The 57,671-nt window shown below is 58.8% G+C and carries 50 protein-coding genes (1 of these 50 running past the window's edge); 34 read left to right on the top strand and 16 right to left on the bottom strand.

The window, feature by feature from the left end; genetic code table 11:
- The 6 genes from hrpB to fhuB all read left to right on the top strand — a co-directional run.
- Positions 1–2,038 carry the 3' portion of an ATP-dependent helicase HrpB gene (hrpB, locus tag RTX96_RS14335; RefSeq protein ID WP_312671425.1) on the top strand. It extends 392 nt beyond the left edge of the window, so the window shows 2,038 of its 2,430 coding nt (coding positions 393–2,430); the start codon falls outside the window, past its left edge; its stop codon occupies positions 2,036–2,038.
- A 108-nt stretch (positions 2,039–2,146) separates the two neighbouring features.
- On the top strand, positions 2,147–4,702 hold the full coding sequence (gene mrcB, locus RTX96_RS14330; protein ID WP_103820665.1) for a bifunctional glycosyl transferase/transpeptidase: 2,556 nt from the start codon (positions 2,147–2,149) through the stop codon (positions 4,700–4,702).
- A gap of 233 nt (positions 4,703–4,935) precedes the next feature.
- Entirely contained in the window at positions 4,936–7,128 is a 2,193-nt protein-coding gene (fhuA, locus tag RTX96_RS14325) for a ferrichrome porin FhuA (RefSeq protein WP_312671424.1), read from the top strand.
- Positions 7,129–7,183: 55 nt separating this feature from the next.
- Positions 7,184–7,981, top strand: a complete 798-nt coding sequence (gene fhuC, locus RTX96_RS14320; protein ID WP_103820663.1) for a Fe3+-hydroxamate ABC transporter ATP-binding protein FhuC — start codon at positions 7,184–7,186, stop codon at positions 7,979–7,981.
- Positions 7,981–8,871 carry a Fe(3+)-hydroxamate ABC transporter substrate-binding protein FhuD gene (gene fhuD, locus RTX96_RS14315; protein WP_103820662.1) on the top strand — a complete coding sequence of 297 codons (891 nt, stop codon included), beginning with the start codon at positions 7,981–7,983 and terminating at the stop codon, positions 8,869–8,871. The genes fhuC and fhuD overlap by 1 nt, the downstream gene beginning before the upstream one ends.
- Positions 8,868–10,850, top strand: a complete 1,983-nt coding sequence (fhuB, locus tag RTX96_RS14310) for a Fe(3+)-hydroxamate ABC transporter permease FhuB (protein WP_312671423.1) — start codon at positions 8,868–8,870, stop codon at positions 10,848–10,850. Before fhuD ends, fhuB begins: the two co-directional genes overlap by 4 nt.
- A gap of 86 nt (positions 10,851–10,936) precedes the next feature.
- Here fhuB and hemL read toward each other — a convergent pair whose 3' ends face one another.
- Positions 10,937–12,217 carry a glutamate-1-semialdehyde 2,1-aminomutase gene (gene hemL, locus RTX96_RS14305; protein ID WP_312671422.1) on the bottom strand — a complete coding sequence of 427 codons (1,281 nt, stop codon included), beginning with the start codon at positions 12,215–12,217 and terminating at the stop codon, positions 10,937–10,939.
- 100 nt (positions 12,218–12,317) lie between these two features.
- Between hemL and clcA the strand changes: the two genes are divergently transcribed.
- Together clcA and erpA are read left to right on the top strand one after the other, a co-directional pair.
- Complete coding sequence (gene clcA, locus RTX96_RS14300) at positions 12,318–13,724, top strand: H(+)/Cl(-) exchange transporter ClcA (protein ID WP_103820659.1); 1,407 nt, start codon at positions 12,318–12,320, stop codon at positions 13,722–13,724.
- An 81-nt stretch (positions 13,725–13,805) separates the two neighbouring features.
- A complete protein-coding gene (gene erpA, locus RTX96_RS14295; RefSeq protein WP_103820658.1) occupies positions 13,806–14,150 on the top strand; it encodes an iron-sulfur cluster insertion protein ErpA in 345 nt (114 codons plus the stop codon).
- A 107-nt stretch (positions 14,151–14,257) separates the two neighbouring features.
- Here erpA and RTX96_RS14290 read toward each other — a convergent pair whose 3' ends face one another.
- Genes RTX96_RS14290 through mtnN form a run of 3 tightly spaced genes read right to left on the bottom strand, consistent with a single transcriptional unit; the run spans position 14,258 to position 16,386 of the window.
- A complete protein-coding gene (locus RTX96_RS14290) occupies positions 14,258–14,881 on the bottom strand; it encodes a TRIC cation channel family protein (RefSeq protein ID WP_312671421.1) in 624 nt (207 codons plus the stop codon).
- A gap of 13 nt (positions 14,882–14,894) precedes the next feature.
- The gene (btuF, locus tag RTX96_RS14285) at positions 14,895–15,695 is read right to left on the bottom strand and encodes a vitamin B12 ABC transporter substrate-binding protein BtuF (RefSeq protein WP_312671420.1); all 801 of its coding nucleotides are present in this window, start codon (positions 15,693–15,695) and stop codon (positions 14,895–14,897) included.
- Positions 15,688–16,386, bottom strand: coding sequence for a 5'-methylthioadenosine/S-adenosylhomocysteine nucleosidase (gene mtnN / locus RTX96_RS14280; protein WP_103820655.1), 699 nt, complete (start codon positions 16,384–16,386; stop codon positions 15,688–15,690). Before mtnN ends, btuF begins: the two co-directional genes overlap by 8 nt.
- Before the next feature lie 82 nt (positions 16,387–16,468).
- On the opposite strand from mtnN, the gene dgt reads away from it, so the two are divergent.
- The 3 genes from dgt to cdaR all read left to right on the top strand — a co-directional run bounded on the left by dgt (position 16,469) and on the right by cdaR (position 20,866).
- On the top strand, positions 16,469–17,983 hold the full coding sequence (gene dgt, locus RTX96_RS14275; RefSeq protein ID WP_103820654.1) for a dGTPase: 1,515 nt from the start codon (positions 16,469–16,471) through the stop codon (positions 17,981–17,983).
- A 137-nt stretch (positions 17,984–18,120) separates the two neighbouring features.
- On the top strand, positions 18,121–19,551 hold the full coding sequence (gene degP, locus RTX96_RS14270; protein ID WP_103820653.1) for a serine endoprotease DegP: 1,431 nt from the start codon (positions 18,121–18,123) through the stop codon (positions 19,549–19,551).
- Positions 19,552–19,708: 157 nt separating this feature from the next.
- Positions 19,709–20,866: a DNA-binding transcriptional regulator CdaR gene (gene cdaR / locus RTX96_RS14265; RefSeq protein ID WP_103820652.1), complete on the top strand. Its 1,158-nt coding sequence runs from the start codon at positions 19,709–19,711 to the stop codon at positions 20,864–20,866.
- A gap of 86 nt (positions 20,867–20,952) precedes the next feature.
- On the opposite strand, the gene RTX96_RS14260 is transcribed toward cdaR, so the two are convergent.
- From RTX96_RS14260 to map, 4 genes are all read right to left on the bottom strand, one after another.
- Positions 20,953–21,342, bottom strand: a complete 390-nt coding sequence (locus tag RTX96_RS14260; RefSeq protein WP_103820651.1) for a DUF3461 family protein — start codon at positions 21,340–21,342, stop codon at positions 20,953–20,955.
- A gap of 111 nt (positions 21,343–21,453) precedes the next feature.
- On the bottom strand, positions 21,454–22,278 hold the full coding sequence (dapD, locus tag RTX96_RS14255) for a 2,3,4,5-tetrahydropyridine-2,6-dicarboxylate N-succinyltransferase (protein WP_042390607.1): 825 nt from the start codon (positions 22,276–22,278) through the stop codon (positions 21,454–21,456).
- Between the two features lie 30 nt (positions 22,279–22,308).
- Positions 22,309–24,981, bottom strand: coding sequence for a bifunctional uridylyltransferase/uridylyl-removing protein GlnD (glnD, locus tag RTX96_RS14250; protein ID WP_312671419.1), 2,673 nt, complete (start codon positions 24,979–24,981; stop codon positions 22,309–22,311).
- 72 nt (positions 24,982–25,053) lie between these two features.
- On the bottom strand, positions 25,054–25,848 hold the full coding sequence (gene map / locus RTX96_RS14245) for a type I methionyl aminopeptidase (RefSeq protein WP_103820649.1): 795 nt from the start codon (positions 25,846–25,848) through the stop codon (positions 25,054–25,056).
- Positions 25,849–26,171: 323 nt separating this feature from the next.
- Between map and rpsB the strand changes: the two genes are divergently transcribed.
- The 20 genes from rpsB to tilS all read left to right on the top strand — a co-directional run bounded on the left by rpsB (position 26,172) and on the right by tilS (position 49,579).
- The gene (rpsB, locus tag RTX96_RS14240) at positions 26,172–26,897 is read left to right on the top strand and encodes a 30S ribosomal protein S2 (protein ID WP_103820648.1); all 726 of its coding nucleotides are present in this window, start codon (positions 26,172–26,174) and stop codon (positions 26,895–26,897) included.
- A 136-nt stretch (positions 26,898–27,033) separates the two neighbouring features.
- Positions 27,034–27,885 carry a translation elongation factor Ts gene (gene tsf, locus RTX96_RS14235; protein ID WP_103820647.1) on the top strand — a complete coding sequence of 284 codons (852 nt, stop codon included), beginning with the start codon at positions 27,034–27,036 and terminating at the stop codon, positions 27,883–27,885.
- Between the two features lie 120 nt (positions 27,886–28,005).
- On the top strand, positions 28,006–28,731 hold the full coding sequence (gene pyrH / locus RTX96_RS14230) for a UMP kinase (protein WP_042390616.1): 726 nt from the start codon (positions 28,006–28,008) through the stop codon (positions 28,729–28,731).
- A 163-nt stretch (positions 28,732–28,894) separates the two neighbouring features.
- Positions 28,895–29,452: a ribosome recycling factor gene (frr, locus tag RTX96_RS14225; RefSeq protein WP_103820646.1), complete on the top strand. Its 558-nt coding sequence runs from the start codon at positions 28,895–28,897 to the stop codon at positions 29,450–29,452.
- A 111-nt stretch (positions 29,453–29,563) separates the two neighbouring features.
- Positions 29,564–30,763 (top strand): 1-deoxy-D-xylulose-5-phosphate reductoisomerase, encoded by a 1,200-nt coding sequence (ispC, locus tag RTX96_RS14220; protein WP_312671418.1) that lies wholly within the window; start codon positions 29,564–29,566, stop codon positions 30,761–30,763.
- 187 nt (positions 30,764–30,950) lie between these two features.
- Positions 30,951–31,709: a (2E,6E)-farnesyl-diphosphate-specific ditrans,polycis-undecaprenyl-diphosphate synthase gene (gene ispU / locus RTX96_RS14215; protein ID WP_042390622.1), complete on the top strand. Its 759-nt coding sequence runs from the start codon at positions 30,951–30,953 to the stop codon at positions 31,707–31,709.
- A 12-nt stretch (positions 31,710–31,721) separates the two neighbouring features.
- Positions 31,722–32,579, top strand: a complete 858-nt coding sequence (cdsA, locus tag RTX96_RS14210) for a phosphatidate cytidylyltransferase (protein ID WP_103820644.1) — start codon at positions 31,722–31,724, stop codon at positions 32,577–32,579.
- An 11-nt stretch (positions 32,580–32,590) separates the two neighbouring features.
- Complete coding sequence (rseP, locus tag RTX96_RS14205; protein WP_312671417.1) at positions 32,591–33,943, top strand: sigma E protease regulator RseP; 1,353 nt, start codon at positions 32,591–32,593, stop codon at positions 33,941–33,943.
- A 29-nt stretch (positions 33,944–33,972) separates the two neighbouring features.
- The gene (bamA, locus tag RTX96_RS14200) at positions 33,973–36,384 is read left to right on the top strand and encodes an outer membrane protein assembly factor BamA (protein ID WP_312671416.1); all 2,412 of its coding nucleotides are present in this window, start codon (positions 33,973–33,975) and stop codon (positions 36,382–36,384) included.
- Between the two features lie 115 nt (positions 36,385–36,499).
- Positions 36,500–36,994 (top strand): molecular chaperone Skp, encoded by a 495-nt coding sequence (skp, locus tag RTX96_RS14195; RefSeq protein ID WP_103820641.1) that lies wholly within the window; start codon positions 36,500–36,502, stop codon positions 36,992–36,994.
- Between the two features lie 3 nt (positions 36,995–36,997).
- Positions 36,998–38,026, top strand: a complete 1,029-nt coding sequence (gene lpxD / locus RTX96_RS14190; protein ID WP_103820640.1) for a UDP-3-O-(3-hydroxymyristoyl)glucosamine N-acyltransferase — start codon at positions 36,998–37,000, stop codon at positions 38,024–38,026.
- Between the two features lie 99 nt (positions 38,027–38,125).
- Entirely contained in the window at positions 38,126–38,581 is a 456-nt protein-coding gene (gene fabZ, locus RTX96_RS14185; protein WP_006173598.1) for a 3-hydroxyacyl-ACP dehydratase FabZ, read from the top strand.
- A gap of 3 nt (positions 38,582–38,584) precedes the next feature.
- Positions 38,585–39,373 carry an acyl-ACP--UDP-N-acetylglucosamine O-acyltransferase gene (gene lpxA / locus RTX96_RS14180; RefSeq protein WP_103820639.1) on the top strand — a complete coding sequence of 263 codons (789 nt, stop codon included), beginning with the start codon at positions 38,585–38,587 and terminating at the stop codon, positions 39,371–39,373.
- Positions 39,373–40,521 carry a lipid-A-disaccharide synthase gene (lpxB, locus tag RTX96_RS14175; RefSeq protein WP_312671415.1) on the top strand — a complete coding sequence of 383 codons (1,149 nt, stop codon included), beginning with the start codon at positions 39,373–39,375 and terminating at the stop codon, positions 40,519–40,521. The genes lpxA and lpxB overlap by 1 nt, the downstream gene beginning before the upstream one ends.
- A complete protein-coding gene (rnhB, locus tag RTX96_RS14170; protein WP_103820637.1) occupies positions 40,518–41,114 on the top strand; it encodes a ribonuclease HII in 597 nt (198 codons plus the stop codon). The genes lpxB and rnhB overlap by 4 nt, the downstream gene beginning before the upstream one ends.
- A gap of 37 nt (positions 41,115–41,151) precedes the next feature.
- Positions 41,152–44,634 (top strand): DNA polymerase III subunit alpha, encoded by a 3,483-nt coding sequence (gene dnaE, locus RTX96_RS14165; protein ID WP_312671414.1) that lies wholly within the window; start codon positions 41,152–41,154, stop codon positions 44,632–44,634.
- A 12-nt stretch (positions 44,635–44,646) separates the two neighbouring features.
- On the top strand, positions 44,647–45,606 hold the full coding sequence (gene accA, locus RTX96_RS14160; protein WP_103820635.1) for an acetyl-CoA carboxylase carboxyl transferase subunit alpha: 960 nt from the start codon (positions 44,647–44,649) through the stop codon (positions 45,604–45,606).
- 96 nt (positions 45,607–45,702) lie between these two features.
- Positions 45,703–47,841, top strand: coding sequence for a lysine decarboxylase LdcC (locus RTX96_RS14155; RefSeq protein ID WP_312671413.1), 2,139 nt, complete (start codon positions 45,703–45,705; stop codon positions 47,839–47,841).
- A 56-nt stretch (positions 47,842–47,897) separates the two neighbouring features.
- Positions 47,898–48,290, top strand: a complete 393-nt coding sequence (locus RTX96_RS14150; RefSeq protein WP_103820633.1) for a VOC family protein — start codon at positions 47,898–47,900, stop codon at positions 48,288–48,290.
- Positions 48,287–49,579 carry a tRNA lysidine(34) synthetase TilS gene (gene tilS / locus RTX96_RS14145; protein ID WP_312671412.1) on the top strand — a complete coding sequence of 431 codons (1,293 nt, stop codon included), beginning with the start codon at positions 48,287–48,289 and terminating at the stop codon, positions 49,577–49,579. Before RTX96_RS14150 ends, tilS begins: the two co-directional genes overlap by 4 nt.
- 29 nt (positions 49,580–49,608) lie before the next feature.
- Here the strand turns inward: tilS and rof are convergent, their stop codons facing one another.
- Together rof and RTX96_RS14135 are read right to left on the bottom strand one after the other, a co-directional pair.
- A complete protein-coding gene (gene rof, locus RTX96_RS14140) occupies positions 49,609–49,869 on the bottom strand; it encodes a Rho-binding antiterminator (protein ID WP_141092967.1) in 261 nt (86 codons plus the stop codon).
- Positions 49,856–50,056, bottom strand: coding sequence for a YaeP family protein (locus tag RTX96_RS14135; protein ID WP_103820630.1), 201 nt, complete (start codon positions 50,054–50,056; stop codon positions 49,856–49,858). The genes rof and RTX96_RS14135 overlap by 14 nt, the downstream gene beginning before the upstream one ends.
- Positions 50,057–50,215: 159 nt before the next feature.
- Here RTX96_RS14135 and RTX96_RS14130 point away from each other — a divergent pair, with 159 nt between their 5' ends.
- Positions 50,216–50,761 carry a YaeQ family protein gene (locus RTX96_RS14130; RefSeq protein ID WP_103820629.1) on the top strand — a complete coding sequence of 182 codons (546 nt, stop codon included), beginning with the start codon at positions 50,216–50,218 and terminating at the stop codon, positions 50,759–50,761.
- Complete coding sequence (arfB, locus tag RTX96_RS14125) at positions 50,758–51,177, top strand: alternative ribosome rescue aminoacyl-tRNA hydrolase ArfB (RefSeq protein ID WP_103820628.1); 420 nt, start codon at positions 50,758–50,760, stop codon at positions 51,175–51,177. The genes RTX96_RS14130 and arfB overlap by 4 nt, the downstream gene beginning before the upstream one ends.
- Before the next feature lie 35 nt (positions 51,178–51,212).
- Here arfB and proS read toward each other — a convergent pair whose 3' ends face one another.
- The 6 genes from proS to metN form a co-directional block, all read right to left on the bottom strand.
- Positions 51,213–52,931: a proline--tRNA ligase gene (gene proS / locus RTX96_RS14120; RefSeq protein ID WP_103820627.1), complete on the bottom strand. Its 1,719-nt coding sequence runs from the start codon at positions 52,929–52,931 to the stop codon at positions 51,213–51,215.
- A 112-nt stretch (positions 52,932–53,043) separates the two neighbouring features.
- A complete protein-coding gene (gene tsaA, locus RTX96_RS14115) occupies positions 53,044–53,751 on the bottom strand; it encodes a tRNA (N6-threonylcarbamoyladenosine(37)-N6)-methyltransferase TrmO (protein ID WP_312671411.1) in 708 nt (235 codons plus the stop codon).
- The gene (gene rcsF, locus RTX96_RS14110; protein ID WP_103820625.1) at positions 53,748–54,155 is read right to left on the bottom strand and encodes an Rcs stress response system protein RcsF; all 408 of its coding nucleotides are present in this window, start codon (positions 54,153–54,155) and stop codon (positions 53,748–53,750) included. The genes tsaA and rcsF overlap by 4 nt, the downstream gene beginning before the upstream one ends.
- A 107-nt stretch (positions 54,156–54,262) precedes the next feature.
- Positions 54,263–55,078: a MetQ/NlpA family lipoprotein gene (locus RTX96_RS14105; protein WP_103820624.1), complete on the bottom strand. Its 816-nt coding sequence runs from the start codon at positions 55,076–55,078 to the stop codon at positions 54,263–54,265.
- Positions 55,079–55,121: 43 nt separating this feature from the next.
- Positions 55,122–55,775, bottom strand: a complete 654-nt coding sequence (locus tag RTX96_RS14100; protein WP_042390667.1) for a methionine ABC transporter permease MetI — start codon at positions 55,773–55,775, stop codon at positions 55,122–55,124.
- A complete protein-coding gene (gene metN, locus RTX96_RS14095; protein WP_103820623.1) occupies positions 55,768–56,799 on the bottom strand; it encodes a methionine ABC transporter ATP-binding protein MetN in 1,032 nt (343 codons plus the stop codon). The genes RTX96_RS14100 and metN overlap by 8 nt, the downstream gene beginning before the upstream one ends.
- Before the next feature lie 186 nt (positions 56,800–56,985).
- Here metN and gmhB point away from each other — a divergent pair, with 186 nt between their 5' ends.
- Positions 56,986–57,552 (top strand): D-glycero-beta-D-manno-heptose 1,7-bisphosphate 7-phosphatase, encoded by a 567-nt coding sequence (gene gmhB / locus RTX96_RS14090; protein WP_312671410.1) that lies wholly within the window; start codon positions 56,986–56,988, stop codon positions 57,550–57,552.
- Positions 57,553–57,671: the final 119 nt, after the last annotated feature.

Genomic DNA, 57,671 nt, shown 5'->3' with positions numbered 1-57,671 from the left:
GGCCGATCTGGCTCTGGCGCTGCTGCTGGACGTGCAGCAGGGGCTGCGCGACGATCTCAAGCTCCTTATTATGTCGGCGACGCTGGATAACGACCGTCTCCAGCGTCTGCTGCCTGACGCGCCGGTTATCGCTTCGGAGGGGCGTGCGTACCCTGTGGATCGCCGCTATCAGCCGCTGCCCAGCCATACTCGCTTTGATGAGGCCGTGGCCGCGGCGACCGCCGAGCTGCTACGGGCCGAGCACGGCTCGCTGCTGCTGTTTCTGCCCGGCGTCGGTGAGATCCAGCGCGTGCAGGAGCAGCTGGCCCAGCGCGTCGGCAGCGACGTGCTGCTCTGTCCGCTCTACGGTGCGCTGCCCCTGAGCGATCAGCGTAAGGCGATCCTGCCCGCGCCGGAAGGGCTGCGCAAAGTGGTACTGGCGACCAACATCGCCGAGACCAGTTTAACTATTGAGGGGATCCGGCTGGTGGTTGACAGCGCCCAGGAGCGGGTAGCCCGCTTCGACGCTCGCACCGGCCTAACGCGGCTGGTAACCCAGCGGGTAAGCCAGGCCTCGATGACCCAGCGTGCCGGACGCGCCGGACGACTGGCGCCGGGCATCTGCCTGCACCTGCTGGCGAAAGAGCAGGCGGAGCGGGCAGCGGCGCAGAGCGAGCCGGAGATCCTGCAAAGCGATCTCAGCGCCATGCTGTTGGAGCTGGTGCAGTGGGGCTGTAGCGATCCGGCCCAGCTCTGCTGGCTGGACATGCCGCCAGCGGTGAACCTGGCGGCGGCAGAAACGCTGCTGGCGCAGCTGGGCGCGCTGGAGAACCGGCGGCTGACGGCGCGCGGGCAGAAGATGGCGAGGCTGGGCGTGACCCCGCGCCTCTCGGCCATGCTAGTCAGCGCGCAGACCGGCGACGAGGCGGCAACGGCGGCGAAGCTTGCTGCTATTCTGGAGGAGCCGCCGCGCGGAAGCAGTACCGATCTCGGCGCGGCCTTCTCCCGCAGCCAGCCGCACTGGCAGCGGCGCAGCCGCCAGCTGCTTAAGCGGCTTAACGGCGTAGAGGGGAGGGAAGATAGCGATCTTATCCCAACCCTGCTGGCGCGCGGCTTTGCCGACCGTATTGCCCGTCGGCGCGGTCAGGAGGGGCGTTACCAGCTGGCAAACGGCATGGGGGCGATGCTCGACGTAGACGATGCGATGGGCCGCCACGAATGGCTGATTGCGCCGCTGCTGTTACAGGGCAGCCAGCAGCCGGACGCGCGCATTTTACAGGCGATGCCGGTCAATATTGAGACGCTAATCGCCGCCGCACCGTGGCTGGTGCGCCACTCCGATACCATAGAGTGGGACGACGCCCAGGGCACGCTGAAAGCGCTGCGCCGCAGTCAGGTCGGGCAGCTGACGGTGAGCGTCAGGCCGCTGGCGAAGCCGTCAGAGAGCGAGCTACACCAGGCGATGCTCAACGGCATTCGCGATAAAGGGCTACAGGTGCTGAACTGGACCCCGGCGGCAGAGCAGCTGCGCCTGCGTCTCCACTGTGCGGCGCTGTGGCTACCAGAATATGCGTGGCCAGCGGTAGATGACGCCTCGCTTTTAGCCTCGCTTGAGCTATGGTTACTTCCCGACATGCAGGGCGTTCACTCCCTGCGGGCGCTGAAAGCGCTGGATTTGATCCATGCCCTCAACCATTTACTGCCGTGGCCGCTGCGTCAACGGCTGGATAGTGCGCTGCCTGGGCATTACACTGTGCCGACGGGAAGCCAGATTGCCATCCGCTACCATGCGGAGGATCCGCCGGTGCTGGCGGTGCGGATGCAGGAGATGTTTGGCGAGGCCGCCACCCCGGTTATTGCCGAGGGGCGGATGCCGCTGGTGCTTGAGCTACTCTCGCCAGCGCAGCGTCCGCTACAGATCACGCGCGATCTCAGCGCGTTCTGGGCAGGTGCCTACCGTGAAGTACAAAAAGAGATGAAGGGTCGCTATCCAAAGCATGTCTGGCCGGACGATCCGGCTAATGCGATGCCGACCAGGCGCACTAAAAAGTATTCGTAGCGCTATCCGGGGTAGCGAAAGTTAAATTGAGAGATTTCTTCTTCTGCCCCCTGGTAGAAGAAAAGAGAATCGGGCCCTTGCGCCTGAATAATGTAGCGGAGAGTAAGCATGGCGGGGAATGACCGCGAACCTATTGGACGTAAAGGCAGACCTGCGCGTCCGGTAAAACAGAAGGTAACCCGTCGTCGTCTCAGAGATGAAGAGATTGACGATGAGTATGACGATGAGGACGATGCACCCGCGCCACGCCGTGGTAAAGGCAGCGGCAACGGCAGCGGCAAAGGTAAAGGCGGTAAGCGCAAGCGCGGCTGGCTCTGGCTGCTGCTGAAGATCTTTATTGTTCTGGTGGTGCTGTTTGCCATCTATGGTCTCTATCTCGATCAGAAGATCCGCAGCCGTATCGACGGCAAAGTTTGGCAGCTGCCGGCGGCGGTGTATGGCCGGATGGTCAACCTTGAACCCGAGATGCCGATCAGCAAGAACGAGATGGTGAAGCTGCTGGAGGCCACCCAGTACCGCAAGGTGACGGCGATGACCCGTCCCGGCGAGTTTACCGTGCAGGCCAACAGTATCGAGATGATCCGTCGTCCGTTTGACTTCCCTGATAGCAAAGAGGGGCAGGTCCGCGCGCGGCTGACGTTCAGCGATAACCACCTGGACACTATCGAGAACATGGATAGTCATCGTCAGTTCGGTTTCTTCCGTCTCGATCCGCGTCTGATCACTATGCTCTCCTCGCCGAACGGCGAGCAGCGTCTGTTCGTTGCGCGTAACGGCTTCCCGGATCTGCTGGTGGATACCCTGCTGGCGACCGAAGACCGTCACTTCTATGAGCATGACGGGATCAGCTTCTTCTCCATCGGGCGTGCGGTACTGGCGAACCTGACGGCGGGACGCACGGTGCAGGGGGCGAGTACCCTGACCCAGCAGCTGGTGAAGAACCTCTTCCTCTCCAGCGAGCGCTCCTACTGGCGTAAAGCGAACGAAGCCTATATGGCATTGATCGTTGATGCGCGCTACAGCAAGGATCGTATTCTTGAGCTGTACATGAACGAGGTCTACCTCGGTCAGAGCGGCGATAACGAAATCCGCGGTTTCCCGCTGGCGAGCCTCTACTACTTCGGCCGTCCGGTAGAGGAGCTGAGTCTTGACCAGCAGGCGCTGCTGGTGGGCATGGTGAAAGGGGCCTCGATCTACAACCCGTGGCGTAATCCGAAGCTGGCGCTGGAGCGGCGTAACCTGGTGCTGCGCCTGCTGCAGGAGCAGAAGATTATCGATCAGGAGCTGTACGATATGCTCAGCGCCCGACCGCTCGGAGTGCAGAAGCGCGGCGGGGTGATCTCTCCACAGCCAGCGTTTATGCAGATGGTGCGTCAGGAGCTGCAGGCGAAGCTGGGCGATAAGGTCAAAGATCTCTCCGGCGTGAAGATCTTCACCACCTTTGATCCGGTGGCGCAGGATGCGGCAGAGAAAGCCGCGGTGGAAGGTATTCCGGCTCTGATCAAGCAGCGTAAGCTGAGCGATCTGGAGACGGCGATGGTGGTCGTTGACCGCTTCAGCGGCGAAGTTCGCGCAATGGTTGGCGGTGCGACGCCGCAGTTTGCGGGCTACAACCGTGCTATGCAGGCGCGGCGCTCTATCGGCTCGCTGGCGAAACCGGCTACCTATCTCACCGCCCTGAGCCAGCCGAACCAGTACCGTCTGAACACGTGGATTGCCGATGCGCCGATCTCTCTGCCCCAGCCTAACGGCAAGGTATGGTCTCCGCAGAACGATGACCACCGCTTTAGCGGCCAGGTGATGCTGGCGGATGCCCTGACCCGCTCGATGAACGTTCCGACGGTAAACCTCGGGATGGCGCTGGGCCTGCCAGCGGTGACCGATACCTGGACCAAGCTGGGCGTGCCAAAAGATCAGCTGCACCCGGTTCCGGCGATGCTGCTGGGGGCGCTGAACCTGACTCCGGTTGAGGTGGCGCAGGCGTTCCAGACTATCGCCAGCGGCGGTAACCGTGCGACGCTCTCGGCGCTGCGCTCGGTGATTGCTGAAGACGGGACGGTGCTCTACCAGAGCTTCCCGCAGGCGGAGCGTGCGGTGCCGGCTCAGGCGGCCTACATGACCCTGTGGACCATGCAGCAGGTTATCCAGCGCGGCACCGGCCGTCAGCTGGGGGCGAAGTATCCGGGCCTCCATCTGGCGGGTAAAACCGGGACCACCAACAACAACGTCGATACCTGGTTCGCCGGAATCGACGGCCGTGAGGTGACCATTACCTGGGTGGGACGCGATAATAACCAACCGACCAAGCTCTACGGTGCCAGCGGGGCGATGGCAATCTACCAGCGCTATCTGGCGAACCAGTCGCCGATCCCGCTGGATCTGACGCCGCCAGAGGATATCGTTAACATGGGCGTGGACGAGGGCGGTAACTTCGTCTGCGGCGGCGGTGTGCGCTCGCTACCGGTATGGACATCGAATCCGGATGCCCTGTGCCAGCAGAGCGAGATGCTGCTTCAGCAGCAGCAACAGCAGCAGAGCGGTAACCCGTTTGAGCAGTCGTCACCGCAGCCGCAACAGCAGCCTCAGCAGCAGCAGCAACAGCCGCAGCAGCAGGAGAAGAGCGACGGCGTTGCAGGCTGGATCAAAGACATGTTCGGTAACTAAGCCGGAGTAAACAGTGCCGGGCGGCGCTCCGCTTGCCCGGCCTACAACCCTACAGTTTTAACCTCATTTAACCCTCTTGTAACACCCTGTTATCCGTCTGGTTATTCCTTAATCCCTTAATTCTCGTAGGGGCGCATAACTCTTGCTATCTCCGCAGGGCCTGGCATATTATGCTGCGGTCATAATAATAATTATCGTTTACGTTATCATTCCATTATCCAGAGAGAAGCACCATGGCGCGTTCTGAAACTGCTCAGCCGGTCAACCTTTCGCTGCGTAAAATTGCCGTGGTCGTTGCCACTGCGGTAGGCAGCATCTCCTTTGCTGCACAGGCAGCTCCTAAAGAAGATACCATTACCGTTACCACTGCTGCCGCTGAGCAGGAGAGTGCCTGGGGCCCGGCACCGACCATCGCCGCCAAGCGTACGGCGACGGCGACCAAAACCGATACCCCGATTGAGAAAACGCCGCAGTCTATCTCCGTGGTCACCCGTGAAGAGATGGATATGAAAGATCCCTCTACGGTGAAAGAGGCGCTGAACTATACGCCGGGCGTCTTCGCCACCCGCGGCAGCTCTGAAACATTGGACGTGATCTCTATCCGTGGCTTTAGCGCCTCAACCGGCGCGAACACCAACCAGTATCTCGACGGCTTAAAACTTCAGGGCGATAACTACTCTGAATCCTCTATGGATCCCTATTTCCTTGAGCGCATCGAGCTGATGCGTGGCCCGACCTCGGTGCTCTACGGTAAGAGCAACCCTGGCGGCATCGTCTCTATGGTCAGCAAGCGTCCGACCACCGAGCCGCTGAAAGAGGTGGAGTTCCAGATGGGGACCGATAACCTCTACCAGACCGGCTTCGACTTCAGCGATGCCATCGACGACGACGGCGTGTTCTCCTACCGCCTGACCGGACTCGGCCGCAGCGAAGATGCCCAGCAGACAATGGTCAAATCGACCCGCTATGCCATCGCGCCCGCCTTTAGCTGGCGTCCGGATGACAAAACCGATTTCACTTTCCTGAGCAATTTCCAGAGCGATCCGGATGCGGGCTACTACGGCTGGCTGCCGCGCGTCGGCACCGTGGTGCCGTACACCGACGCCAACGGTAACTCCCATAAGCTGGATACCGATTTCAACGAAGGCGAGCAGGACAACCGTATGTCCCGCCGCCAGCAGCAGATTGGCTACAGCTTCGCGCACGCCTTTGACGACACCTTTACGGTGCGCCAGAACCTGCGCTATACCCGTCTGCACACGCTCTACACCTCGGTCTACGGCAACGGCTTCACGGCCCCGACGCAAATTAACCGCGCCTTTGTCCGCTCCGATGAAGATCTGAACTCCTTCACCGTCGATACCCAGCTGCAGTCTGCCTTTGCGACCGGCGCGGTGGATCACACCCTGCTGACCGGGGTTGACTACCTGCGCATGCGCAACGACATCAACGCAGCCTACGGCTCGGCCAGCCCGCTGGACATGGTGGATCCGCAATACGGCAACGCTAACGTCAACATTAACTTCCCGTATGCGGTGATCAACCGTCAGGAGCAGACCGGTCTGTACGCGCAGGATCAGGCCGAGTGGAACCACTGGGTGCTGACCCTCGGCGGCCGCTACGACTTTGCGAAAACCTCGACCTATACCCGCTCGACCAGCTCGCTGAGCGAGATCAACGACCAGCAGTTCACCTGGCGCGGTGGGGTAAACTATGTGTTTGATAACGGCGTCGCGCCGTACTTCAGCTATAGCGAATCTTTTGAGCCGGTGTCTGGTTCAACGAAGCAGGGTAAACCGTTCGATCCATCACGCGGCAAGCAGTATGAAGCGGGCGTGAAGTATGTGCCGAAGGATCTGCCAGTCACCGTCACGGCGGCGGTATTCCAGCTGACCAAAGACAACAACCTGACGGCAGATCCGTCTGATAACGCCTTTAGCGTGCAGGGCGGGGAGATCCGCTCTCGCGGCCTTGAGCTGGAAGCGAAAGCGGCGCTGACCAGCAATATCAACCTGACGGCGTCCTACAGCTACACCGATGCCGAGTACACCGACGATACCCTCTACCAGGGCAAACGCCCGGTTGAGGTGCCGCGTAATATGGCCTCCCTGTGGGCGGACTATACCTTCCACGAGACGGCGCTGAGCGGCCTGACGCTGGGCGCAGGCGCACGTTACGTGGGCGATACCTCCAGCTTCTACACCGTTGGCGATAACATCAACGGCACCTTTAACGTCGGCAGCTACACGCTGGTGGATGCGACGGTGAAATACGATCTGGCGCGCGTCGGCATGGCGGGCTCCTCCGTGGGCGTGAAGGTGAATAACCTGTTCAATCGAGAATACGTCTCCAGCTGCTACCGCGACTATGCGTGCTACTGGGGCGCCGATCGCCAGGTTGTGGCTACCGCCAGCTTCAGCTTCTAATCTCCTCCTCTTAGGGCACGGTTTACTGTGCCCTTTTTATTGATAAGTTGGTCCCATGCAGGAAAACACTACGCTTCCCGATACCACCTTTCAGCTCTCTGACGTCTCCTTTCATGTGCCCGGGCGCACGCTGCTGCATCCGCTGTCACTCACCTTTCCGCCAGGCAAGGTCACCGGTCTTATCGGCCACAACGGCTCGGGTAAATCTACGCTTCTGAAGATGCTGGGCCGCCACCAGCCGCCGTCCGAGGGCGATATCCTGCTGGACGGTCAACCGCTGGCGAGCTGGAACAGTAAAGCCTTTGCCCGCCGGGTCGCCTATCTGCCGCAGCAGCTGCCGCAGGCGGAGGGGATGACGGTGCGCGAGCTGGTGGCGATTGGACGCTACCCGTGGCACGGGGCGCTGGGACGTTTTGGCGTGGCCGACCGGGAGAAAGTAGAGGAGGCGATTAGCCTGGTGGGACTAAAACCGCTGGCGCACCGGCTGGTGGACAGCCTCTCCGGCGGCGAGCGGCAGCGGGCGTGGATCGCCATGCTGGTGGCACAGGACAGCCGCTGCCTGCTGCTGGATGAGCCGACCTCGGCGCTGGATATCGCCCATCAGGTCGACGTCCTGGCGCTGATCCATCGCCTGAGCCAGCAGCGTGGGCTGACGGTGATCGCCGTGCTGCACGATATTAATATGGCGGCGCGCTACTGCGACTATCTGGTGGCGCTGCGCGGCGGCGAGAAGATTGCCGAGGGGACGCCGGAGACGCTGATGCAGGCCCAGACCCTGGAGCAGATCTACGGTATCCCGATGGGCATTCTGCCCCACCCGGCAGGGGCGGCACCGGTGAGCTTTGTCTACTGATGGCGGGCTTACCTATGATGAGTCGCCGCCGTTTGCTGACCGCGATGGCCCTCTCGCCGCTGCTCTGGCGGGCAGGAACCGCGCGGGCGGCTGCCATCGATATCAACCGCATCGTGGCGCTGGAGTGGCTGCCGGTAGAGCTGCTGCTGGCGATGGGCGTGGCCCCTTACGGCGTTGCCGACGTCAATAGTTACAACACCTGGGTCAACGAGCCCAAGCTACCCGCCTCGACAATTGATGTCGGGCTGCGAACCGAACCCAACCTTGAGCTGCTCACCCAGATGCAGCCCTCGTACCTGGTCTGGTCGGCAGGCTACGGTCCCTCCGCGGAGGTGCTGGCGCGGATTGCCCCTGGCCGGGGCTTTAACTTCAGCGACGGCAAGAAGCCGCTGACGATGGCGCGCAACTCCATGAACGAGATGGCCCAGCTGCTCAACCTCGAATCCGCGGCCCGGACACACCTCGATAGCTTCGACGCCTTTATCGCTGCGATGAAGCCGCGCTTCGCCGGGCGAGGTGACAGGCCGCTGCTGATGGTCACCCTGCTTGACGCGCAGCATATGCTGGTCTTTGCCTCGAACTGCCTGTTCCAGGAGACGCTGGATGAGTTTGGTATCCGCAACGCCTGGCAGGGAGAAACCACCTTCTGGGGCAGCACGACGGTGAGCATTGACCGGCTGGCAGCCTATAAGGACGCGGACGTGATCTGCTTCGATCACGGCAACGAGCAGGATATGCAGCGCCTGATGGCAACCCCGCTGTGGCAGGCGATGCCGTTTGTGCGGGCGGGGCGCTTCCAGCGCGTTCCCGCGGTGTGGTTCTACGGGGCGACGCTGTCGGTGATGCACTTTGTCCGCGTTCTGGATAACGCCCTGGGAGGTAAAGCATGAGCAAGCGTATTGCGCCGCTGCCCGCGCTGCTGCTGGCGATCCTGTTTATCGCCGCCGCCTGGCTCACCTGGATGAACCTCTCCCAGGCGCTGCCGCGTGACCAGTGGTCGCAGGCGATCTGGCACCCGAACGTGGATGCCATCAGCCAGATGATTTTCCACTACAGCCTGCTTCCCCGGCTAGCGATCTCCCTGCTGGTCGGCGCTGGGCTGGGGTTAGTGGGCGTGCTGTTCCAGCAGGTGCTGCGTAACCCGCTGGCGGAGCCGACCACCCTGGGCGTCTCGACCGGCGCGCAGCTGGGCATTACCGTCACCACCTTGTGGGCGATCCCCGGCGTGGCGGCTTCGCAGTTTGCTGCCCTGGTTGGTGCCTGCGCAGTGGGGGCGCTGGTCTTTGGCGTCGCCTGGGGCAAACGCCTGTCACCGGTGACGCTGATCCTCGCCGGACTGGTAGTGAGCCTCTACTGCGGGGCGGTGAACCAGCTGCTGGTGCTTTTCCATCACGAGCAGCTGCAAAGCATGTTTATGTGGAGCACCGGCACCCTGACCCAGACCGACTGGAGCGGCGTAGAACGTCTCTGGCCGCAGCTGCTGGGCGGGGTGATGCTGACCCTGCTGCTGCTGCGCCCGCTGACCCTGATGGGGCTGGACGACGGCGTGGCGCGTAACCTCGGCCTTGCGCTGTCGCTGGCCCGGCTGGGGGCGCTGCTGCTGGCGATTGTTCTCAGCGCGTTGCTGGTTAACGCGGTGGGGATCATCGGCTTTATCGGCCTGTTCGCGCCGCTGCTGGCGAAGATGCTGGGGGCGCGTCGGCTGCTCTCCCGCCTGCTGCTGGCTCCGCTGATCGGGGCGCTGATCCTCTGGCTGTCGGATCAGGTGATCCTCTGGCTGACCCGCGTCTGGATGGAGGTCTCCACCGGCTCGGTGACGGCGCTGATTGGCGCGCCGCTATTGCTATGGCTGCTGCCGCGCCTGAAGAGCATGAGCGCCCCGGAGATGAACGCCGGGGATAATGTTCCCAACGAGCGTCAGCACCTGCCGCGCTGGGCGCTGGCCGGGATTGTGGTTCTGCTGCTGGCAGTGATGGCTGCCCTGGCGCTGGGTCGCGATGCTCAGGGCTGGCACTGGGCCAGCGGTGAGATGCTGGACGCGCTGGCGCAGTGGCGCTGGCCGCGCATCATGGCGGCGCTGGTGGCGGGCGTGATGCTGGCGGTAGCGGGCTGCATTATTCAGCGCCTGACCGGCAACCCGATGGCCAGCCCGGAAGTGCTGGGGATCAGCTCCGGTGCGGCCTTTGGTATCGTGCTGATGCTCTTCTTTGTGCCGGGGAACGCCTTTGGCTGGCTGCTGCCAGCCGGGAGCCTCGGGGCGGCGGTGACCCTGCTGATTATCCTGATCGCGGCAGGGCGGGGCGGCTTCTCTCCGCACCGGATGCTATTAGCCGGGATGGCGCTCAGTACCGCGTTTACCATGCTGCTGATGATGCTGCAGGCAAGCGGCGATCCGCGCATGGCGCAGATCCTGACCTGGATCTCCGGCTCGACCTATAACGCCACCGGCGAGCAGGTGGTTCGCTCGGCCATTGTGATGGTGCTGCTGCTGGCGCTCGTGCCGCTCTGCCGCCGCTGGCTGACTATTCTGCCGCTGGGTGGCGATACTGCCCGGGCGGTGGGGATGGCCCTGACGCCGTCGCGCATCGGGCTGCTGCTGCTGGCCGCCTCCCTGACCGCTACCGCTACCATGACCATTGGCCCGCTGAGCTTTATCGGCCTGATGGCCCCGCACATTGCGCGGATGATGGGCTTCCGGCGAACGGTGCCGCACATGGTGATCTCAGGGGTTATCGGTGGGGTGATGCTGGTATTTGCCGACTGGTGCGGACGGATGGTGATGTTCCCGTATCAGATCCCGGCCGGGCTGCTGTCGACCTTTATCGGTGCGCCGTACTTTATCTATCTTCTGCGTAAGCAGAGCCGGTAATTTCCCCGGTGGCGCTGCGCTTACCGGGGCTACAAAGTCCGTAGGCCGGGTCAGGCGAAGCCGCCACCCGGCAATTAACGGTAGAACTACAGCTGAGCAAACGCCTTGCGCGCGGCGTCGAGGGTCTTGTTGATCTCCTCGTCGCCGTGGGCAATAGACATAAAGCCCGCTTCGAACGCCGACGGGGCCAGGTAGACGCCCTCATCCAGCATCAGATGGAAGAAGCGCTTAAAGCGTTCCACGTCGCACTTCACCACGTCCTGATAGCAGGTCACGGTCTCGGCATCGGTAAAGAAGATCCCGAACATGCCGCCGACGTGGTTCACCACCAGCGGGATCCCCGCCTCCTGCGCCGCGTCCAGCAGGCCGTTCGCCAGGCGAGTAGTCAGATCCGTCAGGGTTTCATGCACCCCCGGCTGGGCCACTTCGGTTAAGCAGGCGTAGCCCGCCGCCATCGCAATGGGGTTACCGGAAAGGGTGCCCGCCTGGTAAACCGGCCCGGTCGGCGCCAGGGCGTCCATCACGTCGCGACGGCCGCCAAACGCGCCTACCGGCATCCCGCCGCCGATGATTTTGCCGAGGCAGGTCAGGTCCGGCACCACATTGTAGTGCGCCTGGGCACCCGCCAGCGCAACGCGGAAGCCGGTCATGACTTCGTCAATAATCAGCAGCGCGCCAAACTCATCGCACAGCGCACGCAGGCCCGGCAGGAACTCGGGCTGCGGCGGGATGCAGTTCATGTTGCCTGCTACCGGCTCGACGATGATGCAGGCGATCTCTTCCGGATACTGCTCAAAGGCTTCGCGCACCGAAGCGAGATCGTTGTAGATGCAGGTCAGGGTGTGCTTCGCGAAATCCGCCGGCACCCCTGGCGAGTTGGGTTGACCGAGGGTGAGGGCGCCGGAGCCCGCTTTTACCAGCAGGCAGTCGGCGTGGCCGTGGTAGCAGCCCTCGAACTTAATAATCTTGTCGCGACCGGTGAAGCCACGCGCCAGGCGGATTGCGCTCATGGTCGCCTCGGTACCGGAGTTCACCATCCGCACCATATCCATCGTCGGGACCAGCTCGGTCACCAGCGCCGCCATCTTCACTTCCATCTCGGTGGGTGCGCCAAAGCTCAGGCCGCGCTCCGCCGCTTCGATCACTGCGTTGCGGATCGCCGGGTGGTTATGGCCCAGCACCATCGGACCCCAGGAGCCGACGTAGTCGACATAGGCCTTACCGTCCGCATCGTAGAGGTAAGCTCCGTCAGCGCGCTCGATAAACAGCGGCGTGCCGCCGACGCCGCTGAAGGCGCGGACCGGCGAGTTGACGCCGCCGGGGATAAGCTCGCGTGCCGCGCTGTAGAGGTTTTCTGACTTACTCATGGATTCGTTCCTGGTTGGTAGAGAAGGTAAGTGGGCTATTCTAAGGTATTCCGCGTTTGTTATAAAAGGATCGCCCAGGTAAACTACCTGCCTTAATTGTATGACTAATTCATTTTCGGCTATGAAAATAAAAACCAATGCAATGCGAACGCGGCGGATCCTCCGTCTGTTGCAGCGAGATAAAACGCCGCTGGCGATTTTGCTGATGGCTGCGCTGGTGGGAACCCTCGCAGGCGGGGTCGGCGTCGCCTTTGAAAAGGCGGTTAACGCGGTCAGCCTCTGGCGACTCGGCACGGTGGCGCAGTTCGCTGATAGCGCCGCGTGGTTCATGTGGCCCCTGGTCTTTGTGCTCTCGGCGCTGCTGGCGATGGGGGGGTACTTTCTGGTACGCCGTTTTGCCCCGGAGGCGGGCGGTTCGGGTATTCCCGAGATCGAAGGGGCGCTGGAGGAGCTACGTCCGGTGCGCTGGTGGCGCGTCCTGCCGGTAAAGTTTATTGGCGGCATGGGCACGCTGGGGGCGGGCATGGTGCTCGGCCGCGAAGGGCCGACGGTGCAGCTCGGGGGCAACGTGGGCCGTATGGTGCTGGATATCTTCCGCATGCGCAGCAAGGAGGCGCGGCATACCCTGCTGGCCACCGGTGCGGCGGCGGGGCTATCGGCAGCCTTTAACGCCCCGCTGGCCGGGATCCTGTTTATCATTGAGGAGATGCGCCCGCAGTTTCGCTACGACCTCATCTCGATTAAGGCGGTCTTTACCGGTGTAATTATGTCGAGCATCGTATTTCGCTACTTTAACGGCGAGGCGGCGGTGATCGACGTAGGTAAGCTAAGCAATGCCCCGATCAACACCCTCTGGCTCTACCTGGTGCTGGGGATGATCTTTGGCTGCGTTGGCCCGCTGTTTAACACCTTAGTCCTGCGTACCCAGGATCTCTTTGGTCGCCTGCACGGCGGGCAGATTGGCAAATGGGTGCTGATTGGCGGGGCTATCGGCGGCCTGTGCGGCGTGCTGGGGCTGATAGTGCCTGCGATCTCCGGGGGTGGCTTTACGCTGATCCCTGTTGCGGCGGCGGGCAACTACACCGCCGGGATGCTGCTGTTTATCTTCGTTGCGCGGGTGATTACCACGCTGCTCTGCTTCTCGTCCGGCGCGCCGGGAGGCATCTTTGCCCCGATGCTGGCGCTGGGCACGCTGCTGGGTACGGCGTTCGGCATGGCCTGCGCGGAGATATTTCCGCTCTACCATCTTCAGGCGGGCACCTTCGCTATCGCCGGGATGGGGGCGCTGCTGGCCGCCTCGGTGCGCGCGCCGCTGACCGGTATCGTGCTGGTTTTGGAAATGACTGACAATTATCAGCTCATTTTGCCAATGATTATTACCTGCCTGGGTGCCACGCTACTGGCACAGTTTTTAGGCGGTAAGCCGCTCTACTCCACGATCCTCGCCCGCACGCTGGCCAGACAGGGGGGCGATCCTGACGGCAAGCCTCGCCAGGAGAATACTTGAACGATTTACCAGGGTAATGGATAATATTCATAAAGATCGGGCGGGTTAACGCCCGCATCGCCGTATCAATGGGAGTTTAAAATGAGTGATGACGTAGCGCTGCCTCTGCAATTTACTGAAGCAGCAGCAATTAAAGTAAAAAGCCTGATCGCGGATGAAGATAATCCGAACCTGAAACTGCGCGTCTACATTACCGGCGGCGGTTGCAGCGGCTTCCAGTACGGTTTTACCTTTGACGATCAGATCAACGATGGCGATATGACCATTGAGAAGCAGGGCGTAGGTCTGGTTGTGGATCCGATGAGCCTGCAGTACCTGGTCGGCGGCGCGGTGGACTACACCGAAGGGCTGGAAGGTTCCCGCTTTGTGGTCACCAACCCGAACGCCAAAAGCACCTGCGGGTGTGGCTCCTCGTTCAGCATTTAAAGCGCACCACGCGCGCCGTAGGCCGGGCAAACAGCGTGCCGCCCGGCATTACAGCGGTGGCATGGTAACGCCCGTGGCGCTACGCTTACCGGGCCTACAAACTGGTTTTAGCCTCGATTCTCATCCAGCGCAAAGGTAGGCAGCTTCAGGTGCCAGCGGATCGCCGCCAGGCGAATCACCAGCGTGACCACCATCCCCAGCATACTGGCGCTCTCCAGCGGGACGGCAAAGGTATAGAACGCCGTCGCGTGGACGATGCCGCCGATAATGCAGGCGGTGGCGTAGATTTCAGTGCGCAGGATCATCGGTATCTCCCGCGCCAGCACGTCACGAATAATCCCCCCGCCGACGCCGGTCAGCACGCCCATGCAGATCGCCACCATCGGCCCGGTCTCTGCCAGAAAAGCCTTATTCACGCCGATGCCGACAAACACCGCCAGCCCGACGGCGTCCAGCACCGGCAGCACCCACTTCGGTAGCCTGCGCGGCTGGCGCACCAGCAAAATAGTGAGCAGGCAGGTGACCATCGCCACCACCAGGTCGGTGGGATCTTTGACCCAGAACACCGGGCCATGAGCGAGAGCCATGTCGCGGATTGTGCCGCCGCCGATAGCGGTGACCACGCCTAACACCAGCACGCCGAAGGGATCCATACGCAGCTTTCCAGCCAGCAGAACGCCAGAGATGGCGAACACGGCCGTGCCGATGATATCCAGCCAGTAGACGAGCATCGCTTATCCTCGATTATTTAACCGCCGCCAGCGCGGTACAGAGTTGTTTTGCGGCGAGGATAATACGCGGGCTTGCGCGTTCAAACCAGTCGCTGTTGAGGGAGATAAGCGGAATTTTGAGCTGTTTATCCCAGAATTGCGCAACTTCCGCGGTCTGAGCAGCATTTCCTGCAAAAACAATCGCCTCGGGATGGCGGGACAGCACCTGTTCACGGCTGACCTGCGGCCAGGGCACCGGGCTGGCGGCAAAGATATTCTCGCCTCCGCACAGCTCCAGCACTTCGTTCTGAATTGAGCCTTTGGCGCTGGTAAAGAGCGGGGTGCCGCCAAACTGCATAAACACTCGCCTGGGCGTGGCGCGGGCGTAGCGGGCCTTTAGCTCGGCGTAGTCGGCCAGCAGCGCGTCGGCAGCATGGTTAGCCTCTTCAGGAGCAGGGCTGTAGGGAGCCAGCTGGCGCAGCGCCGTCGCGATCTGCTCCACGGTCTGCGTGTCGATCCACAGCACCTTGATGCCAAGACCTGTCAGCTGGTTGACCTGCCGCTCGGCATTGCCGCCGCGCCAGGCGAGCACCAGATCCGGCTTGAGCGCGACGATACGCTCGAGGTTGATCCCCTGCCAGCTGGCCACATGCTCGATCTTCTCCGCAGCAGGTGGATAGTTGGAGAAGCTGCTCACCCCGACCGGCACGATCCCTGCCGCGAAGGCAAGCTCGGTGTTGGCAGGGGAGAGGGTGACCACCCGGGGGGCGGCCAGCACCGACCCCGCCGCCAGCAGCAGGAGGGCGACCAGCGCCCTAACGCAGCGATTAGCCACGCGCCAGCTTCTGCACCAGGGTTTCAACCATCAGGCTGGACTGCTTCGCCGCCACCGTCAGGAACTCGTCGAAGCTCAGGTGCGATTCGCGGTCGGCCACGTCGGAGATAGCGCGAACCACCACGAAGGGCACGCCGAAGCTATGGCAGACGTGAGCGATAGCGGTCGCTTCCATCTCCACGGCCACGGCCTGTGGGAAGTGGCTGCGGATCTTTTCCAGACCGGCAGCGCCGTTGATAAAGGCGTCGCCGCTGACGATCAGTCCGCTGGCGGCGTTGAGGTTGTGCTCAGCGATGCAGGCTTTGGCAGCGGCAATCAGTTTCTCATCGGCCTTGAAGCCCGCCGGGCAGCCTGGCAGCTGACCATATTCGTAGCCAAACGCCGTTACGTCGGCATCGTGGTAGCGCGCTTCGTCGGAGACCACGATGTCGCCCACGTTCAGGGTTGGGGCCAGGCCGCCGGCGGAGCCGGTGTTGATGATGGCATCTGGCTGGCAGCGCTCCAGCAGCAGGGCCGCGCCCATCGCCGCCGCCACTTTACCGATGCCCGATTTCAGCAGCGCAACGTCAACGCCATGCAGCTGGCCAGTGTAAATTTCGCTGCCGCCCACGCTGTGGGTCTGACGGTTTTCGATTTTGTCGCGCAGGAGCGCAACCTCTTCTTCCATTGCACCAATGATGCCGATTTTCATAGATTTACTCGCGATAAGCCAGATTTGAGGGCATAGTCTATCATGCGCTTAAGGGGAAGCGCATTGCTCAGGGGGAGAGGATATGGCACAGATCGATTTCCGCAATAAGATAAACTGGCATCGCCGCTACCGTTCACCCCAGGGCGTGAAAACCGAGCGCGAAGTGTTACGCATCTTCGAGAGCGATCGCGGCCGGATCGTTAACTCGGCGGCCATTCGCCGCCTGCAGCAAAAGACCCAGGTTTTCCCGCTGGAGCGCAACGCGGCGGTGCGTACCCGGCTGACCCATTCGCTGGAGGTGCAGCAGGTGGGGCGCTACATCGCCAAGGAGATCCTTAGCCGCCTGAAGGAGATGCGCCTGCTGGAGCGCTACGGGCTGGATGAGCTGACCGGCCCCTTTGAGAGCATCGTTGAGATGGCCTGTCTGATGCACGACATCGGCAATCCGCCGTTCGGCCACTTTGGCGAGGCGGCAATCAACGACTGGTTTCGCCAGCGCCTGCACCCGCAGGATGCTGCCAGCCAGCCGCTGACCAGCGATCGCTGCGAGGTCGTCTCCCTACGCCTGCGCGACGGTGAGGAGGCAGCCAACGAGCTACGGCGCAAGGTGCGCCAGGATCTCTGCCACTTTGAGGGCAACGCCCAGGGGATCCGCCTGGTACACTCCCTGATGCGTATGAACCTTACCTGGGCCCAGGTAGGTTGCATCCTGAAATATACCCGTCCGGCCTGGTGGCGGGGCGAGCCGCCCGCCAGCCACAGCTATTTAATGAAGAAGCCTGGCTACTACTTCTCCGAAGAGGAGTATGTGGCGCGGCTGCGTAAAGAGCTGGATCTGGATACCTGGAGCCGGTTCCCGCTGACGTGGGTGATGGAGGCGGCAGATGATATCTCCTACTGCGTGGCCGATCTGGAAGACGCGGTAGAAAAAAACATATTTACCGTGGAACAGCTCTACCAGCATCTCTATAACGCCTGGGGGCCGCATGAGAAAGGATCGCTATTTTCGCAGGTAGTAGAAAATGCCTGGGATAAATCGCGCGCGAATTCCCTCAGCCGCAGCGCGGAAGATCAGTTCTTTATGTATCTGCGGGTCAATACCTTAAATAAGCTGGTGCCCTATGCCGCCCAGCGCTTTATCGATAATTTACCGCAGATCTTCTCTGGCGAATTTAATCATGCCCTGCTGGAGGATGACAGCGGCTACAGTCAACTGCTTGAATTGTATAAGAGCGTGGCGGTTGAAAACGTCTTCTGCCACCCCGATGTAGAGCAGCTGGAGCTGCAAGGTTATCGCGTGATCAGCGGGCTGCTGGATATTTATCGCCCGCTATTACAGATGACGCTGGCAGACTTTACCGAGCTGGCGGAAAAAGAGCGGGTGAAGCGTTTCCCAATTGAAACTCGCCTGTTTCACAAGCTCTCGGGACGCCATCGTCTGGCCTACGTTGAGGCGGTGGGTAAGTTATCGCGTGATGAAACTGATTTTCCGGTTCTGGAATATTATTACCGCTGCCGCCTGATTCAGGACTATATCAGCGGGATGACCGATCTCTACGCCTGGGACGAGTACCGGCGGCTGATGGCGGTTGAATAATATCTAATCGATTGTAAAGATGCTCAATAAATTTTTACTTTTAACAACACGTTATACAGGAACTTCGCGCTATAAATTGACTCTTACCGATACTTACACCGCTGTTTTGCGTTATCAGTAAATAGAGATTAAGCGACATGAAAAAAACCACGTTAGCAATGAGTGCCCTGGCTCTGAGTTTAGGTTTGGCCCTGTCCCCGCTGTCCGTATCAGCGGCCGAGACCGCCTCAGCGACCCCCCCATCACAGCAGATGCCAAGCCTGGCACCGATGCTTGAAAAGGTGATGCCCTCAGTAGTGAGCATCAACGTTGAAGGCAGCACGACGGTAAATACCCCGCGCATGGGGCGTAACTTCCAGCAGTTTTTTGGTGAAAACTCACCGTTCTGCCAGGACGGCTCTCCGTTCCAGAGCTCCCCGTTCTGCCAGGGCGGACAGGATGGCGCTGACGATGGTGGACAGCAGCAGAAATTTATGGCGCTGGGCTCCGGCGTGATTATTGATGCGGCAAAAGGCTATGTTGTGACTAACAACCACGTGGTCGATAACGCCAGCACCATTAAGGTCCAGCTGGGCGACGGACGTAAGTTTGACGCCAAGGTGGTAGGTAAAGATCCGCGCTCCGATCTGGCCCTGATCCAGATCCAGGATCCGAAAAACCTGACCGCCATTAAACTGGCTGACTCCGACGCCCTGCGCGTGGGCGACTACACGGTGGCGATCGGCAACCCGTTTGGCCTCGGTGAGACGGTGACCTCGGGTATCGTCTCGGCGCTGGGCCGCAGCGGCCTGAACGCCGAGAACTACGAAAACTTTATCCAGACCGATGCGGCGATCAACCGCGGTAACTCCGGCGGTGCGCTGGTGAACCTCAACGGTGAGCTGATCGGTATCAACACTGCGATCCTCGCCCCGGACGGCGGTAACATTGGTATCGGCTTTGCTATCCCGAGCAACATGGTGAAAAACCTTACTGCGCAGATGGTGCAGTATGGTCAGGTGCGCCGTGGCGAGCTGGGTATTCTCGGTACCGAGCTGAACTCTGAGCTGGCGAAGGCGATGAAGGTTGACGCTCAGCGCGGGGCTTTTGTTAGCCAGGTCATGCCGAACTCGTCGGCCGCGAAAGCCGGCATCAAGGCAGGGGATGTGATCACCTCCCTGAACGGGAAGCCCATTAGCAGCTTCGCGGCGCTGCGCGCGGAAGTCGGCTCGATGCCGATCGGCAGCAAGGTCTCTCTGGGTCTGCTGCGCGAAGGCAAGCCGGTTACCGTCAGCCTTGAGCTACAGCAGAGCAGCCAGAACCAGGTTGACTCCAGCACCATCTTCAACGGCATTGAAGGCGCGGAGATGAGCAACAAGGGGAACAACCAGGGCGTCACCGTCAGCAACGTGAAGGCGAATAGCCCGGCGGCCCGCATCGGCCTGAAAAAAGGCGATGTGATCATTGGCGCCAACCAGCAGCCGGTGAAAAACATTGCCGAACTGCGTAAAATTCTCGACAGCAAGCCGTCGGTGCTGGCGCTGAATATTCAGCGTGGGGATACTTCTCTCTATCTGCTGATGCAGTAACCGCATTACCCCCTTCTCCGCCCGGGGAAGGGGTCTCTTCACAGAATCTGTGAGGCTTTCCACAACTCCACACTTCCGCATGGTGCTTTGTGCTTTTGCACAATGCAGCGCGCTGGCAACTGCCTTATTCTTGTGATCTGCTCAGGGGAGGGATTACATGGCTGGCTGGCATCTTGATACCAAAATGGCGCAGGATATCGTGGCGCGTACCATGCGCATTATCGATACCAACATCAACGTGATGGATGCGCGCGGACGCATTATTGGCAGCGGCGATCGAGAGCGTATTGGGGAATTGCACGAAGGCGCGCTGCTGGTGCTCTCTCAGGGGCGCGTGGTAGATATCGATGACGCGGTTGCCCGCCACCTGCACGGCGTGCGCCAGGGGATCAACCTGCCGCTGCGTCTGGAGGGGGAGATTGTCGGGGTTATTGGCCTGACCGGTGAGCCGGAGACCCTGCGTAAGTATGGCGAGCTGGTCTGCATGACCGCCGAGATGATGCTGGAGCAGTCCCGCCTGATGCATCTGCTAGCCCAGGATAGTCGCCTGCGCGAGGAGCTGGTGATGAACCTGATCCAGGCCGAGGAGCACACGCCCGCCCTGACCGAGTGGGCGCAGCGTCTGGGTATCGACCTTAATCAGCCGCGCGTGGTCGCGGTGGTGGAGGTCGACAGCGGCCAGCTGGGGGTCGACAGCGCGATGGCCGAGCTACAGCAGCTGCAAAATGCGCTGACCACGCCGGAGCGTAACAACCTGATCGCCATCGTCTCCCTCACCGAGATGGTGGTGCTAAAGCCCGCCCTGAACTCGTTTGGCCGCTGGGATGCCGAGGATCACCGCAAGCGGGTTGAGCAGCTGATCGCCCGCATGAAAGAGAACGGCCAGCTGCGCTTTCGCGTCGCGCTGGGCAACTACTTTACCGGGCCGGGGAGCATTGCCCGCTCTTACCGCACGGCGCGCACCACCATGATGGTGGGCAAGCAGCGTATGCCGGAGAGCCGGAGCTATTTCTACCAGGATCTGATGCTGCCGGTGCTGCTGGATAGCCTGCGCGGCGGCTGGCAGGCCAACGAGCTGGCCCGTCCGCTCACCCGACTGAAGGCGATGGACAACAACGGCCTGCTCAGACGGACGCTGGCGGCGTGGTTCCGCCATAACGTGCAGCCGCTTGCCACCTCAAAGGCGCTGTTTATTCACCGCAATACGCTGGAGTACCGTCTGAATCGTATCTCGGAGCTCACCGGGCTGGATCTAGGGAATTTCGACGACAGGCTGCTGCTCTATGTGGCGCTGCAATTAGACGAACAAAGATGATTTTTGCCCGGTGGCGCTTCGCTTACCGGGCCTACACGCGAGGTTCTGTAGGCCTGATAAGCGGAGCGCCATCAGGCGTAATGCACTTACTTATTACGCGTTAACTTCTCAAGGTCGGATTCGATCTCGTTGATCTTGTTGGTCACCACGCTCTCAAGGTGGCGGAGGTCATCAAGGATCTTCCGTTTCAGGTCGATCTCGCTGCGATCGCGCTGGCAGATCTGATCCAGCTCGTCGATCACGTAGCGCAGGTTTGGGCTGATCTCCTGCACCTCTTTATAGCCCTGGCCGACGCCATCGGCGACGACGGTTTTACGCTGGCGTGGGTACTTAAACTTCACGCTTTTAGCAAAAAACTCGCCCTTGTCCTTATGAAAATAGATTTTCAGAATATCGTTATTGGCCTCCTGGCGAAGGCTATAGCGATCGATTTCATCCGGATTGGTGATGCCTAAACTTTTCAGATTATCGTACATAGCGGTACCCTTAAGCTCAACATAACCTATGAATAATTAACGAAAAATTCTATTTTAGCCACCGGCAAATGTAAAAAAAGCGGGGTAGCCCCCGCTTTTTTTTATCGCGCATTAGTCGATGGTACGCAACAGTTCGTTAATACCAACTTTGCCGCGCGTCTTCGCATCGACCTTTTTCACGATAACCGCGCAATAGAGGCTGTATTTGCCATCTTTTGACGGCAGGTTGCCGGAGACGACCACCGAGCCGGCCGGTACGCGACCGTAGTGCACTTCACCGGTTTCACGATCGTAAATACGGGTGCTCTGGCCAATGTAGACGCCCATAGAGATCACCGAACCCTCTTCGACGATCACGCCCTCAACAACCTCTGAGCGCGCACCGATGAAGCAGTTGTCTTCGATGATAGTTGGGTTAGCCTGCAGCGGCTCAAGCACGCCGCCGATGCCTACGCCGCCGGAGAGGTGAACGTTTTTACCGATCTGCGCACAGGAGCCAACGGTGGCCCAGGTATCAACCATTGTGCCTTCGTCAACGTAGGCACCGATATTGACGTAGGAGGGCATCAGTACGGTGTTACGGGCGATAAACGCGCCCTGGCGCACGGCTGCCGGAGGAACCACACGGAAGCCCTCTTTCTGGAAGCGCGCTTCGTCGTAGTTGGCGAATTTCATCGGCACTTTATCGAAGTAGCGGCTTTCGGCTCCGTCGATAACCTGGTTATCGTTGATACGGAAAGAGAGCAGCACCGCCTTCTTCAGCCACTGATGCGTTACCCACTGGCCGTCGATCTTCTCTGCGACGCGCAGCGCGCCGGAGTCCAGCAGGGAAATCACCTGGTTTACCGCTTCACGGGTCACGGTATCCACATTCGCCGGCGTGATCTCGGCGCGACGCTCAAAAGCGGACTCAATAACGTTCTGTAACTGCTGCATTGTTAAACTCTTTCCATATAAATAAACACACTACCCTTTATCGTTTGGATTGAGGGCCTCTGTCAACCGTTGTTGCACTTCCTTCTGCAGCACATTATTAAGACCACGCCGGTCGGCGGTAGCGATTATAAATAAATCTTCTACTCGCTCACCAATTGTCGAAATTCTCGCCCCGTGGAGCGAGATGCCAAGATCGGCAAACACCTGGCCGACGCGGGCGAGCAGGCCGGGTTGGTCGAGGGCGATAAGCTCAAGAAAGCTCTTTCTGTCGGTATGGGTCGGCAGGAAGTTGACCTCGGTATCGACGGTAAAGTGGCGCAGCCTCGGCGGCTGGCGGCGCGGCTGCGGCGGCTGCCAGCTGCGCTGGGTAATGGCCTGGATCAGCCCCTGCTGGATCGCTTCGTGACGATCCGGGGAGAGCGGGCTGCCGTCCGGCTCCAGCACGATAAAGGTATCCATCGCCATGCCGTCGCGGGTGGTAAAGATCTGCGCGTCGTGAACGCTCAGATTACGCCGGTCCAGCTCGGCGCAGACGGCGGCAAAGAGGTAGGGCCGGTCAGGGCTCCAGATAAAGATCTCTGTCCCGCCGCGCGTCGCCTGCGGGCTAAGCAGGATCATCGGTTGGCTGAGATCGTGCCGCAGCAGGTGGCGAGCGTGCCAGGCCAGCTGGTTTGGGCTGTGGCGGACAAAGTAGTTCGCCCGGCAGCGCGCCCAGATATGGTGCAGCGCCTCTTCGTTGATGTTGTCCATCCGCAGCAGGGCCAGCGCCTGCAGCTGATGGTGGCGCACGCGTTCGCGCATATCCGGCGTGCTCTGCACTCCCCGACGCAGCTGCTTCTCAGTAGCAAAGTAGAGCTCGCGCAGCAGGCTCTGCTTCCAGCTGTTCCACAGGGTTTCGTTGGTGGCGCAGATATCCGCCACCGTCAGGCAGACCAGGAAGCGCAGGCGATTTTCGGTCTGCACCTCTTCGGCAAACTGCTTGATCACCTCGGGATCCTGAATATCGCGGCGCTGGGCGGTGACGGACATCAGCAGATGCTGACGCACCAGCCAGGCCACCAGCTGTGTCTCCCGCGAGTTGAGACCGTGCAGCTCGGCAAACTTCAGCACGTCCTGCGCGCCGAGCACCGAGTGATCGCCCCCGCGTCCCTTGGCGATATCGTGGAACAGGGCAGCAATTAAGATCAGTTCAGGGTGGCTGAGGCGCGGCCAGAGATCGACGCAGAGAGGATGCTTCTGCCGCGTCTCCTCCTGGGCAAAGCTCTCCAGCTTGAGCAGGACGCGAATAGTGTGTTCATCTACCGTATAGGCGTGGAAGAGGTCGAACTGCATCTGGCCGACAATGTGCGACCACTGGGGCATATAGGCCCACAGCACGCTGTGCCGGTGCATCGGCAGCAGGCCACGGCTCACCGCGCCGGGATGACGCAGCATGCTGAGGAACAGGGTCCGCGCCTCGGGAATATAGCACAGCGGCTGGGTCAGATGGCGGCGGGCGTGGCGCAGGTGACGCAGGGTAGTGGAGTAGATGCCGGTGATGCTGCTGTTACGCACCATCATATAGAACATGCGCAGGATCGCCTGCGGCTCGCGGATGAACAGCGTCTCGTCGCGCAGATCGATCAGCGTGCCGCGCAGCTGGAACTCATCGTCAATGGGGCGGGGCTTCTCGTCGGTGGTCAGCGCCAGAATCGCCTCATCAAAGAGCTGCAGCAGCATCTGGTTCAGCTCGGATACCCGACGGGTAACGCGATAGAAGTCCTTCATCATCTGCTCAACCGGTTCGTTGCCCTCGCCAACGTAGTTGAGCCGCTGGGCGACGCTGAGCTGGCGGTCAAACAGCAGACGGTTGTCGTAGCGGTTAAGCTCCAGGTGGAGGGCGAAGCGAATACGCCACAGCAGGTGCAGGCACTCGTTAAGCTCGTTACGCTCGGCCTGGGTTAAGAAGCCGAAGCCTACCATCTCGCTCAGGGAGGTGGCCCCGAAGTGGCGGCGCGCCACCCACTGAAGGGTATGAATATCCCGCAGGCCGCCGGGGCTGCTCTTAATATCCGGCTCGAGGTTATAGCTGGTGCCGTGGTAGCGCTGGTGGCGCTCGGTCTGCTCGGCGACCTTGGCGGCAAAGAAGGTCTCTGAAGGCCAGAAGCCGTCGCTAAAGATGTGCTTCTGTAGCTCAAGGAAGAGGGCGACGTCGCCAATCAGCAGGCGGGACTCAATCAGGTTGGTGGCCACGGTGAGATCGGCAAGCCCCTCCAGCAGGCACTCTTCCAGGGTGCGCACGCTGTGGCCCACCTCCAGCTTCACGTCCCATAGCAGAGTCAGCAGCTCACCGATCTTCTGCGCCTGTTCGTCCGGGAGCTTTTTACGGCTGAGGATCAGCAGATCGACATCGGAGAGCGGGTGCAGCTCGCCGCGGCCGTAGCCGCCCACCGCCACCAGCGCCGCGTCGCCGTACTCGGCGAAGCCATACTCCACCCACAGGCGCTGCAGGAGCTGATCGATAAATTCGGTCCGGGCTTCAATCAGCTGCTCGGCGGAGAGACCCTGGTCAAAGACGTGGCCCAGCCACTGCTGGAAGGTGTCGATATGCGCCTTGATATCCGCGCAGTTCAGGCTGCTCTGCGGCCAGGAGGAGGGGTTAGCAGGCTGGCCGGGGAGGGAGGGCGCCGTGTGGCTAAACTGTTCTGAAAGAGTGTGGCTCATATCGCGTTGCGCTGCCCCCAATATAAGTAAAAGCTATCGCCATAAAAAAAGCCGGCAATCGCCGGCTTCTTATCATTCATTGTGCGAGAGTATCGCCGGGATGGTGTCATCCTTGCGGAGCGTCATAATTTCGCAGCCGTTATCTGTCACCACAATAGTATGCTCATACTGCGCCGACAAGCTTCGGTCTTTGGTTTTTACCGTCCAGCCATCTTTCATGGTGCGGATACGGTAGTCGCCCGCGTTAACCATCGGCTCGATGGTGAAGGCCATACCGGCCTGCAGCACCACGCCGCCGTCGTCAGCATCATAGTGCAGCACCTGCGGCTCTTCGTGGAAGCCACGGCCAATGCCGTGCCCGCAGTACTCGCGCACCACGGAGAAGCCTTCCGCTTCGACAAACTTCTGGATCGCCGCGCCAAGGGTGCGCAGGCGGATGCCCGGCTTCACCATCTTCAGCGCCAGGTAGAGGCTCTCCTGGGTCACTCGGCAGAGGCGCTCGCCCAGAATGGTCGGCTTGCCAACGATAAACATTTTTGAGGTGTCGCCGTGGAAACCGTCTTTGATCACGGTGACGTCGATGTTAACGATATCGCCATCTTTCAGACGTTTCTCGTCGTCAGGAATACCGTGGCACACCACTTCGTTAATCGAGATGCAAACGGATTTCGGGAAGCCGTGATAGCCGAGGCTGGCGGAGACCGCGTGCTGCTCGTTAACGATGTGATCGTTGCAGATGCGGTCCAGTTCGCCGGTGCTTACGCCCGGTTTAATGTGCGCTTCGATCATCTCCAGCACTTCTGCAGCGAGGCGGCCCGCCACGCGCATTTTTTCGATATCTTCCGGGGTCTTAATTGGGATAGCCATGCATTCTGTCCATCAGCGTCGATGTCATTGACAATAAACGTCATCAACAATAATTGTGTAAGTGCTGTCAATGTTACCAGTCCGAGACATAACCTGCCAAATTGAGAATTCCTGGCAGCACGCTACGCCAACAACTATTGGAGTCCGCGCCGTTTTTATGGTATAAAGCGCGCCGGACTTCCGTTCCTTGTGGAGCGGGGGCCACAAATCTCACTTTGTGTAATAACACACACGTATCGGCACATATTCCGGGGTGCCCTTCGGGGTCGGTAATATGGGATACGTGGAGGCATAACCCCAACTTTTATATAGAGGTTTTAATCATGGCAACTGTTTCCATGCGCGACATGCTCAAGGCTGGTGTTCACTTCGGTCACCAGACCCGTTACTGGAACCCGAAAATGAAGCCGTTCATCTTCGGTGCGCGTAACAAAGTTCACATCATCAACCTTGAGAAAACTGTACCAATGTTCAACGAAGCCCTGGCTGAGCTGAACAAGATCTCTTCCCGTAAAGGTAAGATCCTGTTTGTTGGTACTAAGCGCGCTGCGAGCGAAGCGGTGAAAGAAGCGGCTAACAGCTGCGATCAGTTCTTCGTGAACCATCGCTGGCTGGGCGGTATGCTGACCAACTGGAAAACCGTTCGTCAGTCTATCAAACGTCTGAAAGACCTGGAAACTCAGTCTCAGGACGGTACCTTCGACAAGCTGACCAAGAAAGAAGCGCTGATGCGCACCCGTGAGCTGGAGAAGCTGGAAAACAGCCTCGGCGGTATCAAAGACATGGGCGGCCTGCCGGACGCACTGTTTGTTATCGACGCTGACCACGAGCACATCGCAATCAAAGAAGCAAACAACCTGGGTATCCCGGTATTTGCTATCGTTGATACCAACTCCGATCCGGACGGCGTTGACTTCGTTATCCCAGGTAACGACGACGCAATCCGTGCAGTTAGCCTGTACCTGAGCGCTGTTGCTACTACCGTTCGTGAAGGCCGTTCTCAGGATCTGGCTTCCCAGGCGGAAGAGAGCTTCGTAGAAGCTGAATAATAAGGCACGCTCTCTGAGCCCCTTATTGAGCAGGTAGTACCGAGTTTGGTTAGGGGGCCTGTTTATGGCCCCCTTTTTCACTTTTAAGGCTGTTTGGTTTTGAACCAGGCAGGTCAAATCTTCCGAGGATTTTAGAATGGCTGAAATTACCGCATCCCTGGTAAAAGAGCTGCGCGAGCGTACTGGCGCTGGCATGATGGATTGCAAAAAAGCGCTGACCGAAGCGAACGGCGACATCGAGCTGGCAATCGAAAACATGCGTAAGTCTGGTGCGATCAAAGCGGCGAAAAAAGCAGGTAACGTTGCTGCTGACGGCGTGATCATCACCAAAATCGACGGCAACTACGGCGTGATTCTGGAAGTTAACTGCCAGACCGACTTCGTTGCAAAAGACGCTGGTTTCCAGGCGTTCGCTAACAAGGTTCTGGATGCAGCAGTTGCTGGCAAAGTTACCGACGTTGAAGTGCTGAAAGCACAGTTCGAAGAAGAGCGCGTAGCGCTGGTTGCGAAGATTGGTGAGAACATCAACATTCGCCGCGTTGCTACCCTCGAAGGCGACGTGCTGGGCTCTTACCTGCACGGCGCGCGCATCGGCGTTCTGATCGCGGCTACCGGCGCTGACGAAGAGCTGGTGAAACAGCTGGCAATGCACGTTGCTGCAAGCAAGCCTGAGTTCGTTAAGCCGGAAGACGTGTCTGCTGAAGTGGTAGAGAAAGAGTACCAGGTTCAGCTGGACATCGCCATGCAGTCCGGTAAGCCGAAAGAGATCGCAGAGAAGATGGTTGAAGGCCGCATGAAGAAATTCACCGGCGAAGTCTCTCTGACCGGCCAGCCGTTCGTTATGGATCCGAGCAAAACCGTTGCTCAGCTGCTGAAAGAGCACAACGCTGACGTCACTAACTTCATCCGTTTCGAAGTGGGTGAAGGCATCGAGAAAGTTGAGACTGACTTCGCAGCAGAAGTTGCTGCCATGTCCAAGCAGTCTTAAGTGGTCTGAAAGAAGCCGCCTGAGGGCGGCTTCTTTTTGTATCCAGCGTAAGCTGTATACTACAAACGTTGTATCCGGAATTAACCCCCTCTCAATCGTTGAACGTCTCAGGAAAGAATCATGGCTACCAATGCAAAACCCGTCTATAAACGCATCCTGCTTAAGCTCAGCGGCGAAGCGTTACAGGGCACCGAAGGCTTCGGTATTGACGCAAGCATCCTCGACCGCATGGCTCAGGAGATCAAAGAGCTGGTGGAGTTAGGCATCCAGGTGGGCGTCGTCATTGGTGGTGGTAACCTTTTCCGTGGCGCGGGTCTGGCGAAAGCGGGGATGAACCGCGTAGTGGGCGACCACATGGGTATGCTGGCAACGGTCATGAACGGCCTGGCAATGCGTGATGCGCTCCACCGCGCCTATGTGAACGCCCGCCTGATGTCCGCTATTCCGCTAAATGGCGTGTGTGATAACTACAGCTGGGCTGAAGCTATCAGCCTGCTGCGTAACAACCGGGTGGTGATCCTCTCCGCCGGTACCGGTAACCCGTTCTTTACCACCGACTCCGCAGCCTGCCTGCGCGGGATCGAGATCGAAGCGGACGTGGTGCTGAAGGCGACCAAGGTAGACGGCGTGTTTACTGCCGATCCGGCAAAAGATCCGGCTGCTACCATGTACGATCAGCTGAGCTACAGCGAAGTGCTGGATAAAGAGCTGAAGGTAATGGATCTGGCGGCCTTTACCCTGGCCCGTGACCACAAGCTGCCGATTCGTGTTTTCAACATGAACAAGCCAGGCGCGCTGCGCCGCGTGGTAATGGGTGAAAAAGAGGGCACTTTGATCACGGAGTAATTTCCGTCATCAACAAATAGAGGTAAGATTCCGCTTTAACAGTAAAGCGGTTCTTATCAGACACCTTTTAGCGTGTCAGAGATTAAACGGGGCTATACTTAGCACACCTTTAGGGCGTGCTGGCGTATGGTCTGCCTGAGACAAGTTTTCAAGGATTCGTAACGTGATTAGCGATATCAGAAAAGATGCCGAAGTCCGCATGGAAAAATGCGTTGAAGCATTCAAAACCCAAATCAGCAAAGTGCGCACCGGTCGCGCTTCCCCAAGCCTGCTCGACGGCATCGTAGTGGAGTACTACGGTACCCCGACGCCGCTGCGCCAGCTGGCTAACGTCACCGTTGAAGACTCCCGCACGCTGAAGATCAACGTGTTCGATCGCTCTCTCAGCCCGGCGGTTGAGAAGGCCATCATGGCGTCTGACCTCGGCCTGAACCCAAGCTCTGCCGGCACCGACATCCGCGTTCCGCTGCCGCCGCTGACTGAAGAGCGTCGTAAAGACCTGATCAAAGTGGTGCGTGGCGAAGCCGAAGGCGCGCGCGTGGCGGTCCGTAACGTACGCCGTGATGCCAACGACAAGGTGAAAACGCTGCTGAAAGATAAAGCGATCAGCGAAGATGAAGATCGTCGTTCCCAGGATGACGTGCAGAAGCTGACCGACGCAGCCATCAAGAAAGTGGATGCGGCGCTGGCGGAAAAAGAAGCGGAACTGATGCAGTTCTGATCCCGCGCACGTGATTAAACAAAACGCCGTTCAGAGAAGCCCCACCGGGTTTTTGCTGGCGGCGTTTTGCTATATTGCTCTTCTCCAGCCACCTTTGGACATCTCTCTCTCATGAAGCAGCTCACCCTCCTTGGCTCAACCGGCTCTATCGGTTGCAGTACCCTTGATGTGGTTCGCCACAATCCCGATCGCTTTGCCGTCACGGCGCTGGTTGCCGGCAAAAACGTGGCCCGCATGGCGGAGCAGTGCCTGGAGTTCACGCCGCGCTATGCGGTGATGGATGACGCCGCCTGCGCCCGCGAACTCAACGAGATATTGACCCAGCACGGCAGCCGTACCGAGGTGCTGAGCGGCCAGCAGGCCGCCTGCGACATGGCCGCGCTGGACGAAGTCGATCAGGTGATGGCCGCCATCGTCGGGGCGGCTGGCCTGCTGCCGACCCTGGCGGCGATCCGCGCCGGGAAGCGCGTGCTGCTGGCCAATAAGGAGTCGCTGGTCACCTGTGGCCGCCTGTTTATGGAGGCGGTAAAAGAGAGTGGGGCGCAGCTTCTGCCGGTGGATAGCGAGCACAACGCCATTTTTCAGAGTTTACCGCAACCCTTCCAGCGCAACCTGGGGTACGCTGACCTCGAGCAAAATGGCGTAGCATCCATTCTGCTTACCGGGTCTGGTGGCCCCTTTCGTGAGACGCCGCTGTCTGAACTGGCTGCAATGACGCCGGATCAGGCCTGCCGCCATCCGAACTGGTCAATGGGACGTAAAATCTCCGTTGATTCCGCCACCATGATGAACAAAGGTCTGGAATATATTGAAGCGCGCTGGCTGTTTAACGCCTCTGCCCGCCAGATGGAAGTGCTGATCCATCCCCAGTCGGTGATCCACTCTATGGTGCGATATCAGGATGGCAGCGTGTTAGCGCAGCTGGGTGAGCCGGATATGCGCACGCCTATTGCCCATACGATGGCCTGGCCGGATCGCGTCAGCTCCGGCGTGAAAGCCCTCGATTTTTGCTCGCTCGGCACGTTGAGCTTTGCGGCCCCGGACTATGACCGCTATCCCTGCCTGAAGCTGGCAATGGAGGCGTTTGAACAGGGGCAGGCGGCGACAACGGCGCTGAATGCAGCAAATGAGGTGACGGTTGCCGCATTCCTGGCGTCGCGCATTCGCTTTACCGATATCGCTGCCCTTAATCTATCCGTACTAGAACGTATGGATCTGCGCGAACCGCAGAGCATCGAGGATGTTCTGGCTGTGGACGCGCTGGCCCGCGAGACGGCACTGAAACAGGTGAGCCATCTCGCAAGCCGGTGATATTACTGCCATGAATGGCCGTGATATTTGTTAGCGTTCGGCTTCAGTGATATAGTCTGCGCCACCCGATCGCTGGTCTTAGGGCCGAAGCGGTCAGGTAAGCCGTGGTTTGACACGGCTTTTTTTACGTAAAGGCTTCAGTATTTCTGAGTACCGCTAAATCCTTTTCAGGGACTTAAAACGCGTTATGTTGTCAATGAACCTTCCTTTAAGCGAGAATTTGCCAGCGCATGGCTGCCGCCATGTGGCGATAATTATGGATGGCAATGGTCGCTGGGCAAAAAGACAAGGGAAGATACGAGCCTTTGGACATAAAGCCGGAGCGAAGTCCGTCCGCCGCGCAGTCTCCTATGCTGCGAACCACGGCATTGATGCGCTAACGCTGTATGCTTTTAGCAGTGAGAACTGGAACCGTCCGGCGCAGGAGGTCAGCGCGCTGATGGAGCTGTTTGTGTGGGCGCTGGATAGCGAAGTAAAAAGCCTGCACCGTCACAATGTACGCCTGCGCGTCATCGGTGACACCAGCCGTTTTAACTCACGTCTGCAAGAGCGCATTCGCAAAGCGGAGGCGTTAACCGCGCAAAATAGCGGCCTGACGCTGAATATCGCCGCGAATTATGGCGGACGTTGGGATATTATTCAGGGAGTACAGCAGTTAGCGGTACAGGTACAAGAAGGGCTGTTACGCCCGGACCAAATTGATGAAGAGGCGCTGAGTAAGCAAATCTGCATGCATGAACTGGCTCCAGTGGATTTAGTGATAAGGACAGGGGGGGAGCACCGCATCAGTAACTTTTTGCTGTGGCAAATTGCCTATGCTGAACTTTACTTCACGGATGTTCTTTGGCCTGATTTCGATGAACAAGACTTTGAAGGTGCGCTGCATGCCTTTGCCAATCGAGAGCGTCGTTTCGGCGGCACCGAGCCTGGTGGCGACAAAGCCTGATGGGGGTAGCTTTTGCTGAAGTATCGCCTGATTTCTGCTTTTGTATTAATACCCGTCGTCATTGCGGCGCTATTTTTACTCCCCCCGGTGGGGTTTGCTCTGGTCACGCTCGCGGTCTGTATGCTGGCCGCCTGGGAGTGGGGCCAGCTTAGCGGCTTTACTTCACGCACGCAGCGGGTATGGCTGGCCGTGCTCTGCGGCCTGCTATTGGCGGTGATGCTGTTTACGATCCCGGAGTATCACCACAACGTCCATCAGCCGCTGGTTGAAGGCTCGCTGTGGGCGTCGCTGGGCTGGTGGATCGCCGCGCTGCTGCTGGTGCTGTTCTATCCCGCCTCGGCGGCGCTGTGGCGTCACTCTAAGGCGCTGCGCCTGCTGTTTGGCATTCTGACCATCGTTCCCTTTTTCTGGGGCATGCTGGCGCTGCGGGCCTGGCACTATGACGACAACCACTACAGCGGTGCGCTGTGGCTGCTCTACGTCATGATCCTCGTCTGGGGCGCGGATTCCGGCGCGTACATGTTCGGCAAGCTGTTCGGCAAGCACAAGCTGGCCCCGAAAGTGTCGCCGGGGAAAACCTGGCAAGGCTTTATCGGCGGCCTGTTTACCGCGGCGGTGATCTCCTGGGGCTATGGCGTCTGGGCGAACCTTGAGGTGACGCTCTCTACGCTGCTGATCTGCTCCGTTGTCGCGGCGCTGGCCTCGGTGCTGGGCGACCTTACCGAAAGCATGTTTAAGCGTGAAGCCGGTATCAAAGATAGCGGTCACCTTATTCCAGGACATGGCGGTATTCTCGATCGTATCGACAGCCTGACGGCGGCGGTACCGGTGTTTGCCTGCCTGCTGCTGCTGGTCTTTGGGACGATTTAACGGATGATTTTATGCTGAGCATTCTCTGGAATCTGGCAGCGTTTATTGTTGCGCTGGGCGTGCTGATTACCGTGCACGAGTTTGGCCATTTCTGGGTTGCTCGCCGCTGCGGCGTCCGGGTTGAGCGCTTTTCCATCGGTTTTGGCAAAGCGCTCTGGCGACGCACCGACAAGCAGGGCACCGAGTTTGTTATCGCCCTCATCCCCCTCGGCGGCTATGTCAAAATGCTCGATGAACGCGTCGAGCCGGTTATCCCCGAGCTGCGTCACACCGCCTTCAATAACAAAACCATCGGCCAGCGCGCCGCCGTTATCGCCGCGGGGCCCGTGGCCAACTTCCTCTTTGCTATCTTCGCCTACTGGCTGGTGTTCATCATCGGTGTCCCTGGCGTTCGTCCGGTTGTTGGTGAAATTACGCCCAACTCCATTGCTGCCAGCGCACAAATTGCCCCTAGCATGGAACTTAAAGCCGTTGACGGTATCGAAACGCCAGACTGGGATGCCGTGCGTCTGCAGCTGGTGGATAAAATTGGCGATGAGCAGGCCACCGTCAGCGTAGCGCCTTTCGGCAGCGATAGCCGCCAGCAGAAGACGTTGGACCTGCGCAACTGGGCTTTCGAGCCAGACAAGCAGGATCCGGTGGCATCGCTGGGCATCCAGCCGCGCGGGGCGCAGATTGAATCCGTGCTGGCAGAAGTGCAGTCCGGGTCGGCGGCAAGTAAAGCGGGTTTGCAAGCTGGCGATAGGATCGTTAAAGTCGATGGTCAGGCAATCACGCAGTGGATGACCTTTGTGACCCTGGTTCGCGATAATCCGGGTAAGCCATTAGCGCTGGAGATAGAAAGGCAGGGAACTCCCTTGTCTTTAACGCTGATACCAGATACAAAACCGGGTAGCGACAAGGATGAAGGGTTTGCGGGCGTCGTGCCAAAGGTTATCCCGCTGCCGGATGAGTATAAGACAGTACGCCAGTATGGGCCGTTTGATGCCGTTGTCGAAGCCACGGGTAAAACCTGGCAGTTGATGAAGCTCACGGTCAGCATGCTGGGGAAATTGATAACCGGCGACGTCAAACTGAACAACCTCAGCGGGCCGATCTCGATCGCCCAGGGGGCTGGGATGTCTGCGGAGTTTGGGTTGATCTACTACCTGATGTTTCTCGCCTTAATCAGCGTGAACCTGGGGATTATCAACCTGTTCCCTCTACCGGTTTTAGATGGGGGACACCTGCTGTTTTTAGCGATAGAGAAGCTAAAAGGCGGGCCGGTATCCGAGCGGGTTCAAGACTTTAGTTATCGCATTGGCTCAATTCTGCTGGTGCTGTTAATGGGGCTTGCACTTTTCAATGATTTCTCTCGGTTATGAGAGTTAGTTAGGAAGAACGCATAATAACGATGGCGATGAAAAAGTTGCTTATAGCGTCGCTGCTGTTTAGCAGCGCGACCGTATACGGTGCTGAAGGGTTCGTAGTGAAAGATATTCATTTCGAAGGCTTACAGCGTGTCGCCGTTGGTGCGGCCCTCCTCAGTATGCCAGTGCGTCAGGGTGACACGGTGACTGATGAAGACATCAGTAATATTATCCGTGCGCTGTTTGCCACCGGCAACTTCGAGGACGTTCGCGTCCTGCGCGATGGTGATACGCTTCTCGTGCAGGTTAAAGAGCGTCCAACCATTGCCAGCATCACCTTCTCGGGCAACAAGTCCGTAAAAGATGACATGCTGAAGCAGAACCTCGAAGCCTCTGGCGTGCGCGTGGGTGAATCACTCGATCGCACCACCCTGGCCGATATCGAAAAAGGTCTGGAAGATTTCTACTACAGCGTCGGTAAGTACAGCGCCAGCGTGAAAGCGGTCGTTACGCCGCTGCCGCGTAACCGCGTCGACCTGAAGCTGGTCTTCCAGGAGGGCGTCTCCGCCAAAATCCAGCAGATCAACATCGTCGGTAACCATGCGTTCAGTACCGAAGAGCTGATCTCAACCTTCCAGCTGCGTGACGAAGTGCCGTGGTGGAACGTGGTGGGCGATCGCAAATACCAGAAACAGAAGCTGGCAGGCGATCTGGAGACGTTACGCAGCTACTACCTCGATCGTGGCTACGCGCGTTTCAACATCGACTCCACGCAGGTCAGCCTGACGCCGGATAAAAAAGGCATCTACATTACCGTTAACATTACCGAAGGCGATCAGTACAAGCTCTCCGGCGTTGAAGTCAGCGGTAACCTGGCCGGCCACTCCGCCGAAATTGAGAGCCTGACGAAAATTCAGCCGGGCGAGCTCTATAACGGCACCAAAGTGACCAAGATGGAAGACGATATCAAGAAGCTTCTCGGTCGCTATGGCTACGCCTATCCGCGCGTACAGTCTCAGCCTGAGATCAACGACGCAGACAAGACCGTGAAGCTGCACGTCAACGTTGATGCGGGCAACCGCTACTACGTGCGTAAGATCCGCTTTGAGGGTAACGACACCTCCAAAGACGCCGTGCTGCGCCGTGAAATGCGCCAGATGGAAGGCGCGTGGCTGGGCAGCGATCTGGTGGATCAGGGTAAAGAGCGTCTGAACCGTCTCGGCTACTTCGAAACGGTGGATACCGATACCCAGCGCGTTGCAGGCAGCCCGGACCAGGTTGACGTGGTCTACAAGGTGAAAGAGCGTAACACCGGTAGCTTCAACTTCGGTGTCGGCTACGGTACCGAGAGCGGCGTGAGCTTCCAGGTTGGCGTCCAGCAGGATAACTGGCTGGGTACCGGTTACTCGGTAGGGATCAACGGGACTAAGAACGACTACCAGACCTACTCCGAGCTCTCCGTGACCAACCCGTACTTCACCGTTGACGGCGTGAGCCTCGGTGGTCGTATCTTCTACAACGACTTCGAAGCGGATGACGCGGACCTCTCCTCGTACACCAACAAGAGCTACGGCCTTGACGGTACGCTGGGCTTCCCGGTCAACGAGTACAACACCCTGCGCCTCGGCTTAGGCTATGTACATAACGACCTCTCCAACATGGAGCCGCAGGTCGCCATGTGGCGTTATCTCGACTCGGTGGGGCAGAGCGCCAACACCCAGAACAACGATAACGGCTTTAGCGCAGACGACTTTACCGTCAACTACGGTTGGACCTATAACCATCTTGACCGCGGCTACTTCCCGACGGATGGGTCGCGCGTTAACCTGAACGGTAAAGTGACCGTGCCGGGCTCGGATAACGAGTTCTATAAGGTTACCCTCGACACCGCGTCCTACTTCCCGCTGGATGAAGATCACAAGTGGGTGGTGCTGGGCCGTACCCGTTGGGGCTACGGTGACGGCATGGGCGGTAAAGAGATGCCGTTCTATGAGAACTTCTACGCCGGCGGCTCCAGCACCGTGCGTGGCTTCCAGTCCAACAACATCGGTCCGAAAGCGGTCTACTACGGTGGTAACAACCAGGAGAACTGCCAGACGACACAGCCAGGTAGCGTCTGTAAGTCTGATGACGCGGTAGGCGGTAACGCGATGGGCGTCGCCAGCCTGGAAGTGATCACCCCGACACCGTTTGTGAGCGAGAAGTATGCTAACTCGATCCGTACCTCCGTCTTCTGGGATGCGGGTACGGTGTGGGATACTAACTGGGATCCTTCACAGGTCCCCAGCGATATTCCGGACTATAGCGATCCGAGCAACATCCGTATGTCTGCGGGTATTGCACTACAATGGATGTCTCCGCTGGGGCCGTTGGTCTTCTCCTACGCCCAGCCGTTTAAGAAATACGAAGGGGACAAAGCTGAACAGTTCCAGTTTAACATTGGTAAAACCTGGTAATTGTTCTTCGCAACGGAATGCACAGGTAGTGTAGCGCTGATGCAGGCGATCGAGAGGTCGCCTCGCCACGCAAAGAAGGTATCTTCGGATACATTGGGATGGTAAGGAGTTTATTGTGAAAAAGTGGTTAGTAGCTGCGGGTCTCGGTTTAGCGATGGTCACCTCTGCTCAGGCAGCGGACAAAATTGCGATCGTTAACATGAACAGCCTGTTCCAGCAGGTCGCTCAGACTACCGGTGTTTCCAAAACGCTGGAAAACGAGTTCAAAGGCCGCGCCAGCGAACTGCAGAGTCAGGAAAACGATCTGCAGAGCAAAATGCAGCGCCTGCAGCGTGACGGCTCAACGATGAAAGCTTCCGATCGTAGCAAGCTGGAAAAAGACGTTATGTCTCAGCGCCAGGCTTTCTCTCAGAAAGCACAGGCTTTTGAGCAGGATCGTGCGCGTCGTTCCAACGAAGAGCGTGGCAAGCTGGTTAATCGTATCCAGACTGCTGTGAAGAAAGTGGCAGCCGACGAGGGTATCGATCTGGTTGTTGACGCAAATACCGTTGCTTACAACAGCAGTGACGTGAAAGACATCACCGCTGACGTGCTGAAACAGGTTAAATAAGTAATGTCTACAATTCGACTGTCTGATTTAGCTCAACAGTTGGATGCAGAGTTACACGGTGATGGCGATATCGCCATCACCGGCGTTGCGTCCATGCAGTCCGCTAAAGCAGGTCAAATCACCTTCATGGTTAATCCAAAATACCGTGAACATCTGGCGGCTTGCCAGGCCTCTGCTGTCGTGATGACGCAGGACGACCTTCCCTTTGCCCACGGCCCCGCGCTGGTAGTGAAGAACCCCTACCTGACGTATGCCCGGATGGCACAAATTCTAGATACCACGCCGCAGCCGGCACAGGATATCGCCCCCAGTGCGGTAATCGATCCTACGGCTACGCTTGGGCAAAACGTCTCCATCGGCGCAAACGCGGTTATTGAATCAGAGGTTGTGCTGGGCGATAACGTGGTGATTGGCGCAGGCTGCTTCGTGGGGAAAAAGACGAAAATTGGTGCAGGCTCGCGTTTATGGGCCAACGTGACCATTTACCACGAGATTGAGATCGGTGAAAATTGCCTGATTCAGTCCAGCACCGTGATCGGCGCGGACGGCTTTGGCTACGCTAACGATCGTGGCAACTGGGTGAAGATCCCCCAGCTTGGTCGGGTGATCGTCGGTGATCGTGTTGAGATCGGCGCATGTACCACCATTGACCGTGGCGCGCTGGACGACACCATTATTGGCAACGGCGTTATCATTGATAACCAGTGCCAGATTGCACATAACGTCGTGATTGGCGACAATACCGCAGTTGCTGGCGGCGTCATCATGGCGGGCAGTTTAAAAATTGGCCGTTACTGCATGATTGGCGGTGCGAGCGTGATCAACGGTCACATGGAAATCTGCGATAAGGTCACCGTAACGGGCATGGGTATGGTGATGCGTCCCATTACTGAACCGGGCGTCTACTCATCAGGTATCCCGCTGCAACCAAATAAAACCTGGCGAAAAACAGCAGCGCTGGTGATGAATATTGATGACATGAGCAAGCGTCTCAAGGCTCTTGAGCGCAAGGTCGTGCAGCAAGACGAATAATTCATCCGTTTTACGCCCAAACTTCTCGGCCTGACGGCATTAGATTGTCGCGGGCCGTGTTATTATTGCCATTCAGTATTTTTTGACAGGAAGAGTATTTTGACTACTGACACTCATACTCTGCACATTGAAGAGATTTTAGAGCTTCTGCCGCACCGCTACCCGTTTCTGCTGGTTGATCGCGTGCTGGATTTCGAAGAAGGTCGTTTTCTGCGCGCAGTAAAAAATGTTTCGGTTAATGAGCCATTTTTCCAGGGCCATTTCCCTGGTAAACCCATTTTCCCGGGCGTCTTGATTCTGGAAGCGATGGCCCAGGCCACCGGCATTCTGGCATTTAAAAGCGTAGGGAAACTGGAGCCTGGCGAGCTGTACTACTTTGCCGGTATCGATGAAGCCCGCTTCAAACGTCCGGTAGTGCCAGGCGATCAGATGATCATGGAAGTCACGTTTGAGAAAACGCGCCGTGGTCTGACCCGCTTTAAAGGCGTGGCAACGGTCGACGGTAAAGTTGTTTGTGAAGCTACTATGATGTGTGCACGTAGCCGGGAGGCCTGATACGTGATTGATAAAACTGCCTTTGTTCATCCTACCGCCATCGTGGAAGCGGGTGCCGTTATTGGCGCTAACGCCCACATTGGCCCGTTCTGTATTGTTGGACCCCATGTTGAAATTGGTGAGGGTACCGTACTGAAGTCTCACGTTGTCGTTAACGGCCACACTAAAATTGGCCGCGACAACGAGATCTATCAGTTCGCCTCCATCGGTGAAGTGAACCAGGATCTTAAATATGCTGGCGAACCGACCCGGGTGGAAATTGGCGATCGTAACCGCATTCGCGAAAGCGTAACCATTCACCGTGGTACCGAGCAGGGCGGTGGTTTGACGAAGGTGGGCAGCGGTAACCTGCTGATGATCAATGCACACGTTGCGCATGATTGTACGGTAGGGAACAACTGTATCCTCGCTAACAATGCGACGTTAGCGGGCCACGTTTCGGTCGACGATCATGCCATCATCGGTGGCATGACGGCGGTGCACCAGTTCTGCATTATCGGTGCGCACGTGATGGTGGGCGGCTGCTCTGGCGTTGCCCAGGATGTGCCGCCGTACGTGATTGCCCAGGGCAACCACGCCACGCCGTTCGGGGTGAATATCGAAGGGCTGAAACGTCGCGGCTTCAGCCGAGAGGCGCTGATCGCCATTCGCAACGCCTACAAGCTGCTCTACCGCAGCGGTAAGACGCTGGAAGAGGCGAAGCCTGAGATCGCTGAGCTGGCGGAAGCGCACCCGGAAGTGCGCGCGTTTACCGAGTTCTTTGAGCGCTCGACGCGGGGCCTGATCCGTTAATGGTTGACGATCGTCCGCTTACGATTGCCCTGGTCGCCGGAGAAACCTCCGGCGATATTCTTGGTGCCGGTCTTATCCGTGCGCTCAAGCAGCGCGTGCCTAACGCCCGCTTTGTCGGCGTAGCTGGCCCGCTGATGCAGGCCGAGGGCTGCGAGGCCTGGTATGAGATGGAAGAGCTGGCGGTGATGGGCATCGTTGAGGTGCTGGGCCGTCTGCGCCGCCTGCTGCATATCCGCGCCGATCTGACGCGCCGCTTTACCGCCCTTAAGCCGGACGTCTTTGTCGGCATCGACGCCCCGGATTTCAATATTACCCTCGAGGGTAACCTCAAACAGCAGGGTATTAAAACGATTCACTACGTCAGCCCCTCCGTCTGGGCCTGGCGACAGAAACGCGTTTTCAAAATAGGCAGATCCACCGATCTGGTGCTGGCCTTTCTGCCTTTCGAAAAAGCGTTTTATGACCGCTTTAACGTGCCGTGCCGTTTTATCGGCCATACGATGGCGGACGCCATGCCGCTGGATCCCGATAAAAAGGCCGCGCGCGACGCCCTCGGGCTCTCGCACGACGCCCACTGTCTGGCGCTGCTGCCCGGCAGCCGCGGCGCGGAAGTGGAGATGCTCAGCGCTGACTTCCTGCGCACCGCGCAGATCCTGCGCCAGCGCTACCCCGATTTAGAGGTAGTGGTGCCGCTGGTCAATGCGAAGCGTCGGGAGCAGTTTGAGCGTATTAAAGCCGAGGTTGCACCGGATCTGGTGGTGCATCTGCTGGACGGCAAAGGCCGCGAGGCGATGGTGGCCAGCGACGCCGCACTGCTGGCCTCCGGCACCGCCGCGCTGGAGTGCATGCTGGCAAAATGCCCGATGGTGGTTGGCTATCGCATGAAACCGTTCACCTTCTGGCTGGCAAAAAGGCTGGTGAAGACCGACTACGTCTCGCTGCCTAACCTGCTCGCCGGGCGCGAGCTGGTGAAAGAGCTGCTGCAGGACGAGTGCCAGCCGCAGCTGCTGGCCGATGCGCTGCTGCCGCTGCTGGCCCGGGGCAACACCAGCCATGCCATGCATGACACCTTCCGTGAGCTGCATCAGCAGATCCGCTGCAATGCAGATGAACAGGCGGCGGATGCTGTGCTGGAGCTAGCAAAATGAATGAATTTATTTATCCACACCACCACCTTGTGGCGGGTGTGGATGAGGTGGGCCGTGGCCCGCTGGTCGGCGCGGTCGTTACGGCGGCGGTGATCCTCGACCCCGCCAGGCCTATTATCGGCCTCAACGACTCCAAAAAACTGAGTGAAAAACGGCGTCTGGCGCTGTTTGCTGAGATTCAGGAAAAGGCGCTATGCTGGAGTCTGGGCCGCGCCGAGCCGCATGAAATTGACGAGCTGAACATTCTGCACGCGACCATGCTGGCGATGCAGCGCGCCGTGGCCGGGCTATCCGTTGTTCCCGAATACGTGCTGATCGACGGTAACCGCTGTCCGGCTCTGCCTATGCCATCAATGGCGGTGGTGAAAGGCGATAGCCGGGTGGCGGAAATTAGCGCCGCCTCCATTATTGCCAAAGTCACGCGCGATGCCGAAATGGCCGCGCTTGACCTGACGTTCCCTCAATATGGCTTTGCGCAGCATAAAGGGTATCCGACCGCTTTCCACCTGGAGAGACTGGCGGAGCACGGCGCGACAGAGCATCACCGGCGTAGCTTTGCGCCAGTAAAACGCGCGCTGGGGCTGGTCTCCTGATTGCTGCACATTAAGTAAAGCGGAAGCTAAATACACTATGGCTGAACCACGTTACGTGCACCTGCGGGTGCACAGCGACTACTCCATGATCGATGGGCTGGCTAAGACCGGGCCGCTGGTGAAAAAGGCGGCCGCGTTGGGTCAGCCTGCGCTGGCGATCACCGATTTTACCAACCTCTGCGGTCTGGTTAAGTTCTACGGAACGGGCCACGGGGCAGGGATTAAGCCAATCGTCGGGGCGGATTTTCACGTCCAGAGCGATATCATGGGCGACGAGTTTACCCAAATTACGGTGCTCGCCGCCAACAACACCGGCTACCAAAATCTGACGCTGCTCATCTCTCGCGCCTACCAGCGTGGCTACGGCGCGCTGGGGCCGTGGATCGACCGGGAGTGGCTGGCGGAGCTGAACGAGGGGCTGATCCTGCTCTCCGGCGGACGCATGGGCGACGTAGGCAAAAGCCTGCTGCGCGGCAACGCGGCGCTGGTGGATCAGTGCGTAAGCTTCTACGAGACCCACTTCCCGGATCGCTTCTACCTGGAGCTGATCCGTACCGGCCGTCCTGACGAAGAGAGCTACCTGCACGCGGCGGTTGAGCTGGCCCAGGAGCGTGGTCTGCCGGTAGTGGCGACCAACGACGTCCGCTTTATCGACAGCGGCGATTTTGACGCCCACGAAATTCGCGTTGCTATTCACGACGGCTTTACCCTCGACGATCCCAAGCGTCCGCGCCTCTATTCGCCGCAGCAGTATATGCGCAGCGAAGAGGAGATGTGCGAGCTCTTCTCCGACATCCCGGAAGCGCTGGAGAACAGCGTCGAGATTGCCAAGCGCTGCAACGTCACCGTGCGTCTCGGCGAATACTTCCTGCCGCAGTTCCCTACCGGCGAGATGACCACGGAAGATTTCCTGGTGCTGAAGTCGAAGGAGGGGCTGGAGGAGCGTCTGGAGTTCCTCTTCCCGGACCCGGCGGTGCGCGCCGAGAAGCGCCCTGAGTATGACGAGCGCCTCGACGTTGAGCTGAAGGTCATCAACCAGATGGGCTTCCCTGGCTACTTCCTGATCGTTATGGAGTTTATCCAGTGGTCGAAGGATAACGGTGTCCCGGTAGGGCCGGGCCGTGGTTCCGGCGCCGGCTCGCTGGTGGCCTACGCGCTGAAGATCACCGACCTCGATCCGCTGGAGTTTGACCTGCTGTTCGAACGCTTCCTGAACCCGGAGCGTGTTTCGATGCCTGACTTCGACGTTGACTTCTGCATGGAGAAACGCGACCAGGTTATCGACCACGTGGCGGAGATGTACGGGCGCGAGGCGGTATCACAGATCATCACCTTCGGTACGATGGCGGCGAAAGCGGTGATCCGCGACGTGGGTCGCGTGCTGGGTCACCCCTACGGCTTTGTGGACCGCATCTCCAAGCTGGTGCCGCCGGATCCGGGCATGACCCTGGCGAAAGCCTTTGAGGCCGAGCCGCAGCTGCCGGAGATCTACGAGGCCGATGAAGAGGTCAGAGCCCTCATCGACATGGCGCGCAAGCTGGAAGGGGTAACGCGTAACGCCGGTAAGCACGCTGGTGGGGTAGTGATCGCGCCGACCAAAATTACTGATTTTGCGCCGCTCTACTGTGACGAAGCCGGACAGCATCCGGTGACCCAGTTCGATAAGAACGACGTCGAGTATGCGGGGTTGGTGAAATTCGACTTCCTCGGCCTGCGTACGCTGACGATCATCGACTGGGCGCTGAAGATGATCAACCCGCGCCGGGCAAAGCAGGGGCTGGAGCCGATCGATATCGCTGCGATCCCTCTCGACGACAAGAAAAGTTTTGATATGCTGCAGCGCTCGGAAACCACCGCGGTCTTCCAGCTTGAATCCCGCGGCATGAAGGATCTGATTAAACGCCTGCAGCCTGACTGCTTCGAAGATATGATCGCGCTGGTGGCCCTGTTCCGTCCCGGTCCGTTGCAGTCGGGGATGGTGGACAACTTTATCGACCGTAAGCACGGTCGGGAAGAGATCTCCTATCCGGACGTGCAGTGGCAGCACGAGAGCCTGAAGCCGGTGCTGGAGCCGACCTACGGCATCATCCTCTATCAGGAGCAGGTGATGCAGATTGCCCAGGAGCTCTCCGGCTATACGCTGGGCGGCGCGGACATGCTGCGTCGTGCAATGGGTAAGAAGAAGCCGGAAGAGATGGCCAAGCAGCGCTCGGTCTTTGAAGACGGGGCGAAAAAGAACGGCGTCGACGGCGAGCTGGCGATGAAAATCTTCGATCTGGTGGAGAAATTCGCCGGCTACGGATTTAACAAATCGCACTCCGCCGCCTATGCTTTGGTGTCGTATCAGACGCTGTGGCTAAAGGCCCACTATCCCGCTGAGTTTATGGCGGCGGTGATGACGGCGGATATGGACAACACCGAGAAGGTGGTTGGGCTGGTGGATGAGTGCTGGCGGATGGGGTTAAAGATCCTGCCGCCGGATATTAACTCCGGGCTGTACCATTTTCACGTTAACGACGACGGCGAAATTGTCTACGGGATCGGTGCCATCAAGGGCGTAGGTGAAGGTCCGATTGAAGCCATTCTGGAGGCCCGGAATAAAGACGGCTACTTCCGCGAGCTGTTTGACCTTTGCGCCCGCACCGACACCAAAAAGCTTAACCGTCGGGTGCTGGAGAAGCTGATTATGTCCGGGGCGTTTGACCGCCTCGGGCCGCACCGCGCCGCGCTAATGAACTCGCTGAACGATGCGCTAAAAGCCGCCGATCAGCATGCTAAGGCAGAGGCAATTGGTCAGGCGGATATGTTCGGCGTGCTGGCGGAGGAGCCGGCGCAGATTGAGCAGTCCTACGCCAACTGCCAGCGCTGGCCGGAGCAGGTGGTGCTGGACGGGGAACGTGAGACGTTGGGGCTCTACCTGACGGGTCACCCGATTACCCAGTATTTAAAAGAGATTGAGCGCTATGTCGGCGGGCTTCGGCTCAAAGACATGCACCCGACAGAGCGTGGTAAGATCACCACCGCTGCGGGGCTCGTTATTGCGGCGCGGGTTATGGTCACCAAGCGCGGCAATCGTATCGGTATCTGTACGCTGGATGACCGTTCCGGCCGTCTGGAGGTGATGTTATTCACCGACGCGCTGGATAAATACCAGCAATTGCTGGAAAAAGACCGCATACTCATCGTCAGCGGACAGGTCAGCTTTGATGACTTCAGCGGGGGGCTTAAAATGACCGCCCGCGAAGTGATGGACATTGACGAAGCCCGGGAAAAATATGCTCGCGGGCTTGCTATCTCGCTGACGGACAGGCAAATTGATGACCAGCTTTTAAACCGACTCCGTCAGTCTCTGGAACCCCACCGTTCGGGAACTATTCCAGTGCATCTCTACTATCAGAGAGCGGATGCGCGCGCCCGGTTGCGCTTTGGTGCAACGTGGCGTGTCTCTCCGAGCGATCGTTTACTTAACGATCTGCGTGGCCTGGTTGGCCCGGAGCAGGTGGAACTGGAGTTTGACTAATACAGGAATACTATGAGTCTGAATTTCCTTGATTTCGAACAGCCGATCGCCGAGCTGGAAGCGAAAATCGATTCCCTGACGGCCGTGAGCCGCCAGGATGAAAAACTGGATATTAACATCGACGAAGAGGTGCATCGTCTGCGCGAAAAAAGCGTAGAGCTGACGCGCAAAATCTTTGCCGATCTCGGCGCATGGCAGGTGGCGCAACTGGCGCGTCACCCACAGCGTCCGTACACCCTGGATTATGTCCGCCTGGCGTTTGATGAGTTCGACGAGCTGGCCGGTGACCGCGCCTTCGCTGACGATAAAGCTATCGTTGGCGGTATCGCGCGTCTGGACGGGCGTCCGGTGATGATCATTGGTCATCAGAAAGGGCGTGAAACCAAAGAGAAGATCCGCCGTAACTTTGGCATGCCGGCGCCGGAAGGCTATCGCAAAGCGCTGCGCCTGATGGAGATGGCCGAGCGTTTCAACATGCCGATCATCACCTTTATCGACACCCCGGGTGCTTATCCTGGCGTGGGCGCAGAAGAGCGCGGCCAGTCTGAAGCGATTGCCCGCAACCTGCGTGAGATGTCGCGTCTGAACGTGCCGGTGATCTGCACCGTTATCGGTGAAGGCGGCTCCGGCGGCGCGCTGGCTATCGGCGTGGGCGACAAAGTCAACATGCTGCAGTACAGCACCTACTCGGTGATCTCTCCGGAAGGCTGTGCGTCCATTCTGTGGAAGAGCGCTGATAAAGCGCCGCTGGCTGCAGAAGCGATGGGCATCATCGCCCCGCGCCTGAAAGAGCTGAAGCTGATCGACTCCATTATTCCAGAGCCGCTGGGTGGCGCGCACCGCAACCCGGAGACAATGGCCGCGTCGCTGAAGGCGCAGCTGCTGGAAGATCTGGCCGATCTGGACGTGCTGAGCAAAGATGAGCTGCGTGACCGTCGTTACCAGCGCCTGATGAGCTACGGCTACGCCTGATTTCTGTAAAACGCCGGGCGGTGCTCACGCTTGCCCGGCCTACAAAACCTCTTCGCCTCAACTATGCTTACCTGTGAATTCGCACGGAGGTAAGCATTGAATATCATCGCCATCATGGGGCAGCAGGGCGTTTTTTATAAAGACGAGCCCCTCAAAGAGCTTCACCTTGCGCTGGAGCAGCAGGGTTTCCAGCTCATCTACCCCACCAGCAGCAACGACCTGTTAAAACTCATCGAACACAACCCGCGTATCTGCGGCGTCATCTTTGACTGGGACCAGCACGGCCTGGATCTGTGCAGTGATATTAACCAGCTTAATGAGTATCTGCCGCTCTACGCCTTTGTCAATACCCACTCAACGATGGACGTCAGCGCCCACGAAATGCGTATGGCGCTGTGGTTTTTTGAGTATGCGCTGGGCGTAGCCGACAGCATCTCGACGCGTATCCGCCAGTATACCAACGAGTATCTGGACCACATTACGCCGCCCTTTACCCGCTCGCTTTTCACCTACGTGAAAGAGGGCAAGTACACCTTCTGTACCCCCGGACACATGGCCGGTACCGCCTACCAGAAAAGCCCGGTGGGCTGCCTGTTCTATGACTTTTTCGGCGGCAACACCCTGAAGGCCGACGTCTCGATCTCCGTGACCGAGCTGGGATCCCTGCTCGATCACACCGGCCCACACCTGGAGGCCGAGGAGTATATCGCCCGTACCTTTGGTGCCGAGCAGAGCTACATGGTGACCAACGGCACCTCGACCTCCAACAAGATTGTTGGCATGTACGCCGCGCCTGACGGCAGCACGCTGCTTATCGATCGCAACTGCCACAAGTCGCTGGCCCACCTGCTGATGATGAGTGACGTGGTGCCGATCTGGCTCAAGCCCGGACGCAACGCGCTGGGTATCTTAGGCGGTATTCCCCGCCGCGAGTTTAGCCATGAGAGCATTACAGAGAAGGTGGCGGCGACGCACGGTGCCAGCTGGCCGGTTCACGCAGTGATCACCAACTCCACCTATGACGGGCTGCTCTACAATACCAACTGGATCAAGGAGACCCTGGACGTGCCGTCGATTCACTTCGATTCGGCATGGGTGCCCTACACCAACTTCCACCCCATCTATGAGGGCAAGAGCGGTATGAGCGGCGACCGCGTGCCGGGCAAGGTCTTCTTTGAAACCCAGTCAACGCACAAGATGCTGGCCGCCTTCTCCCAGGCATCACTGATCCACGTTAAGGGCGAATATGACGAAGAGACCTTTAACGAAGCTTACATGATGCATACCACCACTTCGCCAAGCTATCCGCTGGTGGCCTCTATCGAGACGGCCGCGGCGATGCTGCGGGGCAATCCGGGTCGGCGGCTGATCAACCGCTCCGTCGAGCGTGCGCTTCACTTCCGTAAAGAGGTGCAGCGGCTGAAAGACGAGGCGGAGGGCTGGTTCTTCGATATCTGGCAGCCGGAGGATATTGACCAGGCCGACTGCTGGCCGGTTGCGCCGGGCGAGGCGTGGCACGGCTTCCGCGAGGCGGATGCCGACCATATGTTCCTCGATCCGGTCAAGGTCACGATCCTGACGCCGGGCATGGACGAGCAGGGCAACATGGCGGAGGAGGGGATCCCCGCCGCGCTGGTCGCGAAATTCCTCGACGAGCGCGGCGTGGTAGTAGAGAAAACCGGCCCCTATAACCTGCTGTTCCTGTTTAGTATCGGCATCGATAAAACCCGGGCGATGGGGCTGCTGCGCGGCCTGATGGAGTTTAAGCGCGCCTACGATCTCAACCTGCGGGTGAAGAACATGCTGCCGGATCTCTACGCCGAGGATCCCGATTTCTACCGCAACATGCGCATTCAGGATCTGGCCCAGGGGATCCACAAGCTGATCTGCCAGCATGAGCTGCCGCGCCTGATGCTCCAGGCCTTCGACGTGCTGCCGCACATGATCATGACCCCGCACCAGGCATGGCAACTCCAGGTGAAAGGCGAAGTGGAGACCGTAGAGCTGGAGGCGCTGGTAGGACGCGTCTCCGCCAATATGATCCTGCCGTATCCGCCGGGCGTCCCGCTGCTGATGCCTGGAGAGATGATCACCGAGCGCAGCCGGGCGGTGCTCGATTTCCTCTTGATGCTCTGCGCCATCGGCCGCCACTATCCCGGTTTTGAAACGGATATCCACGGTGCGAAGCGCGATGAGGATGGCGTTTACCGGGTAAGGGTCTTAAAACAGACGTGACCCCCTTGCGCAGGGATGCGCAGCGTCGTAACGTTGGCATGAAAAAAGGAGGGGTTATGCTAGGTTTAAAAAAGGTTCACCACATCGCAATCATTGCGACGGATTATGCAAAGAGCAAAGCGTTTTACTGCGATATTTTAGGTTTTACCCTGCAAAGTGAGGCCTATCGTGAAGAGCGGGACTCCTGGAAGGGCGACCTGGCGCTGAACGGCGAGTACGTGATTGAACTTTTCTCCTTTCCTTTCCCGCCCGCGCGGCCCAGCCGCCCCGAGGCCTGCGGCCTGCGCCATCTGGCCTTCAGCGTGGACGACGTTGAGCGGGCGATAACCCATCTGCAACAGCACGGCGTAGAGTGTGAGCCGGTGCGCATCGACCCCTTCACCGGCAAGCGCTTCACCTTCTTTAGCGATCCCGACGGTCTGCCGCTGGAGCTCTACCAGCAGGAATGACACCTTCAACGCTTATGCAAAGCCTGCACGCCCGCCGTCGGTTTCTGGTGGCGTTTAGCGGCGGGCTGGACTCTACCGTGCTGCTGCACCAGCTGGTGCAGTGGCGCATCCAGCAGCCTGACGTTTCTCTGCGGGCGATCCACGTTCATCATGGGCTAAGCCCCAACGCCGATGCGTGGGTCACTCACTGCCAGCAGGTATGCCGCCAGTGGGATGTGCCGCTGAGCGTCATTCGCGTGACGCTGGCGGAGGAGGGGATGGGCATTGAAGCCCAGGCGCGTAAGGCGCGCTATCGGGCCTTTGCCGAGGCGCTGCTGCCCGGGGAGGCGCTGGTGACCGCTCAACATCAGGATGACCAGTGCGAAACGTTGCTGCTGGCGCTGAAACGCGGCAGCGGTCCGGCGGGGCTGGCGGCGATGCCTGCCGAGCTGCCCTTTCACGGCACCCAGCTGCTGCGTCCGCTGCTCAATGAAACCCGCGAGGCGCTGGAGCAGTGGGCCTGTGCCCATCGGCTGAGCTGGATCGAAGATGAGAGTAATCAGGACGCCAGCTACGATCGCAACTTTATCCGCCTGGAGGTTTTGCCCCTGCTGAAGCAGCGCTGGCCGCACTTTGCCAACGCAGCGGCGCGCAGCGCGGCGCTGTGCGGCGAGCAGGAGCAGCTTCTGGACGAGCTGCTGGCAGACGAGCTGGCGAGCGTGGTCAGCATAGAGGGGGCATTAGCCGTTGCGCCCTTGATGACCATGAGCGCTAATCGCCGGGCGGCGCTTATCCGCCGCTGGCTGAGCGGGCAGGGTGCGCCGATGCCGTCGCGGGATCTGCTGACCCGCATCTGGCAGGAGGCGATCCTCGCTCGGGAAGATGCATCCCCGCGTCTGGTGCTGGGATCCCATGAGATCCGCCGCTTTCAGGGGCAGCTCTGGTGGGTGAAAAGCACACCAGGCCAGCGGCAAACCGTTATCTCCTGGCCCGCGACATCGGTGCCGTTGACGCTGCCCGCCGGGCTGGGAGAATTGACGCTGGTGCCGGGGGGCGATATTCGCCCTCCGCAGCCAGATGAGCCGGTAACGGTGCGCTTTCATGCGCCGGGGATGCTGCATATTGCCGGGCGTCACGGCGGGCGCAAGCTGAAAAAAATCTGGCAGGAGCTGGGAGTTGCCCCCTGGCTACGGGACACCACGCCCATCCTCTTTTACGGCGAAACGCCGATCGCGGCGGCGGGGCAGTTTGTGACGCAGGCAGGGCTGGCGGAAAACGCTGAGGGGCTACGGCTGACGTGGCGGAGATAACGGGCAGCATGCTGCCCGCTGGAACAGGTTCAGGATTCGCTCACCACAACGGTGCCGATATCCGGGTGGCTAAAGCTGGCAATTTTGTCGAGACGGAGCTCACGCGTTTCACCCGCTGCATCGACAAGCAGGTATTCAACGTTCTTTCGCGAGACTAAATCGCTGGCTTTGCCCTTGAGCTCTTCGCCATCTTTTAGCGTCAGCGTCAGTAACAGATGATGCTGGCAGGCGAGTTCAAGGTTGTCATAGTCATCGCAGTTGATGGGTTGATACGTTTCATTCATTGACATAATCGCTCACCAGTAAGTTCGCGGCAGCATAGGCTGCCTTTTCCCTGACGGGCTCAGGAAGCACATCATCCGATGCCACTTCATTGAGCGCTTTTAATACGCAACCCAGCGCATCCGGGATATACCCTACGTCTCCGCTGGCAATTTCCGCATACCGCTTGCGTATTAACTCACAATAATTGTCCACATGCCCTCCTGTCAGTGTACTGACTTCACCGTGGGATGTAAGTTTAAGCCTACGAAGATTAACTCTGTTTAGCAAGGTGACTATACCATACTCATCCCGGCAATATCAGCGGACTGAATGTTTGCTACAATAGCCGCTATTTTGCGAAGAGACGATAACATGGCATTAAAAGCAACGATTTATAAAGCGACGGTGAACGTGGCCGACCTGGACCGTAACCAGTTTCTTGATGCCACCCTGACCCTGGCGCGCCACCCTTCTGAGACTCAGGAGCGCATGATGCTGCGCCTGCTGGCGTGGATCAAATTTGCCAACGAGCGCTTGCAGTTTACCCGTGGGCTGAGCGCGGAGGACGAGCCGGAAGCCTGGCTGCGCAACGATCATCTGGGGATCGATCTGTGGATTGAGCTGGGGCTGCCGGAGGAGCGCCGCATCAAAAAAGCCTGCACCCAGTCGAAAGAGGTGGCGCTCTTTACCTACAACAGCCGGGCGGCGCAGGTCTGGTGGCAGCAGAACCAGAGCAAGCTGGCTGGATTCAGTAACCTGAGCATCTGGTATCTCGATGATGAGCAGCTGGCACAGCTGAGCGCCTTTGCCTCCCGCACTATGGCATTACAGGCCACCATTCAGGATGGCGCAATCTGGCTCTCCGACGCGGAGAACAATCTGGAGATCCATCTGACAACCTGGCAGAGCGCGGCATGATTGAGATTTCACGCAGCGTTGCCATTCCTGATAATGAAATCGAGCTGACCGCCATTCGCGCCCAGGGCGCGGGTGGTCAGCACGTGAATAAAACCTCTACGGCGATCCACCTGCGCTTCGATATCAAAGCCTCCAGCCTGCCGGATGCGTACAAAGAGCGCCTGCTGGCGGCGAGCCACCATCTGATTACTGGCGACGGCATGGTAGTGATCAAGGCTCAGGAGTACCGCAGCCAGGAGATGAACCGCGAAGCGGCGCTGGCCCGTCTGGTGTCGCTGATTCAGGAGCTGATGGTGGAGCAGAAGAGCCGTCGTCCTACGCGCCCGACGCGGGCATCAAAAGAGCGGCGTCTGGCAACCAAATCACAAAAGTCGTCGGTAAAGGCGATGCGCGGCAAGGTGCGGGGCGGGGAGTAGAATCTGCCCGGCAGGCTTGCCGGGCAGAGCAGGGCTTAGCCTTTGATGGCTTTCACCAGGTAGTTGAGAATGTCGCCGGTCTTAATCAGCTGCTTCTCACCGTTGCGACGGTATTTGTATTCGATATCGTCGCTGTCGAGGTTGCGGTCGCCGATCACGATGGTGTGCGGAATACCGATCAGCTCCATATCAGCAAACATCACGCCCGGACGCTCTTTACGATCGTCCATCAGCACCTCAATCCCCTGCGCGTTCAGCTCAGCGTAGAGCTTCTCGGCCAGCTCCTGCACGCGGAAGGATTTGTGCATGTTCATCGGCAGAATGGCAACCTGGAACGGCGCAATCGCATCCGGCCAGACGATACCGCGCTCGTCGTGGTTCTGCTCAATGGCCGCCGCCACTACGCGGGTCACGCCGATACCGTAGCAGCCCATCGTCAGGATCTGGTTACGGCCATCTTCACCCTGGACTGACGCTTTCAACGCTTCAGAGTATTTGGTGCCCAGCTGGAAGATATGACCCACTTCGATGCCGCGCTTGATCATCAGCGTACCCTGGCCGTCCGGGCTTGGATCGCCAGCAACCACGTTACGGATATCTGCCACTTCTGGGGTCGCCACATCACGATCCCAGTTGATGCCGAAGTAGTGCTTGCCGTCGACGTTGGCGCCCGCAGAGAAGTCGCTCATCACGGCAACGGTACGGTCGATAATCACCGGGATCGGCATGTTCACCGGGCCGAGGGAGCCAGGACCGGCGTTGACGATAGCGCGGATCTCAGCTTCGGTAGCGAAGGTCAGCGGGCTGGCAACCTGCGGCAGCTTCTCTGCTTTCACTTCGTTCAGCTCATGATCGCCACGCACCAGCAGGGCGACCAGCGGATAAGCACTGCCCTCTACCGCTTTTACCAGCAGGGTCTTAACGGTCTTCTCAATTGGCAGGTCAAACTGCTCAACCAGCTCGGCGATGGTTTTCGCGTTCGGCGTATCGACCAGGGTCATCTCCTGAGTGGCCGCCGCGCGCGCTTCTTTCGGTGCCAGCGCTTCGGCAAACTCGATGTTGGCCGCGTAGTCAGAGCTGTCGGAGAAGATCACGTCATCTTCACCGCTCTGGGCCAGCACCTGGAACTCGTGCGAGGCGCTGCCGCCGATAGAGCCGGTATCCGCCTGCACGGCACGGAAGTCGAGATCCATGCGGCTGAAGATTTTGCTGTAGGCAGCATACATCGCGTCGTAGGTCAGCTGCAGGGATTCCTGTGAGGTATGGAAAGAGTAGGCGTCTTTCATCAGGAACTCACGGGAACGCATCACGCCAAAGCGCGGACGCACTTCGTCACGGAACTTGGTCTGGATCTGATAGAAGTTCAGCGGCAGCTGCTTGTAGGAGCTCAGCTCGTTACGGATCAGATCGGTAATGACCTCTTCATGCGTCGGGCCGAGAACAAACGGGCGCTCGCCACGGTCGGCAATGCGCAGCAGCTCCGGACCGTACTGCTCCCAGCGACCGCTCTCCTGCCACAGATCAGCGGGCTGAACCACCGGCATTAACACCTCGATCGCACCGGCGTTATTCATCTCTTCACGCACGATGTTTTCGACTTTTTTCAGAACGCGCACGCCGGTCGGCAGCCAGGTGTATAACCCGGAGGCCAGCTTGCGGATCAACCCGGCGCGCAGCATCAGCTGGTGGCTGATCACTTCGGCGTCGGCTGGTGTCTCCTTCAGTGTGGAGAGCAGATATTGGCTAGTACGCATGTTATTACGATTCCATTTGGACGAGGGGTACAGGCCCAAAGCGGGCCCGACACAAAAAAAAGTGATTCAGTTTACCAGCGAGACCGCCATGTCAAAAGAGAGCGGGCAGAATTTACCGCGCTTCCAGCGCAAAGACCTCAAAGCCCGCGTCGGTCACCCGCCAACGGACGTTGAAATCGAGCAGCCAGACGGCGTACTCCTTGCCTGCCTCTTCCTGCTGGCGATAGGCGGGACGAGGATCCTGGGCCAGAACCTCGACGATAAACTGTCTGAGATGCGGATAGCGTCCCTCAAGCGTCGGCAGGCTCTGGGCAAGCTCGGGGGTAAAGCTCACCGGCATGGTAGCCTGCGGTGCCTGTTGGGCGTAGCTGGCTTTCGCCTCCGGCAGCGCCTCGGCAAAGGGCAGATAGGGTTTGATATCCACTACCGGCGTGCCGTCTACCAGATCGAGGCTGCCCAGGTCGAGGATCACCTGTTCACCCTGGCAGCGGATGCCCTTTAGCTCTACCAGCGACATGCCAATGGGGTTCGGGCGAAACGTCGAGCGGGTCGCAAACACCCCCATTCTGGCGTTGCCGCCGAGCCGGGGAGGGCGCACCGTGGGCCGCCAGCCGCCCTCCATCGTTTGATGGAAAACAAACAGCAGCCAGAGGTGGCTAAACGCCTCCAGCCCGCGCACCGCATCGGCCTGGTTATAGGGGGCGATGAGATGAAGCTCACCGCCGCCGCTTTTCACCAGCCCCGGCTGGCGCGGAACGGCAAACTTCTCTTTATAGGGGGAACGAATAACGCCTATCTGCGCAAACTGAAAGGTGCTCATTTCGCCGAAACGTTAAGCGCCGAACCGATGCACACGGCCTGGCGGTAGCAGCCCGGCGTACCGCTGGTCACTTCGCAGCTGTGCTGAAGTACCGCATTGGCTTTCATTTTGGCCGCGTTGATCTGCATACGTTTGCGGGCGGTTGGAATGTTCGGCGGAGAGTCCTGGTTGCTTGCCTGGCAGGAGTCACCGGAGACCTCACCCAGATCGCGGAACGTTTTACCGATCAGCTCTTCTGGATTGGTGATGACTCTGACCGGGGCCGGAGGGGACACTTTCGCTTTCACTGGCTCCGCTTTTGGCGGCGTTGCTGCGTTGCTTTGAACGGGTTCGACGGGAGATCTGCTTAGCATGGAGCAGCCGCTGAGCATGAGTGCCAGTAAACAGATCGGTAAAGCACGCATAGTATTTCCTCAATGAGTGATCAAATTGTCAGTTATTGAACCAGTTGCCTGCATAAATGACAAGGCGGGCTTGCGCCCGCCCTGAATGATATTACACCGAGGAGAGATTACCAGCCTTTAACAGCGCCGCCGTTAAAGACCTTGTTCGCCGCCTGGTCAACTTCATCAGACTGGTAGGCCTGAACGAATTTCTTCACGTTTTCCGCGTCTTTATTGTCTTCGCGGGTTACGATCATGTTCACGTACGGGGAGTCTTTATCTTCAACGAAGATACCGTCTTTCGCCGGGGTCAGGTTGATCTGGCTGGCATAGGTGGTGTTGATCACCGCCAGGGCAATCTGCGCATCGTCCAGGGAGCGCGGCAGCTGCGGTGCTTCCAGCTCAACAATTTTGAGGTTTTTCGGGTTCTCGGTCACGTCCAGAACGGTCGGCAGCAGGCCAACGCCATCCTTCAGCTTGATCAGACCCTGTTTTTGCAGCAGCAGCAGAGAGCGGCCCAGGTTGGTCGGATCGTTCGGCACCGCAATCTGCGCGCCATCCTGCAGCTCGCTCAGAGATTTAATCTTTTTGGAGTAGCCCGCGATAGGGTAGACAAAGGTGTTACCTGCGGAAACCAGCTTGTAGCCGCGATCTTTGATCTGCTGATCCAGGTACGGTTTGTGCTGGAAGGCGTTAGCATCAATATCGCCTTTGCTCAGCGCTTCGTTCGGCAGCACGTAGTCGTTGAAGGTCACCAGCTCAACGTCGAGACCGTATTTCTCTTTTGCCACTTTCGCTGCCACTTCCGCCACCTGCTGCTCGGCACCGACGATAACGCCCACTTTAATATGGTTTGGATCTTTCTCGTCCTGGCCGCAGCCTACTAATGCCAGAGCACCAATCAGCGCACCCGCCGCCGCAAAGGTCTTAAATTTGAACACCATGTTATTTCCTTAACTCACTGAGTCGATTGTGTTGTGTATAACGCTACTTATGTGTCACTGCCCGAACGATACGATCGCCCGAGAACTGAATCAGATAAACCAGCACGACTAATAGTATCAGCACCGTGTTCATTACGGTGGCGTTATAGCCGATATAACCATACTGATAGCCAATCTGGCCCAGCCCGCCCGCGCCAACCGCGCCGCCCATAGCGGAGTAGCCTACCAGGGTGATTAGCGTGATGGTGGCCGCGTTGACCAGTCCCGGCATCGCTTCAGGCAGCAGTACCTTGCGCACGATCTGCATCGGCGTTGCGCCCATCGCGCGCGAGGCTTCGATCAGGCCGGTTGGGATTTCCAACAGCGCGTTCTCTACCATACGGGCAATAAACGGCGCAGCGCCAACGGTCAGCGGCACAATCGCCGCCTGCAGGCCGATAGAGGTGCCGACAATCACGCGGGTGAACGGGATCATCCAGACCAGCAGAATAATAAACGGAATAGAGCGGAAGATATTCACCAGCGCAGAGAGGGTGCGGTAGAGCTTCGCGTTCTCAACGATCTGCCCCGGGCGGGTAACGTACAGCAGCACGCCCACCGGCAGGCCAATCACGAATCCAAAGAAGCCGGAGACAAAGGTCATCGCCAGCGTCTCCCAGACACCACGCGCCAGTAACCACATCATTGGCTCAGACATAACCCAGTACCTCTACTTTTACATGATGTTGCTGCAGCCAGGCGATGGCGGCCTGGGTATCCTGCTGCGTGCCGTGCATCTCGGTCAGCATAATGCCGAACTTCACGCCGCCGGCGTAATCCATCTGCGCACTAATAATGTTGTTGTTGACGTTGAACCGACGGGCGGTTTCGGAGAGCAGCGGCGCATCTACGGACTGGCCGGTAAACTCCATACGCAGCATCGGCACGCTGTCAACTCCGGCTTCCGCCTTCAGACGCTGCTGGTAATCTTCAGGAATATCCAGATGCAGCGTGGACTGAATAAACTGTTGGGCCAGCGGCGTCTTCGGATGGGAGAACACTTCGCTAACCGTATCCTGCTCAATCAGCTCGCCGTTGCTAATGACCGCTACGCAGTCACAGATACGCTTCACGACATCCATCTCATGCGTAATAAGAAGAATGGTTAAGCCGAGGCGACGGTTAATATCTTTCAGCAGCTCGAGAATAGAACGGGTAGTCGCCGGATCCAGCGCGCTGGTGGCCTCATCGCAGAGCAGTACTTTCGGATTGCTGGCCAGCGCACGGGCAATCGCCACGCGCTGCTTCTGACCGCCGGAGAGGTTAGCCGGGTAGCTGTCGTGCTTATCGCCCAGGCCGACCAGATCCAGCAGCTCGGTAACCCGACGTTTGATTTCGGCCGCCGGGGTGTTATCCAGCTCCAGCGGCAGCGCTACGTTGCCGTAGACGGTGCGGGAAGCCAGCAGGTTAAAGTGCTGAAAGATCATGCCAATCTGGCGGCGGGCGCGGGTGAGCTGCGCTTCTGATAGGGTCGTCAGCTCTTCGCCGCCAACCTGAACGCTGCCCTGCGTCGGACGCTCAAGCAGGTTGACGCAGCGAATCAGCGTACTTTTACCGGCACCCGATGCGCCGATGACGCCATAAATTTGTCCGGCAGGGACATGCAGGCTGACATTATTCAGCGCCTGAATGGTGCGGTTCCCCTGTTGGAACACTTTGGTGATATTCGAAAGTTTAATCATTAGAATATTTTTGTCGTATGAGTTAGCCGTGGCATTTTGTTCTGCCAGATACGGGCAGTGACCGTAAACAGAGCGGATGGTAAGGCATCCAGACGTCTAATTCAATGTAACTCGCTATGATGAGCACTTTCTTGCCGCGTGAAACATGAGATACTAGCGCGACATGCCTTTTTCAGGAGTAAGCCGGTGGCACAGTCAGTACCCGCAATTTTTCTCGATCGTGATGGCACGATTAATGTCGATCATGGTTATGTCCACGAGATTGACGACTTTGAGTTTATCGATGGCGTCATTGACGCTATGCGTGAGTTAAAAGCGATGGGCTTCGCGCTGGTGCTGGTAACCAATCAGTCCGGCATTGCCCGAGGCAAGTTTACTGAAGCACAGTTTGAAACCCTGACCGAATGGATGGACTGGTCGCTGGCGGATCGCGGCGTCGACCTGGACGGTATCTACTACTGTCCTCATCATCCTCAGGGCACCGTCGAAGAGTTCCGCCAGGTGTGCGACTGTCGTAAGCCGCATCCGGGCATGTTGAACTCCGCGCGCGACTTTTTGCATATCGACATGACCGCCTCTTATATGGTGGGCGATAAAGTAGAGGATATGCAGGCAGCCTCCGCAGCTGGCGTCGGCCATAAAGTATTAGTGCGTTCTGGCAAACCGGTCACGCCAGAGGCGGAAAGCGCAGCAGATTGGGTGCTTAATAGCCTTGCAGACCTGCCTGCAGCGATTAAAAAGCAGCAAAAGTAGCCGTTATGACGAAAAGATGAGCGGTTGAAATAAAATTGTATTTTTCCGCTTGTCAGCCCCGAATAACTCCCTATAATGCGCCTCCATCGACACGGCGGATGTGAATCACTTCACACGGT

It is taken from the genome of Pseudescherichia sp. (genome assembly GCF_032052675.1).
Lineage (GTDB): Bacteria > Pseudomonadota > Gammaproteobacteria > Enterobacterales > Enterobacteriaceae > Pseudescherichia.
The sequence above is the reverse complement of the archived record's forward strand: the minus strand, read 5'-3'. Positions and strand labels throughout refer to the sequence as shown.

What these genes read in the sequence shown, in the direction of transcription:
- map (WP_103820649.1), bottom strand. Translation starts at nt 25,848, where the DNA reads ATGGCTATCCCAATTAAGACCCCGGAAGATATCGAAAAAATGCGCGTG.
- bamA (WP_312671416.1), top strand. Translation starts at nt 33,973, where the DNA reads ATGGCGATGAAAAAGTTGCTTATAGCGTCGCTGCTGTTTAGCAGCGCG.
- erpA (WP_103820658.1), top strand. Translation starts at nt 13,806, where the DNA reads ATGAGTGATGACGTAGCGCTGCCTCTGCAATTTACTGAAGCAGCAGCA.
- rcsF (WP_103820625.1), bottom strand. Translation starts at nt 54,155, where the DNA reads ATGCGTGCTTTACCGATCTGTTTACTGGCACTCATGCTCAGCGGCTGC.
- degP (WP_103820653.1), top strand. Translation starts at nt 18,121, where the DNA reads ATGAAAAAAACCACGTTAGCAATGAGTGCCCTGGCTCTGAGTTTAGGT.
- RTX96_RS14130 (WP_103820629.1), top strand. Translation starts at nt 50,216, where the DNA reads ATGGCATTAAAAGCAACGATTTATAAAGCGACGGTGAACGTGGCCGAC.
- RTX96_RS14290 (WP_312671421.1), bottom strand. Translation starts at nt 14,881, where the DNA reads ATGCTCGTCTACTGGCTGGATATCATCGGCACGGCCGTGTTCGCCATC.
- mrcB (WP_103820665.1), top strand. Translation starts at nt 2,147, where the DNA reads ATGGCGGGGAATGACCGCGAACCTATTGGACGTAAAGGCAGACCTGCG.
- lpxB (WP_312671415.1), top strand. Translation starts at nt 39,373, where the DNA reads ATGGTTGACGATCGTCCGCTTACGATTGCCCTGGTCGCCGGAGAAACC.
- dapD (WP_042390607.1), bottom strand. Translation starts at nt 22,278, where the DNA reads ATGCAGCAGTTACAGAACGTTATTGAGTCCGCTTTTGAGCGTCGCGCC.
- RTX96_RS14150 (WP_103820633.1), top strand. Translation starts at nt 47,898, where the DNA reads ATGCTAGGTTTAAAAAAGGTTCACCACATCGCAATCATTGCGACGGAT.
- hemL (WP_312671422.1), bottom strand. Translation starts at nt 12,217, where the DNA reads ATGAGTAAGTCAGAAAACCTCTACAGCGCGGCACGCGAGCTTATCCCC.
- ispU (WP_042390622.1), top strand. Translation starts at nt 30,951, where the DNA reads ATGTTGTCAATGAACCTTCCTTTAAGCGAGAATTTGCCAGCGCATGGC.
- dnaE (WP_312671414.1), top strand. Translation starts at nt 41,152, where the DNA reads ATGGCTGAACCACGTTACGTGCACCTGCGGGTGCACAGCGACTACTCC.
- tsaA (WP_312671411.1), bottom strand. Translation starts at nt 53,751, where the DNA reads ATGAGCACCTTTCAGTTTGCGCAGATAGGCGTTATTCGTTCCCCCTAT.
- dgt (WP_103820654.1), top strand. Translation starts at nt 16,469, where the DNA reads ATGGCACAGATCGATTTCCGCAATAAGATAAACTGGCATCGCCGCTAC.
- clcA (WP_103820659.1), top strand. Translation starts at nt 12,318, where the DNA reads ATGACTAATTCATTTTCGGCTATGAAAATAAAAACCAATGCAATGCGA.
- RTX96_RS14260 (WP_103820651.1), bottom strand. Translation starts at nt 21,342, where the DNA reads ATGTACGATAATCTGAAAAGTTTAGGCATCACCAATCCGGATGAAATC.
- lpxD (WP_103820640.1), top strand. Translation starts at nt 36,998, where the DNA reads ATGTCTACAATTCGACTGTCTGATTTAGCTCAACAGTTGGATGCAGAG.
- glnD (WP_312671419.1), bottom strand. Translation starts at nt 24,981, where the DNA reads ATGAGCCACACTCTTTCAGAACAGTTTAGCCACACGGCGCCCTCCCTC.
- fhuA (WP_312671424.1), top strand. Translation starts at nt 4,936, where the DNA reads ATGGCGCGTTCTGAAACTGCTCAGCCGGTCAACCTTTCGCTGCGTAAA.
- rof (WP_141092967.1), bottom strand. Translation starts at nt 49,869, where the DNA reads ATGTCAATGAATGAAACGTATCAACCCATCAACTGCGATGACTATGAC.
- rseP (WP_312671417.1), top strand. Translation starts at nt 32,591, where the DNA reads ATGCTGAGCATTCTCTGGAATCTGGCAGCGTTTATTGTTGCGCTGGGC.
- accA (WP_103820635.1), top strand. Translation starts at nt 44,647, where the DNA reads ATGAGTCTGAATTTCCTTGATTTCGAACAGCCGATCGCCGAGCTGGAA.
- RTX96_RS14105 (WP_103820624.1), bottom strand. Translation starts at nt 55,078, where the DNA reads ATGGTGTTCAAATTTAAGACCTTTGCGGCGGCGGGTGCGCTGATTGGT.
- proS (WP_103820627.1), bottom strand. Translation starts at nt 52,931, where the DNA reads ATGCGTACTAGCCAATATCTGCTCTCCACACTGAAGGAGACACCAGCC.
- rnhB (WP_103820637.1), top strand. Translation starts at nt 40,518, where the DNA reads ATGAATGAATTTATTTATCCACACCACCACCTTGTGGCGGGTGTGGAT.
- tsf (WP_103820647.1), top strand. Translation starts at nt 27,034, where the DNA reads ATGGCTGAAATTACCGCATCCCTGGTAAAAGAGCTGCGCGAGCGTACT.
- fhuD (WP_103820662.1), top strand. Translation starts at nt 7,981, where the DNA reads ATGGCGGGCTTACCTATGATGAGTCGCCGCCGTTTGCTGACCGCGATG.
- fhuC (WP_103820663.1), top strand. Translation starts at nt 7,184, where the DNA reads ATGCAGGAAAACACTACGCTTCCCGATACCACCTTTCAGCTCTCTGAC.
- rpsB (WP_103820648.1), top strand. Translation starts at nt 26,172, where the DNA reads ATGGCAACTGTTTCCATGCGCGACATGCTCAAGGCTGGTGTTCACTTC.
- pyrH (WP_042390616.1), top strand. Translation starts at nt 28,006, where the DNA reads ATGGCTACCAATGCAAAACCCGTCTATAAACGCATCCTGCTTAAGCTC.
- cdaR (WP_103820652.1), top strand. Translation starts at nt 19,709, where the DNA reads ATGGCTGGCTGGCATCTTGATACCAAAATGGCGCAGGATATCGTGGCG.
- arfB (WP_103820628.1), top strand. Translation starts at nt 50,758, where the DNA reads ATGATTGAGATTTCACGCAGCGTTGCCATTCCTGATAATGAAATCGAG.
- RTX96_RS14100 (WP_042390667.1), bottom strand. Translation starts at nt 55,775, where the DNA reads ATGTCTGAGCCAATGATGTGGTTACTGGCGCGTGGTGTCTGGGAGACG.
- ispC (WP_312671418.1), top strand. Translation starts at nt 29,564, where the DNA reads ATGAAGCAGCTCACCCTCCTTGGCTCAACCGGCTCTATCGGTTGCAGT.
- fhuB (WP_312671423.1), top strand. Translation starts at nt 8,868, where the DNA reads ATGAGCAAGCGTATTGCGCCGCTGCCCGCGCTGCTGCTGGCGATCCTG.
- mtnN (WP_103820655.1), bottom strand. Translation starts at nt 16,386, where the DNA reads ATGAAAATCGGCATCATTGGTGCAATGGAAGAAGAGGTTGCGCTCCTG.
- metN (WP_103820623.1), bottom strand. Translation starts at nt 56,799, where the DNA reads ATGATTAAACTTTCGAATATCACCAAAGTGTTCCAACAGGGGAACCGC.
- tilS (WP_312671412.1), top strand. Translation starts at nt 48,287, where the DNA reads ATGACACCTTCAACGCTTATGCAAAGCCTGCACGCCCGCCGTCGGTTT.